Origin of the sequence: Achromobacter spanius (assembly GCF_039673305.1) — a bacterium.
GTDB lineage: Bacteria > Pseudomonadota > Gammaproteobacteria > Burkholderiales > Burkholderiaceae_B > Achromobacter > Achromobacter spanius_F.
Genome location: NZ_JBDJLJ010000003.1, coordinates 1 through 56,797, shown reverse-complemented (window position 1 = coordinate 56,797; position 56,797 = coordinate 1). Strand labels below are relative to the sequence as shown.

Below are 56,797 nucleotides of genomic sequence, written 5' to 3'. Positions count from 1 at the left end.
CTTTGGTTTGCCCTCCGATAACATCGTCGGGCAGCCGATGCACCCGACCATTTCCGCTTCGTAGCCATCCTGTGCCCTTGGAGCCACCCATGACATCGACGGACTCGCCCTTTGCGCTGAAGGACGGCCAACGCGGATTGGTCGTCAGCACCCGCGCCGAGGAAAGCGAGCCTGGAACATGGAAGATCGGCCGTTACCTCGATCCGCAGGACCTGCGTTGGGCATTGCTGTTCTGGGACAAGCTGGCCTGGCCCACGTCGTACATACCGACCAATGCCAATGACGCCGAAGCGGCCACGATCGATTACCTGCAGAAGGCCAAGGTCCTGGTCAGGCCGGAATACGCCGGCGCGGCGCGGATGCATCCGCCGCCGCACCCCATGTTGCGCGATACCGGCGCGGGCGTGTACTCGGATCTTCCAACGCAGCATTTGCGCAGCAGAATCAACAGCCTGGGCGGACGCATTCCTGAAAACAGCCACCTGCCGTCTCCGATATTGAGTATCGCGCTGAGGCACCTGCTGGCTTTCCTGGAGGCTGATTCCGTAACGCAAGGCGCGTGGGCGCTTGCCAATGACCTGTCGTCGATGCTCGAGGAATCCGCGAAGGAAGAGTCAGCCCGGCGCGGATTGCTCGTAAGCCTGTTGAACTGCATTCCTGTTCCGGACAGCAACGTCCCGCTGGCCGAGGTGCTGGAATTCAAATCCAGACGGAATGATCAACTGATGGAGATTCGCCACGAGGTGGAAAGCCTGTACCTCTTGACGCTGGGAGACTCCGACCTTGCGCTGCGCGCCGCGAAGGAGCGGATCGACAGCGCCTGCGCCGACGCGATCAAGGTCGCCCGCGAAAGCCGCCTGCGGTTCCGGCTGTCCGCCGTCAAGGTCGGCTTCACGCTGCCCGTGGGCGCGGTCATCGGAGACCTGCTGGCCAAGGGGCTGCTGAGCCAGCCCATCACCATGCCCGCGGTGGACGCGTTGCTGGTGGGCGCGGCGGGCGCCCTGGCGTGTTCCTGGGATATCGTGCCCCGCGCGGTCCAGCCCCGGAACGAACCCTACCGCTACATCGCGAGCATGCACCGTGAACTGAGCTGACGGCGCTCGCCCTCATTCGCACCATCCTCCAAAACCCCTGCAATTGCAGTTTGAAACGTTTTGCGGCCTTTCGTCGAAATAGCCTGCCGCGGGACCCCGTTACAATCCCCGCGCTCTCTCCTATTTCTTTCCTGGCCGTCCAATCCCCATGTCCAACCTCATCGTCCACGGCGGCACGCCTTTGCGCGGCCGCGTCGTTCCCTCGGCCAACAAGAACGCAGTGCTGCCAATCCTGTGCGCCACGCTGCTGACCGACCAGCCGCTGCGGCTGCATGGCGTGCCGGACATCACCGACGTGCGCAAGATCCTGGACATCTTCCGCACGCTGGGCAGCGACGTCCGGCTGGACGACAAAACGCGCACGCTGGAACTGCATCACCGCGACACCGTTTTCGACGCCGCGCGGCACCGGCTGCCGGAGGAAATGCGTTCCTCGATCATGCTGGTGCCTCCGCTGCTGGCGCGATTCGGCGTGGCCCGCCTGGAGGACAACGTCAAAGGCTGCACGCTGGGCGTTCGCGAGATCGATCCGCACGTGGACATCTTTCGCTCCTTCGGTGGTGAGGTCGAGCGCGCCAGCGGGTCCCTGCTGGTGCGGGCGAGCGGCCCGCTCAAGCCGACCCATCACTGGCTCGACTATGCGTCGGTGACCACGACCGAGAACTTCGTGCTGTGCGCGGCGGCGGCTGAAGGCGAATCCACGCTCACGAACGCGGCCTCCGAGCCGCACGTGCAGGAGTTCTGCCGCTTCATGGCGATGATGGGCGCGGACATCGACGGCATCGGGACGTCCCGCCTGACGGTGCGCGGCGGCGCGCGCCTGACCGGCGGCGAGTTCACCTTCGAGGAAGACTTCCACGAGATCACGACCTTCCTGGCGCTGGGCGCCATCACGGGCGGCGACGTGGTGGTGCGCAACAGCACGCCGGGCAACTTTCCGCTGATCGACCGCACCTTCGCCAAGTTCGGCGTGCAGATCGAGCACAAGGACGGCTGGTCGCGCGCGCTGCGCTCAGGTCCGCTGAAGGTGCAGACGCCCTTCACCAGCAACGTGCTGACCAAGGTCGAGGCGGCGCCCTGGCCGTATTTCCCGGTGGACCTGCTGCCGATCTTCATCGCGCTGGGCGTGTGCGCCGAGGGCAATGCGATGTTCTGGAACAAGGTCTACGACGGCGCGCTGGGCTGGACGGGCGAGCTGTCCAAGTTCGGCGCCCACGTGTTCTCGTCCGACCCGCACCGCGTGGTGACGTTCGGCGGCAATCCGCTGACGCCGGCGGTGGTGGAAAGCCCCTACATCATCCGCGTGGCCATCGCCCTGTTCATGGTAGCCAGCAGCATCAAGGGCCGCTCCGAGATCCGCAACGCCACGCCGATCCGCCGCGCCCACCCGCACTTTGTCGAGAACCTGCGCAGCCTGGGCGTGCAGGTGGAATGGGCTAACGACGACTAGCCCTCCTGCGCGACCTGCCGCAGGGCCTGTTCGAAGGCCTCGGGCGGCTGGCCGCCAGACACCAGGTATTTGCCGTTGATGATCACCGACGGCACCGACGTAATGCCCAGCCGCCGCCATTGCGCTTCATCGGCGCGCACCTCGTCAGCATAGCGGCCGGAGTCCAGTACCTCGCGCGCCGCCGCCTCGTCCAGCCCGGCCTCGCGCGCCGCCTGCGCCAGCACCTGCGCGTCGCCCGTGTCGTGGTTCAGCAAATGGTAGGTGCGCAGCAGGCTCTGCTTCATCGCGATCTGCTGCGCCTGCCCCTGCAACCCGGCCCAGTGGATCAGCCGATGGGCATCGAAGGTATTGAAGGAACGGTTGTCGTCTTCCATGCGCATCGGCATGCCGACGGCGGCCGCGCGCTCGCTGATGACCTTGCGGTTCGCCTGCACCTGTTCGCGGTCGTACCCGTACTTTGCCATCAGGCGCTCGATGGTGTTCTGCCCGCCGGCCGGCATGTCGGGATTCAATTCGAACGGCCGGAAATGCAGGTCGACCTGCGCAATTCCTTCCACCCGGCGCATGGCCTCCAGCAGCCCGCCCAGCCCCACCGCGCACCACGGGCAGGCCACGTCGGAAACGAAATCGATATTGATCTTGGCCATCAGGCTCTCCGAAAAACGTAACGATGACCCAGAGAGTAAAGCAAACGCGCGCCTTTCTTGATCTGCGTCCGTCACTGACAAAGAACTGAATGCTATCGTCAAGCTTCCGTGCACGCTCGCGGCCTGCCGCAAGCGTGGCCCGACGCCATTCACAAGGAGCCGCAATGAAGTTGATCCCGTCCCTGTCGCTGGGCGCAAGCGCGCTGATGCTGTCCCTGGCCGCCACGGCCGCGCCGGTCACGTATGACCTGGATCCCTCGCACACCTACCCCAGCTTCGAGGCCGACCATTTCGGCGGCCTGTCGACCTGGCGCGGCAAGTTCAACCAGTCGCGCGGCGTGGTGGTGCTGGACCGCGAGGCGCGCACCGGCACGGTGGAAGTCACCGTGGACATCAATTCGGTGGACTTCGGCCACGACGAGATGAACAAGCATGCCGTCGCGCCGGACATCTTCGATGCGGCCAAATACCCCACCGCCACATTCAAGGGCAAGTTCACCAAGTTCGACGGCGACCGTCCGGAAGAAGCGACGGGCGACCTGACGCTGCGGGGCGTCACGCGCCAGGTCAAGATGGACATCGACGACTTCAAGTGCATCGACCATCCCATGGCCAAGACCGAGGTCTGCGGCGCGGACGTCTCCACGGCGTTCAGCCGCAAGGACTTCGGGCTGAACTTCGGCCTGGACATGGGCTTCAAGCCCGAAGTGGAACTGAAGATCCAGGTCGAGGCCGTGCGCCGGCAGTGATGCGCGCCCGCGCTTGAGCACGCCGGGATGGCGGGCAGCCAGCCCGCCCCCCGGCCCTTCCGGATCATTCGTCGCCGCCCTGCCCCCGCCGCGCCTGCGCCAGGAAATCCAGCACGGCGCGGTACGAACCCTCGTTGCCCGCCGCATTCGCCGGCGGCGTGCCGCCCGCGTCCAGCAGCAGCCCCGACATCGCATGGGGCTTGTTGATCAGGGTGGCCGGCAGATGGGGATAGTGGACGTGATGGCCCGCTCCCGCGCAGACGTAATGGAACGTCGGCAGCGCATGCGCCTGGCGCTGGCGCACCACGATTTCCGAATACGCGGTGCTGGGCCAGAATCCGTCGTCCGACGCGCTGACCAGCATCACCGGGCCGGGGTAGTTTTCCACCGGAATGCGCGCGCGCTCGAATGCCGCGGCGTCGCGCGTGGCGCTCAGGAAGGCGTGCGTCTGGCGGTATGGCGGCTCGGACGCATAGGCGGCGTCCCAGTCGGCCAGGGCATTGTCCTGCCACAGGTGCGGCAAGGGTTCGCCGCCCTTGGTCCAGACCTGCGCGTCGCGGCCGGTGCCCGGCGCGCCCGCGCTGACCACCCCGTGCGTGACGGGCGACGGCACGTAGGCCACCACCGCGCTGACCAGGTCGGGATAGTGCGAAGCCACCAGCAAGGAGGTTTCTCCGCCCCGGCTGATGCCCGACACGGCCACGAAGCCGTCGCGCGGCTGCAGCGACTTGCGCACCCACTTCAGCGCCGCCTCGAAGTATTCCAGCGGCATGTCGTTCAGGTACTTGGGGCGGCCGTCGTAGTTGAAGATCGCCAGCGCCAGGCATTGGTAGCCGCGCGCCGCGAACAGGGCCGCGCGCGGCGCGTTCACGCCGCCCGAAGAGCCGTTCATGTAGATCACGACGGGATGCGGCCCCGGTCCGGCTGGGGTGTAGAGTTCGCCCGACAGCGTCGTACCGCCAAGGTCTTCGCGCACCGGACGGCGCGTGACGCCCTCGGCCATGAATTCCTGGATCAGCGTGGCTTCGGCGGACAGCGCGCCGCCTTCGGCGCGGATGTGCACGGTCAGGGCATCGGTGCTGTCGGGCGGGAACACGACGCGGTCCATGTCCTGGCACGCCATGGACCAGACGATGCCCATGGCGGCGGGTTCGGCATAGGAACCGGACACCGGGCAATCGCGGCGCAGGTCCAGGCGGCCGTCGTGGCCGACCACGAACACGGCTTCGGAGCGCCAGGCCGCGCCGCACATCTGCATGCGGGCGGTGACGGTGATGAAGGCATAGGCCGGAAAGCCTTCGATGCGAATGTCGCGCTCGACGTCGATCAGCGCGCGCTGGGGCGTTACGGTGATGCGGGGCTGTGTCACATGCGCCTCCTTGGGCTACAGGCCTCAGGCCTTCAGGTCGGTCTTGGGCACGCCGTTGGCCTTGATGACCTGCGCCCACATGGCGGATTCGTCGGCGATGACCTTGTCCAGGTCGGCCGACGACGTGAACTCGACGGCCACGCCCTGGTCGGCGAACTGCTGCACCAGGCTGGGATCGCGCGTGCCTTCGCGCACGGCGTTCTCCAGCGTCTTCACGACATCGGCGGGCATGGCGGCGGGGCCGGAAATCATCATGCGGGTGTAGAGCTCGAAGCCGTCGACGCCGGCCTCTTTCATGGTGGGCACGTCGGGCAGGCTGGACAGGCGCTTGTCCGCCGTGACGGCCAGCACTTTCAGCTTGCCCGACTTGATGTTGGGCAGCGCCGACGTCGGGAAATCGAAGGTGCTTTGCACGGTGCCCGCCATCAGGTCCAGCAGCGCCGGACCGCTGCCCTTGTAGGGCACGTCCTGGAACTGCGTGCCCGTCCTGGACTGGAAATGCAGCAGCGCCAGATGGTTGATCACGCCTCGGCCCGCATGCGCGCAGGTGATGTCGCCAGGCTTTTTCTTGGCCAGCGCGATGAACTCCTGGACGTTGTTCACGCCCAGGTCGGGATGCACGATCAGCAGCATGGGCGACTTGCCCATCGAGCCCAGTTGCTTGAAGTCCGAAGGCTGGTACGGCAGGTTGTTGTAGAGCAGCGGGTTCAGGATCATGCCGTTGGTGCCCGCGAAGCCCAGCGTGTAGCCGTCCGGCTCGGCGCGCGCCACGGCCACGGTGGCGATGATGGCCTGCCCGCCGGGGCGGTTCTCGACGACCACGTTCTGCTTGAGCGTCTTGCCCATGCGGTCGGCCAGGGCGCGGGCGGCGATGTCGGTCAGGCCGCCGGGCGCAAAGCCCACCAGCAGGCGCACGGGCCGCGTCGGGAAGGCGTTCTGCTGGGCCCAGGCCGGGCGTGAGATCAGCGGCAGCGCGGCAAGCGCGCCCAGGGCATGACGGCGGGTGAATCGCATACGGCTCTCCAGACAAAGGCAAAGGCCAACGCGCGGCCCGGAAAGGCCGCGAGGCAAGACAATGAAAAGGAAGGACGCACAGGCCGGTCGCCGAACGGCGGCGGTCACAATGATCGTATGTTGTATGCAATACAACGGATGGGCTATCTAGGGATATCCCGGTGCGCCCTTGGGCCGCTGCGAGCAGATTTCGCCCGACGGTATTTGATATGCAGACGTGAAAGCCGGCCTCAGGCCTTGGTCATCAGCTTCTTCCAGCCTTCCAGACCCAGCTTCTGCATCGTGTCGATGTTCTTTTCGTAGATATCGGCAGCGTCGGGGAAGGATTCCACCGCGCGGTCGATGCTGTCTTCGCGCAGCAGGTGCAGGATGGGATACGGCGAACGGTTGGTGTAGTTCTCGATATCGTCCGGCTGCGTGTCGGCGAACTGGAATTGCGGATGGAAGGTCGCGACCTGCAGTTCGCCCACCAGGCGCATGCGCTTGAGCAGGCGGTCGGACAGGTCCTCGAAGTCGTTGAAGTCCAGGAAGTCGTCCAGCGCGTCGGGAATGATCAGCAGCGTGGTGTCGATCTTTTCGGGATCGGCCTCGGCCAACAGCGCCAGTTCGTCCTGCAGGTCGGTCAGCACGCCTTCGGCGTCGGTGGCGTCGCTGACGGCAAAGCGGATCTGGTCCTTGACCTGTACCGCCTTGGCGAAAGGACAGAGGTTCAGGCCGATCACGGCCTGGTTCAGCCAGTGGCGGGTTTCTGCGACCACATTGGCGTAGGCGTCGGAAGTGGAAATCATCGGGTCAGTCCTGGAAAAAGAAAGAGCGCAAGGCCGAAAGGCCCCGCGCTCTGCATGGCACGCGTGTGCGTCAGGCGGCCGGCATGGCGGCCATGGTCTGGGCCACGGCGGCGGTCAGCTTCTTGCCGTAGGGCACGTGCAGGAATTCATTCGGGCCGTGGGCGTTGGACTTGGGGCCCAGCACGCCGCAGACCATGAACTGGGCCTTCGGGAAGCCCTTCTGCAGGATGCTCATCAGCGGGATGGTGCCGCCCTGGCCGATGTAGCCGCAAGGCGATCCGTAGTACTGCTGCGAGGCGGCGTCCAGGGCCTGGGTCAGCCAGGCCTCGGAGGCCGGCGCGTTCCAGCCGGTGGCCGCGCCTTCGTTGGCCTTGAAGATGACCTTGGCGTTGTAGGGCGCGTCGGCTTCCAGCAGTTCCTTGATTTCCTGCGAGGCGGCCACGGCGTCCACCAGCGGCGGCAGGCGCAGCGACAGCTTGAACGCGGTGCGCGGGCGCAGCACGTTGCCGGCGCTGGACAAGGGCGGCAGGCCTTCGGCGCCGGTCACCGACAGCGTCGGGCGCCAGGTGCGGTTCAGCAGGGCCTGTTCGGGTTCGGTGGTCATGGGCAGCACGAAGCCGCCGTCGGCGCCGCAGCTCCAGGGGAAACGGCGCCAGACTTCGTCGCCCAGGATGCGGGCGGTGGTGGACACCTGCTCGATGCGTTCGGCGGGGATTTCACAGTGCAGGCTTTGCGGCAGCAGGCGGCCGGTGCCGCTGTCTTCCAGGCGGTCCAGCAGGTGGCGCAGGATGCGGAACGACGAGGGCACGACGCCGCTGGAATCGCCCGAGTGCACGCCTTCGTCCAGGACCTGGACTTCCAGGGTGCCGGACACCATGCCGCGCAGCGAGGTGGTCATCCAGAGCTGGTCGTAGTTGCCGGCGCCGGAATCCAGGCACACCACCAGGGCCACGTTGCCCAGGCGGTCACGCAGCGCATCCACATACGGCAGCAGGTCGTAGCTGCCCGATTCTTCACAGGTTTCCACGATGCCCACGCAGCGCGGACGCGGAATGCCCTGCTTGTCCAGCGCCATGATGGCGGTCAGCGAGGCGTACACGGCATAGCCGTCGTCGGCGCCGCCGCGGCCGTAGAGCTTGCCGTCTTCGTACTTGGGCGTCCAGGGGCCCAGGCCCGCGCGCCAGCCGGAGAATTCGGGCTGCTTGTCCAGGTGGCCGTACAGCAGGATCGTGTCGCCGTTGTCGCTGCGGGTGGCGGGCGCGTCGAAGAAGATGACGGGCGTGCGGCCCGGCAGGCGCACCACTTCCAGCTTCAGGCCGGACACCTTTTGCGCTTCGACCCATTGCGCGGCGTCGCGCACCACGCGCTCGATGAACGCGTTCTTTTCCCAGTCGGCGTCGAACGCCGGGCTCTTGGCCGGAATGGCGATGTAGTCGGTCAGCGCTGGAATGATCTCGTTGTCCCACTTGTCGTCCACGAAGTCCTGGAGGGCCTTGGGATCGAGGGTGGGCGGCAATGCGTCTTCGGGGATGCGTGCGTTCATGGCGCTGGCTTCCTGTGTGCGGGAAAGGGGCAAACCGCTATTTTATGCCTGACGAACCGGTGCCGCTACCTGGCGGCGTAGGCCTCGATCCGCCCCCACACCTCGCGCGCCAGCGGCTTGGCGTTGCCGACCGACTGGTATAGCCGGATCTCCATGTGGATGTCGTTGCGGGCGCCATCGGCGCGCACCAGCTTGCCGTCGCGCAGGTCGGATTCGACCAGCGTGTGCGGCAGCCAGGCCAACCCGAAGCCCTGGCGCGCCATCGCGTGCAGGGCGTCGGCCAGGTCCGATTCGTACGTGGTCTGCAGCAGGGGCACTTCGCACAGCCCGCGCAGCTTGTCGTGCAGGATGCGGCCCAGCGACATGCTGTCGGCGTAGGCCAGGAACGGCACGGGCGGATCCGACGCCAGCTTCGGCACGGCATACCGCGGATAGCGGCCGCCAGGCGCGACGGGCGCACTGACGGCGACCAGCTTGTCGGCGCCCACGCGGCGGCAGCGGTAATTGGGGTTGTCGATCTTGGCGTACAGCGGTTCGTGCGCATGGCACAGCAGGAAGTCGACCTCGCCGTCCTCCAGCATGTCCACGCCATAGTTCAGCGTGGTGGTGACGACCTTCAGCTGGAATGCCGGCAGGCCGCGCTGCACCCCCGCCATCAGTCCCGGCAGCACCGAATGCGCCAGCGTCTTGCCGGACGCGATGGTGATCTTGCGGGCGCGTTCCAATTCGGGCTTCTGCAGCGTTTCGCGCGTTTCCCGCAGGATGTCCAGCACGTCGATGGCGGCGGCCAGCATGCTGCGCCCGGCTGCGTTGAGCGTGGACACCTGGTGGCCGCGTTCAACCAGCGGCACCCCCGCCCATTCCTCCAGCGCCTTGATGCGGCGTCCGAAGGCCGGGTGCGTCACGCTGCGCGCCTCCGCGGCCTGGAACATGTTGCGCGACTTCGACAAGGCGACGAAGTCCTCCAGCCATTTGATATCCATCCGTGTCTCTCATCCGTGCCCCTTGCCCGCCTGGTGTTCGTCCCGGCTGGGCAGGTGTCTGCCTGCGGCTCAAGCGTTGTGCCGATTCAGCACAACCAGTGCGCATTTTGCACAACCCAGAAACACCTTGCAACTAATATCCCCGCAATCCCTCCTGGAAAACCCTATGTCCAACGCCCCCGTCCTGCTCAAGTCCATCCGCAGCCACTATCTGGGCGGGACCGAGGTCGTGGCCGGCGGCCTGCCCATGCAGCAGCAGAAGGTGGTCGGCAATGCGTCGGCGCGGCTCATCGACATGAACGGCGGCTACAGCGCCGGACAGCTGTACGTCCAGGAATACCGGCTGGCCCAGCCCCGCCGCCCCTACCCCGTGCTGCTGTGGCACGGCGGCGGCATGACGGGCGCGCAGTGGGAAAGCACGCCGGACGGCCGCGACGGCTGGCTCTGGCGGCTGCTGCAGGCGGGCTACGACGTGTTCGTGTCCGACGCGCCGGAGCGCGGCCGCGCCTCGTGGGCCATGTACCCGCAGGTGTACGACTCGGCGCCCATCTTCCGTTCCAAGGAAGAGGCCTGGCGCCTGTTCCGCATCGGTCCGGCCGCGGGCTATGCGCCCGCCGGCGAACCGCGCCACGCGTATCCCGGCCAGCAGTTTCCCGTCGACGCCTTCGACACCTTCGCCAAGCAGTTCGTGCCGCGCTGGCTGACGCACGGCGACATGGCGCTGGACGCCTATCGCGCGCTGCTGGACCTGGCCGGCCCCTGCATCGTGGTCGGCCACAGCCAGGGCGGCGGCTTCGCCACGCTGCTGGCCCAGGAATACGCCGCCACGGTGCGCGCCGTGGTGGCCGTCGAGCCCACCGGCACTCCGGCCCAGGCCGCCTGTCAGTTGCCCCCGCAACTGCTGGTCTGGGGCGATCACTTTGACGCGGACGACACCTGGCTGCGCTACCGCGCCCAGACGGACGCCTATTGGAATGCCCTGCGCGCGGCCGGCCAACGTGCCGACGTGCTGGACCTGCCCGCTGCCGGCATCGCCGGCAACTCCCATTTCTGCATGCTGGACCGCAACAGCGACCAGATTGCCGGATTGATCGTCGATTGGCTGGAACGCAGCCTCGACTAACCTTCTCGTGGAGATAGAGATGACCCTGAAGAAAACCACCCTTGCCCTGGCGCTGCTGACCGGCGCCACGCTGGCGGGCGGCGCCCTGGCGCAGCAGGCCGACTACCCGAGCAAGCCCATCCGCATGATCGTGCCGTTCGCGCCCGGCGGCACCGCCGACATCATCGGCCGCGTCTTCGCCGCGCAACTGGGCACCGAACTGGGCGCCACCGTGGTCGTGGAAAACAAGGCCGGCGCCGGTGGCTCCATCGGCACGCGCTACGTGGCCGACGCCGCTCCCGACGGCTACATCCTTCTGCTGGCCTCTTCCAGCACCCACGGCACCAATCCCGCCGTCTACAAGAACCTGACGTACGACGCGTCGCAGGACTTCACCGCCATCACGCAGCTGGTCACCGTGCCGGGCGTGCTGAGTGTCACCAAGGACTTCCCCGCCGCCGACCTGAACGCGCTGATCGCGCAGTCCAAGGCCAATCCGGACAAGTACACCTACGCCTCGTCGGGCGCGGGCGGCCTGGGCAACCTGGCCATGGAACTGATGAAGTCGATGACGGGCGCCAAGCTCATGCACATCGCCTACCGCGGCGCGGGCCCGGCCTTCACCGACGTGATCAGCGGCCAGGTGTCGATGATCTGGGAACCGGTGCCGGCGTCCCTGCCCTACATCAAGGGCGGCCAGATCCGTCCGATCGCGATCGCCGCCGACGTGCGTTCGCCCGAACTGCCGGACACGCCCACGTTCAAGGAAGCCGGCCTGCCGCGCTACGAAGCCAACGCCTGGAACGGCCTGCTGGCCCCCAAGGGCCTGCCGGACGACGTGAAGAAGAAGCTGCATGACGCGTCGGTCAAGGCGCTGAACACGCCGGAAGTGAAGGCCAAGATGGCCAGCCTGGGCGGCACCGTGGTCGCCGGCTCGTCCGACGACTTCCAGCACGTGATCGCCAGCGACGTAAAGAAGTGGAAGAACGTGGCGGCCGACGCCAGGATCCAGCTCGACCAGTAATGCAAAAGGCCCCGGCGCCGTGCGCGCGGGGCCTTTCTTGCCCGGCTCTTGCGGCCGGCCTTTCGGGGCCGGCCTTTTCATTGGCGGATCAGGCGCCGATCAGCGCGGGTTCGCCCGTCCGGCCCTGCAGGGCCGGCGCCTCGGCGTCGATCACGCGCCCGGTCTGCAGCTTGAACACCGCCACGGCTTCGCGCAGGCGCTGGGCCTGCGTTTCCAGCGACGCCGCGGACGCCGCGGCCTCTTCGACCAGCGCCGCGTTCTGCTGCGTGACGCTGTCCATCTGCGACACGGCCTGGTTCACCTGCTGGATGCCTTGCGACTGTTCTTCGGAGGCGCTGGAGATCTCGTTGATGATGTCGGTCACGCGGCGCACCGAGGTCACGATCTCCTGCATGGTGGCGCCGGCGGCTTCCACCTGGTCCGAACCCACCGACACCTTCTGGACGGAATCGTCGATCAGGCCCTTGATCTCCTTGGCGGCGGCGGCGCTGCGCTGCGCCAGGGCGCGCACTTCGGTGGCCACGACCGCGAAGCCCTTGCCCTGCTCGCCCGCGCGCGCCGCTTCCACGGCGGCGTTCAGCGCCAGGATGTTGGTCTGGAAGGCGATGCCGTCGATCACGCCAACGATGTCAGCGATGCGGTTGGAACTGTCGGCAATGCCGCGCATGGTGCCGACCACGTCGCCCACGGCCTGGCCGCCGCGCGTGGCGACCTCGGACGCCGCCGTCGCCAGTTGTGCGGCGCTGCGCGAGCTTTCGGCGTTGTTCTTCACGGTCGAGGACAGTTCGTCCATGCTGGCGGCCGTTTCTTCCAGCGACGCGGCCTGCTGCTCGGTGCGCGAGGACAGGTCGATGTTGCCCGCGGCGATCTCGCGCGACCCGGTATGGATCTCTTCGACGCCCAGGCGCACGGCCGACACGGTGCGCGCCAGGCTGTCCTGCATGCGCTTGACGGCGGCGTACAGCACGCCGATTTCGTTGTTGCCGCGCTGTTCGATGCGGTTGGTCAGGTCGCCGTTGGCGATGCGGTCGAACAGGCGCCCGGCTTCATGCAGCGGACGGAACACCGAACGGCCAAAGACGATGTACAGGCCCACGACCAGCGCCGCCACCACGGCCAGCAGACAGATCAGGAACACGATCGCGGCATTGATGCGCGCGGCCGATTCGCGCGCCACGCGCTGGCCGACTTCGTCGGCAAAATCCACGTATTGCTGGATAGACTGGGTGAAGGTGATGCCCAGCGGCGTGACCTTTTCCAGGTTGATGCGGCCGGCTTCCTTGGCATTGCCGGCGCGGATGGCCGCGATCAGCGGCACGATCGCGTCGCGCGCATACACGTCGTAGGCCGCCAGGGCGGCGTCGAACAGCGGCTTGCCATTGGGCGAGAGCTCGGGCAGCTTGCGGGCCGTGTCGATCAGGCCGGTCGCCTTGGTCACGTAGCCGTCCAGGCGCTGCATGCTGGCCATGTTGTCCAGGCTCTTGCCTTCCAGCAGCGCGCTTTGCGCCGACAGCAGCACCACGCGGGCGCGCAGCAGTTCGGCCGCGGCGTCGTCCAGCGAGTTGGCGCGGACCAGGTTGGTGTCCAGCATGACCTCGATCGAGGTCCGGTTGGACGTCAGTTGCTGGTACACGGCGATGCCGGTGACCAGGAAAAGTGCAAAGAAGACGCTCAGGGCGGTCGTCAGGATTGCGCGGATACTTAAATTCTTGAACATTGGAGCCACTCCGGGGGTTGCGTAACGCTATCCCCTTAACGGCACAATGCAATGAAAAGTTAAATATCTCATTGGGTTACACGCAGATTTCACGTCCGCGCCCGGCTGCTCGCGCAGCCGGGAAGCGCCGTCCGGACAGGCCCCGGATCGGATTCAACCGGGCTTCCAGCCGTCCGGCACGCGGGGCTTTTCGATCTGCGCGAAATGGCAGATGGCGTCCGCGATGCCCGAGAAGTCTATTCCGCCGAACTGCCCAGCCCGCGCCAGGCTGAAGGACTCATGCACGGCAGCGGCCACCGGCATCGGCACCTTGGCGGCGTGCGCGGCGGCGACGATCAGCGACATGTCCTTGTGCGCCAGGTCGATGGTGAACCCCGGCGCCGTGTCGCCCACCAGCACCTTGTTGGGGAAGTTCATCCGCAATTGGCCATTCGAGGCGGACGTGCCGTACAGCACCTGCAGCGTCTTGGTGATGTCCAGCCCGAAGCGCTGGGACAAGGCCAACGCTTCCGCGTTCACCTGGCACAGGGTGACCGCGACGTAGTTGTTCACCAGCTTGGTGCGCCCGCCCGTTCCTACCGGGCCGCAATGGTACGTGGTGGTGCCCATGGCGTCGAGCAACGGCTGGACCCTGGCGAAGTCCGCCTCGCTTGCCCCCACCATGAACAGCGATTCCCCCCGATCGGCGTGTTCGGCAAGGCGGCCCACGGGTGCGTCCACCACGGTCAACCCGAGGGCCAGCGCCTGCTCCTGAAGGCGATCGGTCGCCAGCGGATCGATCGTGCTCATGTCCATCAGCAGGCTGCCCCTGGCGGCATTGGAAAAAACCCCGTCGATCCCGAGCGCCACCTGTTCGACTTCCTTGGACGAAGGCAGCATCGTCACGATGATGCCGCATTGCCGCGCCACGTCGGCCACGCTGGCGCCTGCCGCCGCGCCGGCCGTGACCAGCTCGTCCACGGCCTTCTGATTGATGTCCAGCACCACGAGCTCGAAGCCCGCACGACGCAGATTCAGCGCCATGGGCTTGCCCATGCGCCCCAAGCCGATAAAGCCGATCTTTTCCATACCTGTCTCCTGCCGGCGTCTGTCGCGCCGGATCATCCTGCGGTTGATGGATCAATAGCCGATATAGGCAGTCTTGGTGGACGTGTAGAAGTCCACCGCATAACGCCCCTGTTCACGCGGGCCGAAACTGGAAGCCTTCACGCCGCCAAAGGGAACGTGGTAATCCAGGCCCGCGGTGGGCAGGTTCACCATCGTCAAACCGCTGCGCACATTGAGCCGGAAATGATTCGCATGCTTGTGCGACGTGGTGCAAATGCCCGACGACAGGCCAAATGGCGTGTCGTTGGCGACCTGCAGCGCTTCGTCGTAGCCGGATACCCGGATCACGGCGGCGACTGGGCCGAAGATCTCCTCGCGGTTGATGCGCATGGCGTTGCTGCTGTCCGTGAACAGCGTCGGCCTGAGGAAGTGGCCGGCGGTGGATGCATCGGCCCGCTTGCCGCCCTCGGCCACGGTGGCGCCTTCGCCGCGGCCCAGTTCGATGTAGCCCAGGATCTTCTCCAGTTGCGGGGCGTTGATGACCGGCCCGATCTGGGTAGCCGGGTCCCTGGGGTCGCCAACCACCAGCTTGCGCATGCGTCCCGTCAACGCCTCGACGAAGCGATCGTGGATGCCATCGGCGACGATCAGGCGGCTGCTTGCGGTGCATCGCTGGCCCGCCGAATAGAAAGCGCCGTTCAGCGCGCACTCCACAGCCACGTCCAGGTCGGCGTCGTCGAGCACCACCAGCGGATTCTTGCCGCCCATCTCCAGCTGCACGCGGATCATGCGCTCGGATGCCGCAGCGGCTATCTTGCGGCCGGTGGCGACACTGCCCGTGAAGCTGACGGCGTCCACGCCGTCCAGCAAGGCCCGGCCAGCCACCGCGCCCTCGCCGTTGACCAGGTTGGCGACGCCGCGGGGCAAGCCCGCGCGCTCGAGGATATTGAACAGTTCCCAGGCGACGCCCGGCGTGTGCTCGGAAGGCTTGAGCACCAGCGTGTTGCCGAAGGCCAGCGCCGGCGCGATCTTCCAGGCCGGAATGGCGATCGGGAAATTCCATGGCGTGATCATGGACACCACGCCGACGGGGTGCCTGCTGATCTGCACGCCGATGTCCGGGCGCACGGACGGCAGGTTCTCGCCGCCATAGCGCACTGCCTCCCCCGCGAAAAACTGGAATATCTGCCCGGCGCGAACGACCTCGCCCAGCCCTTCGGCTTGCGTCTTGCCGGCTTCGCGCGAAACCAGGGCGCCCAGCTCTTCCTTGCGCGCCAGGATCTCGCTGGCGGCGCGGAACAGGATGTCGCTTCGCGACTGCGTGGTGCTGCGTTCCCAGGCAGACGCGGCGGCGCGGGCCGCCTCCACCGCCTGCCGCATCTGCGCCTCGCTCGCGCAGGCGTATTGGCCGATCATGTCCTGCGGATCCGCGGGATTCAGGTTCGCCAGCGTGGTCCCGCCGTCCACCCATGCGCCATCGATGAAATTCGCTTTCTGCATCACTGTCCGCTCCTTGTCATGAATCGTTGTGGGATCATGCATGGCCACCCTTGCCCTTGCCCAGCACCGCCTCGCGAAACCGCGAGCGCAGGTAGGGACCGTCCCGTGGCGGCAGGCTGCTGGGTTCGGGCGCCGCCGCTACCTTCAGCACCAGGCACTGCAGGCCCGGCTGGTACAGGCCGGGGGTTCGCTCCTCGAGTTCGCGCTCGCTGCGCAGCGTGGCGCAATCGGCGATGCCGCAAGCCCGGGCGATGCCCGCGATGTCCACCCCGCGTCCCGAATGGGCCGGTTGCATGCCGGTCTCGCCGTAGTGCTCGTTGTCGATCACGATGATCTTCAGGTTGGACGGCGCGCGCACGCCTATCGTGGCGAAGGATCCCATGCCCATCAGCATCTCGCCATCGCCCACAAAGGCCAGCACCTGGCGCCGCGGCTGCGCCAGCGCCAGGCCCAGGGCCACCATGCAGGCGCCGCCCATCGCCCCCCACACATAGAAATTCCGGTCGTCGTCGCCGGCGGCCGAGGTGTCGTAGGTGGGATTGCCCAGGCTTGCCACCACCAGGGCATCGCCGCGTTGTTTAAGTATCCGGGCCACCGCCGCCCGCCGGTTCATTGTCGCGCTAGCGTTCATCTCGGTTGCCTCGTCCTACTTGTTGAAGTTCTTGATGCCCAGAATGCTCTGGGAAATCACCACGGCCACCGCCCGATTCGAGTTGAACGCCAGCAGGCTCGCCGCGCGCACCGTTTCCGGCACGTCGCTGCCGTGCTCCACCCGCTGCACGAATACGCCAGCCCCGCGCAGCGCGGCCTCGGTGGACTGGCCCATGGGGCATTGCCAGGGATTGAATTCGCCCCATTCGCCGCGCATGGTGATGAGGCACAGGAACGGCATGCGGCATTCCTGGACCAGGGCCAGCATGTTGATGCAGTTGCCGACGCCGCTGGATTGCAGCAGCAACACGCCCTTGGCGCCGCCCAGCCAGGCGCCGCCCAGCATCGCCACGCCTTCTTCTTCCGTGGTGAGGGAAATGGCTTCCACGTCCGGATCCGCCTCGAACAACTTGATCAACTGGCTATGCCCCGCATCCGGCACATACGCCATCTGCGTGATCCCGGCCTCCTTCAGGTTCTGATAGACCATCTCGGGCCAACTCTCTGCCATGATTCGCTTCCTCTGGTGTGTGGATGAAGACTGCCTGCGGCGCGAGCCGGTTGCGGCCGGCTGGCGCCGCATCGGGTCAGATGCGTGCGTTCAGCTTGCAGATGCCGGGCTTGGTGGGCGCGTAGGCATCCTCGCCGGGTATCGTGGCCACCTTTTGGTAGTAATCCCATTCACCCTTGGACGTGGCGGCCGTCTTGACCTGCATGAGGTACATGTCGTGCACCATGGCGCCGTCGGCCCGGATGTAGCCCTTGGTGAACATGTCGTCGATCGGCATGGACTTGAGCGCGTTCATGACGGCGTCCGAATCCGTCGTCCCGGCGCGCTCCACGGCCTTCAGGTAGGTCGTGACGGCGGAGTAGTCGCCCGCCTGGAAGGTCGTGGGCATTTTCTTGTTGCGTTCATAGAATCGCTTGCTGAACTCGCGCGAGCGGTCGTCCAGGTCCCAGTACCAGCCGTCGGTCAGGTACATGCCTGCCGTCGTGTCCAGGCCAAGGCTGTGGATGTCCGTAATGAAGACCATCAGGCCGGCCAGGCGCATCTTGTCGCTGACGCCGAATTCCTTGGCGGTCTTGATCGAGTTGATCAAGTCGCCGCCGCCATTGGCCAGGCCCAGCACCTGTGCCTTGGAGGCCTGCGCCTTCATCAGGTAGGAAGAGAAGTCGGAGGTATTGAGTGGATGCCGGGTCGACCCCGTGACCGAGCCGCCGCTGGCCTGCACGACATCCATGCTGGCCTTTTCCAGCGAGTATCCGAACGCATAGTCGGCGGTCAGCATGAACCAGCTCTTGCCGCCCTGCTGGACCATGGCCGCCGCCGTGCCGCGCGCCTGTGCGGACGTGGAATACGTATAGCGCACCGTGTACGGCGTGCAGGCCTCTTCAGTGAGACTATCGGCGCCCGCGCCCGCGCTGATGAAGACCTTCTTCTTTTCGGCGGCGATCGTGCTGATCGCCAGCGAGGCCGACGAATTGGAGCCGCCGATCACCAGGTCCACCTTGTCCTGGTCCCACCATTGGCGCGCGCGGTTCGACGCGATGTCTGCCTTGTTCTGATGATCGGACGAGAGAATCTCGATCGGCTTGCCCAGCACTTTCCCGCCGAAGTCCGCGACCGCCATGCGGATGGCGTCCAGCCCGCCCACCCCGTCAAAGTCGGAGTATGGCCCGCTCATATCAGTGACAAAGGCGATCTTCACCTTGTCGCTTTGGGCGCTTGCACCCCCTGCCCCACACATGCCGACTACCGCCAACGCGACGGCACCTAACACTTTCGTACTGGTTTCCACGTCTTGTCTCCTCGCTATGTCGGCCTTGCCGCAGGATCGCCAAAGCCATCTCTTTTTTTAATAATATATCCATCTACAATCTATTATCGGCATATCGTTAACCCGTAGGACGGGGTCCGGCGGCATGTCCGCCTCCCTATAATCCGGTTTTCCCACCCCACGCCACACACCATGGATTTGCGCCAGATCGAGTGCTTTCTTTGCCTGTACCGCAATGGCGGCATGACCCGCGCCGCGGCCGAATTGGGTATCGTCCAATCAGCCCTGAGCACGCAACTGGCCAAGCTGGAAAAGACCTTGAAGGTCCAGCTCTTCGAACGATCCAGCCGGGGGGTCACGCCCACTGCGGCGGGCGTCGACCTCTACAAGATGCTGTTGCCCCTGTCCAAAGAGGTCGAGAGCGTGCGCCAGCGCATGCTGGACCTGAGCGGCGGCACGTCGGGACTCATCCGCGTGGGCACGGTGCCTTCGCTGGGCGCCAGCATCGTGCCGCGCGCCCTCTCTCTTTACTCCGCCGAAAACAAGGACGTCACCATCCGTTTGACCGAGGCCTACAGCGCCGGGCTGGTGGAACGGCTGGATGCCGGCGAACTCGACGTCGCCATCGTCAACCTGATCCAGCCGGTGCGCAGCCTTGAAACCACGCCGCTCGTCAGCGAGGAACTGGTGCTGGTCACGGCGTCGGACAGCGCGCTGCGCAACGTCGAATTTGGCGACCTGCCCATCGACGCGCTGATCGTGCCGTCATTGGGCCAGGGCCTGCGCGCGATCATCGACCCGGTCTTGAAGAAGCGCAGCCCCGGTTCGCGTCCCCGCCTGGAGATGGACGCACTGACCCCCACCCTGGAACTGGTCAAGTCGGGCGCCTGGGCCACCATACTGCCCATCAGCGCCATCGCGCATGAGCTGGACGCGGGTGCTCTGTCGGTACGGCGGATCCATGCCGACATGCAGCGGCAACTGGTGGTGGTCAACCATCCGCGCCGCCCCCTGAGCCTGGCCGCGCAACGTTTCGTCGCCGCGCTGGCGGCCGAAGCGCACGACGCCGTGTCACGCGCGCAGCGCTTCATGAAGTCGCTCAAGACCCGGAAATAGTCACGGGGCGCAACGGCGCCCCAATGAAAACACCCCGCCGCCCGGGCGCGATGCCCAGTCGGCGGGGTGCATGACACGTCCGCAGGTGAGAACCCGCGGCGGCTACGGCATTACTTCAGCCAGGCGCGCGCGTTGCGGAAGATGCGCATCCACGGGCTGTAGGCGCCGCCCGCGTCCGCGTTGCCCCACTTTTCCGGCGCCCACGACATCATGACGTTGCGCGTCACGCGTTCGGGGTGCGGCATCATGACCGTGAAGCGGCCGTCGGCGGTGGTGACCGACGTCAGGCCGCCCGGGCTGCCGTTCGGGTTGAACGGGTAGGCTTCGGTGGCCTGGCCGTTGTTGTCGATGAAGCGCGCGACAACCAGCACGCGGCCGGCGTCGCCCTGCTGGGAGAAGTCGGCAAAGCCTTCGCCGTGGGCCACGGCGACCGGCACGCGGGCGCCTTCCATGCCGGCGAAGAAGATCGACGGCGACTTGGGCAGTTCCACCATGGACAGGCGCGCCTCGTACTTTTCGGACTGGTTGCGCGTGAAGCGCGGCCAGAATTCCGCGCCCGGGATCATCGGGGCCAGCGCGGCCATCATCTGGCAGCCGTTGCACACGCCAAGCGCGAAGGTGTCGGGGCGCGCGAAGTACGCGGCGAACTGGTCGGACAGCTTGCTGTTGAAGCGGATGGTGCGCGCCCAGCCTTCGCCCGCGCCCAGCACGTCGCCGTAGCTGAAGCCGCCCACGGCGACCAGGCCCTGCACCTGCGCCAGGTCCACGCGGCCCGACAGCAGGTCGGTCATGTGGACGTCGATGGCTTCGAAGCCCGAGGTGTCGAAGGCCCAGGCCATTTCGACCTGGCTGTTGCAGCCCTGCTCGCGCAGGATCGCCACGCGCGGACGCTTGCCGGTATTGATGAACGGCGCGGCCACGTCTTCTTGCGGGTCGAACGACACGTTCGGGCTCATGCCCGGGTCCTTCGTGTCGTTCCAGACGTCGAGTTCAGCCTGGGCGCAAGCCGGGTTGTCGCGGCGCGACATGATGCGGTAGGACACTTCGGACCAGGCGCGGCCGAGGTCGGCGCGCGGCTGGCCCCAGACCTTCCTGCCGTCGCGGTAGAACTCGACTTCGTCGGCGCCGTTCAGGCCGCCGATGACGTGCGAGTGGGCCGACAGGCCCGCGCCGCGCAGCACCTGCATGACGGCGTCGCGCTGCGAGGCCGGCACCTGGATCACGGCGCCAGCCTCTTCCGAGAACAGGGCCTTGAGCGTGAGTTCGTCGCGCTGCACCGCCACCTGTTCGGGGCGGATCTTGTAGTCGCCCCAATCGGCCGACTGCGGATCGAAGGTCAGCATGTCCAGGTTCACCGAGATGCCGGTGCGGCCCGCGAAGGCCATTTCCACCAGCGTGGCGAACAAGCCGCCGTCGGAGCGGTCGTGGTAGGACAGGATGGTGCCGGCTTCGGCCAGGGTGCGGATGGTGACGAAGAAGGCGCGCAGGTCCTGCGGCGAATCGATGTCCGGCACGGTCTCGCCGACCTGGTTGTAGGCCTGCGCCAGAATCGAGCCGCCCATGCGGTGGCGGCCGCGGCCCAGGTCGACCAGGATCAGGACGCTGTCGCCCGCGTCGGTCCGCAACTGCGGCGTCAGGCTGGCCCGCACGTCGGCCACGGGCGCGAACGCCGTGATGACCAGCGACACCGGCGCCACGACCTGGCGCTGTTCGCCGTCCTGTTCCCAGGACGTCTTCATGGACAGGGAGTCCTTGCCGACGGGAATGGACAGGCCGGTGGCCTGGCACAGTTCGCTGACGGCCGACACCGTGTCGTACAGCGCGGCGTCTTGCCCTGCCACGCCGCAGGCGGCCATCCAGTTGGCCGACAGCTTGATGTCTTCAAGGCGCGCCACGTCGGCGGCGGCCAGGTTGGTCAGGGCTTCGGCCACGGCCATGCGGCCCGAGGCCGGGGCGTCGAGCATGGCGATGGGGGTGCGTTCGCCCATCGACATGGCTTCGCCGCGGAAGCCTTCGTAGTCGGCCAGCGTGACGGCGCAGTCGGCCACCGGCACCTGCCACGGACCGACCATCTGGTCGCGGCTGGACAGGCCGCCCACGGTGCGGTCGCCGATCGTGATGAGGAAGGACTTGTTGGCCACGGTGGGGTGGCGCAGCACGCGGTAGGCGGCTTCGGTCAGGTCGATGCCGGCCAGGTCCAGGGGCTCGGACACGCCGGGCTGGCGCTTGACGTCGCGCGTCATGCGCGGCGGCTTGCCCAGGATGACGTCGATCGGCACGTCCACCGGACGCACTTCGGCGTCGCCTTGCGGGCGGACGGTGTCCAGGCCGGGCAGGCCTTCGCCGTCGACCACGCGCAACTGGCGCTCTTCGGTGGCCACGCCCACCACCGCGTACGGGCAGCGTTCGCGGCGGGCGATGGCGTCAAAGCGTTCCAGGTCGCGGGGCAGGATGGACAGAACGTAGCGTTCCTGCGATTCGTTGCTCCAGATTTCGGCGGGCGACAGGCCCGATTCTTCGAGGGGCACGCGCTTGAGGTCGAAGATGGCGCCGCGGCCGGCGTCGTTGACCAGTTCCGGGAAAGCGTTGGACAAGCCGCCCGCGCCCACGTCGTGGATCGCGATGATGGGGTTGTTTTCGGCCTGCTGCCAGCAGCGGTCGATGACTTCTTGCGCGCGACGTTCGATTTCGGGGTTGCCGCGCTGGACGGAATCGAAGTCCAGTTCAGCCGAGTTGCTGCCCATGCTGATGCTGGAGGCGGCGCCGCCGCCCATGCCGATACGGAAGCCCGGGCCGCCCAGCTGGATCAGCAGCGCGCCGGGAGGGATGACATCCTTGTGCGTGAGACCCGCGTCGATGCTGCCCAGGCCGCCCGCGATCATGATGGGCTTGTGGTAGCCCCAGCGCGTGCCGCCGGCGGTCTGCTCGAACGAACGGAAGTAGCCCAGCAGGTTGGGCCGGCCGAATTCGTTGTTGAACGCGGCGCCGCCGATGGGGCCATCGATCATGATGGACAGGGGCGAGGCAATGCGGTCGGGCAGACCGTGGTGGTCGGCTTCCCAGGGTTGCAGAGCGTCGTCGAAGCGCAGGTGCGACACGGTGAAGCCCGTGAGGCCCGCCTTGGGCTTGGAGCCGCGGCCGGTTGCGCCTTCGTCGCGGATTTCACCGCCATTGCCGGTGGATGCGCCGGGAAACGGGGCGATGGCCGTCGGGTGGTTGTGCGTTTCCACCTTCATGAGGGTGTGCACGGTGGTGTCGCGGCGGATGTACCTGGCGCCGTCGGCGCCCTCGCCCGTCACGCCGGGCACGCCGGCCTGGAAGCGCTGCGCGGGGCCGCCTTCCATGATGGCGGCGTTGTCCGAATAGGCGACCACGGTGCCCTGGGGCTGCGCCTTGTGCGTGGCGCGGATCATGCCGAACAGCGTATTGGGCTGTTCCTGGCCGTCGATGACCCACTGCGCGTTGAAGATCTTGTGGCGGCAGTGTTCGCTGTTGGCCTGCGCGAACATCATCAGTTCGACGTCGGTGGGGTCGCGGCCCAGGTCGGTGAAGGACTTGGCCAGGTATTCGATTTCGTCGTCGGACAGCGCCAGGCCCAGGGTGGTGTTGGCCTCGATCAGGGCGTCGGCGCCGCGCGCCTGGACGTCGACGGTGCGCATGGGCTTGCCCGCCAGCGGCTGGAACAGCGCCTGGCCGTCGAAGCTGGCGTCCACCACGGTTTCGGTCATGCGGTCGTGCAGACAGTCGGCCGCGCGGGCCAGCATGGCGTCGTCCAGGGACTTCGCGCCCAAGAGGCCGCGCTCGGGGGTGATGACGTAGCGCACGCCGCGTTCGATGCGGTGCACCGACGACAGGCCGCAATTGTGGGCGATGTCGGTGGCCTTGCTGGCCCACGGGGAAATCGTGCCCAGGCGCGGGATCACCAGCAGGGAGACGCTCTTGGCCGGCGCGTCCGCCGTGCTGGGCGTGCCGTAATCCAGCAACTGGGTCAGCTGCTGCTGCTGTTCGGCCGTCAGGGCGGCGTCGGTGCTGACGAAGTGCTCGTAGCGGGCGGATATGTCGGCCACCGGCAGGCCGGCTTCCTTCAGTTGCGCCAGAAGGCGATCACGTCGAAAGGAGGACAGGACGGAGGAACCAGGCAGATGCTGAACTAGGGACACGATGCGGGCGCCGTATAAAGAGGGGTGCAAAGATGGGATTTTACCCGTTTAAGGGGTTTTCCCGGAGCCGATGTTCAACACAGGTTCAGCCGGACCGGTTTGGCCATTGTTACAAAAGAATTCCAAGACCGGCGCACCTTCATGGTGCAGAGCAATATCCGCGCCAAAGCACCGCCGCCGACCCGATTTATCCATATCGGCAGCCATCCGCCGCCACGCGCTTGGTGCAATGCACCATGTTGCAGCGGCCCCGCACCACGGGAAAACACGAACACCGGGGCCTGCGGCGCGACGGTAGGATGCAGCGACCCCACCAACAAGAGAAAAGCGCCTGTCCGCGCGCTGGCCGTTGCCGCACATGTCCCGCCCCGAAGCCCCCGCCGAGCCCGTCGAACCGATCATTCCCGCAGAAGCAGATCCCGCCGTGAAGGTGCCGCTGGCCATCGAAGACTGGCTCGCGGTGATCCTGCTGGCGACCCTGGCCATCATTACCTTCCTGAACGTGCTGGTGCGCTATTTCACCGACCAGTCCTTCGCCTGGACGGAAGAGATCTCGGTATTCCTGCTGATCGTGCTGACCATGGCGGGCGGCAGCGTGGCCTTTGTACGCAACCACCACATCCGCATCGAGATCCTGGCCGATTCGGGATCCCCGCGCCGCCAGCGCATCATGGCGCTCATCGCCAACGGCTGTGTGCTGGCGTTCTTCGTGCTGCTGACCGTGCTGTCCGTGAAGCTGGTGCTGGACGAATACATATACGAGGAAACCTCGCCGGCCATCGGCGTGCCCACCTGGTGGTATTCGATCTGGCTGCCCGTGATGGCCGCTGCGATCTCGCTGCGCACCCTCGGCACGCTGCGCCGCATCGCGCGCGGCCCGCAACGGGAAGCGCAGCAATGATCGCCGTCATCCTCTTTGCCGTCTTCATCGTCCTGATGGTGATCGGCGTGCCGGTCGGCGTGGCGCTGGGCATCGGGGGCACGGTCGCGATCGTGCTGACCAACCTGGACACGCCCTGGTATGGCCTGTTGACCGTGCCGCAGAACTTCTACGCCGGCCTGGCCAAGTATCCGCTGCTGGCGATTCCCATGTTCGTCCTGGTGGGATCGATCTTCGACCGCTCCGGCGTGGCCAAGCGGCTGGTGGACTTCGCCATCGCCATCGTCGGGCGCGGCCCCGGCATGCTGCCGCTGGTGTCGATCGCGGTGGCCATGTTCCTGGGCGGCATCTCGGGCTCGGGCCCGGCCTGCGCCGCCGCCGTGGGCGCCGTGATGATCACCGCCATGTCGCGCGCAGGCTATCCCGGTTCGTTCTCGGCGTCGGTCGTCGCCGCCGGCGCCGCCACCGACATCCTGATCCCGCCGTCGGTGGCTTTCATCATCTACTCGGTGCTGGTGCCCGGCGCCTCCGTGCCGGCGCTGTTCGCCGCCGGCATGATCCCCGGCATCCTGGCGGGCTTTGCCCTGATCATTCCGGCCGTCTGGCTGTCGCGCAAATACAAGATGGGGGCCCTGGAAGCCCACCTGCCCCGCCCGCCCTTCTGGAAGAGCCTGCGCGACGCATCCTGGGGCCTGGCCGCGCCGGTGCTGATCCTGGGCGGCATGCGGATGGGCTGGTTCACGCCCACCGAGGCCGCCGTCGTCGCGGTGTTCTACGGTCTGTTCGTCGGCGGCTTCATCCACCGCACCATCAAGCTCCGCGACCTGTACACCATCCTGCGCGAGGCCGCCGAACTGTCCGCCGTCATCATGCTGGTGGTGACGCTGGCCGGCATCTTCGCCTGGGCGCTGTCCACGCTCAGCGTGATCGACCCGATCACCCACGCCATCGTCAATTCCGGGCTGGGCGAATGGGGCGTATTGGCGCTGCTGATCCTGCTGCTGATGACCGTGGGCATGTTCCTGGACGGCATCTCCATTTTCCTGATCTTCGTGCCGCTGCTGATGCCGATCGCCAATGCCTACGGCTGGGATCCGGTGTGGTTCGGCGTGATCCTGACCCTGAAGGTGGCGCTGGGCCAGTTCACCCCGCCGCTGGCCGTGAACCTGATGGTGTCGTGCCGCATCGCGCGCGTGCCCATGGAATCCACGGTGCGGTGGGTGGTGTGGCTGCTGGGCGCGATGTTCCTGGTGCTGGTCGCGGTGCTGGTGTTTCCCGAACTGGCGCTGTGGCTGCCGCGCAAGCTGGGCTATTGAGAAGACTGGACGGGGCGACCCGGATGTTCATTACAACAACAGACAGACTCGCAAAGAGAGGAGACGCAACATGAAATTCCGCAACCTGATCGGCGCCGCCCTGTGCGCCGCCGCCGTCGTGGGCATGGCGCCCGCGCACGCGCAGAACTACAAGCCCGAATACAAGCTCTCCATCGTCGTCGGCACCACCTTCCCGTGGGGCCAGGGCGCCGAAATCTGGTCCAACCTGGTGCGCGAGCGCACCGAAGGCCGCATCAACATCAAGGTCTACCCCGGCACCTCGCTGGTCCAGGGCGACCAGACCCGCGAGTTCACGGCGATCCGCCAGGGCGTGATCGACATGGCCGTGGGCTCCACCATCAACTGGTCGCCGCAGGTCAAGCAGCTCAACCTGTTCTCCCTGCCCTTCCTGATGCCGGACTACGCGGCCATCGACGCCCTGGTGCAGGGCGATGTGGGCAAGGAAATGTTCAAGCTCATCGAAAAGGCCGGCGTGGTGCCGCTGGCCTGGGGCGAGAACGGCTACCGCCAGGTCAGCAACTCCAAGCGCGAGATCAAGAAGCCCGAGGACATGAAGGGCATGAAGCTGCGCGTGGTGGGTTCGCCGCTGTACATCGACACGTTCACGGCCCTGGGCGCCAACCCCACGCAGATGAGCTGGGCGGACGCACAGCCGGCGCTGGCCAGCGGCGCGGTGGACGGCCAGGAGAATCCGCTGTCGATCTACACCGGCTCCAAGCTGTATACCGTGGGCCAGAAGTACCTGACGCTGTGGAACTACGTGGCCGATCCGCTGATCTTCGTGGTCAACCGCGAAGTCTGGAACTCCTGGTCGGAAAAGGACCGCGACATCGTGCGCCAGGCCGCGCTGGACGCCGGCAAGCAGCAGATCGTGATCGCGCGCAAGGGCGTGACGCCTGAAGATCCGTCGCTGCTGAAGGAAATCGCCGGCCACGGCGTCACCGTGACGTCGCTGTCGCAGGCGGACCACGACGCCTTCGTGAAGGTCACCAAGCCCGTCTACGAAAAGTGGAAGAAGCAGATCGGCGAAGACCTGGTCACCATGGCTGAAAAATCCATCGCCGAACGCAAGAAGTAAACCCGCGAGAAATTCGCAGCAAGCCCCAGGGGAACCGGCGGCGCAAGCCGCCAACCGAGGCAGGGACGTAGAATCCCGCCCACCGCACGGGCGCCGGTCACAAACCGGCGCCCGTTATTTTTTATTCCGGGTAGCTGACTTCCAGGATATCCAGCTCGTCGATGCCGGCGGGTGTGCGCAGCACGATCGTGTCGCCTTCCCGGGCCTTGATCAGCGCGCGCGCCACCGGCGAGATCCAGCTGATCTTGCCGGCCAGCGGTTCGGCTTCGTCCACGCCAACGATGGTGACGGTGTGCTCTTCGCCCGCCTTGTCCACATAGACGACCGTTGCGCCGAAGAAGGCCTGGTCGCGATTGGGCTGGGCCTTGGGGTCGACGACCTCGGCGATGTCCAGCCGCTTGGTCAGGAAGCGCATGCGGCGGTCGATCTCGCGCAGGCGCTTCTTGCCGTAGAGATAGTCGCCATTTTCGGAGCGGTCGCCGTTGGACGCGGCCCACGACACCACCTGCACGACGGCCGGACGCTCCACGTTCATGAGCTGCGTCAGTTCAGTGCGCAGGCGCTCGTACCCTTCGGGCGTCATGTAGTTCTTGGTGCCGGCCGGCAAGGCCTGGGCTTGCGGAAGATCGTCGTCGTCCTCTTGGTCGGACTCTTTAACAAAGGCTTTATTCATGGCGGTTGCGTCGCGAAGGCGCGATCACTGTCGATGGCTTGCAGGATGGACGGCGTTTGCCGCCCGCGTCAGAACCAGTCGTGCCAGACCGGTTTCAAGTCGGACGGCAGGGCCGGCAGGCGGCCCAGGTCCATCCGGCTTTCCTTGGGACTATGGAAGTCGGAGCCGCGCGAGGCCAGGAAGCCATAGCGGCGCGCCACGTCGGCGTACTGGCGCGCTTCTTCGACGGTATGGCTGCCCGTGTTGACCTCGATGCCCTCGCCGCCGAGCTGCAGGAATTCGTCGAACAGCGCGGCGAACTGCAGCGGCGTGTACTTGTAGCGGCCCGGATGCGCGATGACGGCCTGGCCGCCCGCGCCGCGGATCCAGCCCACGGCGTCGGCCAGCGAGGCCCATTGCATGGGCACGTGGCCGGGGCAGTCGTCGCCCAGGTGTTTGTTGAAGACGGTCTGGACATCGGGGCAATACCCGGCTTCCACCAGATAGCGCGCGAAATGCGTGCGGCTGATCAGTTCCGGGTTGCCGGCAAACGGCAGCGCGCCTTCGTAGGCGCCGGGCATGCCCATGCCGGCCAGGCGTTCGCCGATGCGCTTGGCGCGTTCCGCGCGGCCTGAACGGGTTTTGCGCAGCCCTTCGACCAGGGCCGTGTTTTCGGGATCGAACCGCAGGCCCACGATATGCACCGTCAGGCCCGCCCACGTGACGGAGATTTCTACGCCGGTGGCAAAACGCATGCCCAGTTCCTGGGCCGCGCTGGCGGCTTCGGCCAGGCCGCCCACTTCGTCGTGATCGGTCAGCGCCCAGACATCCACGCCATTGGCGAACGCCCGCTGCGCCACGTCGCGGGGCGCAAGGGCGCCGTCCGAGACGGTGGAATGGCAATGCAGGTCGATGTTCAAGGTGCGCGATTTCATCCGGCTATTGTAGAGAAGGCCCGCCGCCACGCCTAGCGCCGTGCTGTCCCCACATTGCCGCGCCCCGTTCAGGCCAGCAGGAAATCGGCCACCGGATCCAGCTGATCGTCGGCGATCAGCGTGGGTGCATGGCCCACGCCGGGCACCTCGTGCGCCCGCGCGCGGGGGTTGCGCTTGAGCATTTCGTCGACGGTGGCGCGCGTCAGCAGGTCGGACAAGGCGCCGCGCACGATCAGCACCGGGCAATCGACGGCGTCATAGGAACGCCACAGGATCTGTTCGCCCGCGGCCAGTTCTTCCGGCGTCTGGGCGGCCAGCGCCTGGGCGATCGACAGGTCGTAGTGCTTGACCCATTTGCCGCCGGATTCGGGATACAGGTACTTGGCCAGGTCCGCCCACTGCGCGTCGGTATGCGGCCCGAAGGTTTCCGAGTTGGCGCGCATGGTCTTCACGGCCTCTTCGAAGGACGCGAATTCGCCGGGCTCGCCGACGTACTGGCCGATGCGGGACAAGGCGCCGTTCTCCAGGCGCGGACCCACGTCGTTGAGCACCAGCTTGTCCAGGCGAATGCCCTGGGCGGCCGGCAGCATGCCCGCATGCGGGCGCATGGCCAGCATGGCCTTGGCGAACACGGCGGCGCCCGACAGCGCCATGCCGATCAGGCCGCCCATCGACGTGCCCACCCACGACAGGCTGGCCGGCCGCAGGCGCGCGATCAGGGTCACCATGTCCGACACATACTGGGGAACGGTGTAGAACGCGGGGTTGACCAGCCAGTCGGATCGGCCGCGCCCCACCACGTCGGGGCAGACCACGCGAAAGCGGCCGGCCAGGCGGCGCGCCAGCGCATCGAAGTCGCGCCCGCTGCGGGTCAGGCCGTGCACGCAGAGCAGCACCCGGTCGTTGGCGGGATCGCCCCATTCCCAGTAGGCCATGCGGTGCAAGCCCGCCGGACTGGCGCAGGTGACGTATTCCAAACGGGGTTCCAGGCTGGCGTCCACTGTCAATACTCTCCACGGATCGGCGCGCGACGGCGCGTGTGGCCGCTATCTTATAGGAGGCGTGCCCGGCCCGCTCTGGACTATCCGCAAGGTCATGGCTACGATCAATGCCACCGGATGGGCGCCCGACTTGCGCGCCCGGCGCGCGGGCATTGCCATTGCCTATGGCGCCGATGCAATCATTAAATTGGAGTTGCGCACCTTCCAAGGCGCACAGTAAAAAGCTTCAGGCATTGCCAGATCAGTCATCCCAAAATTGATATGGAGTCCGTATGCAGCAAAGCAGTCCCGTCTCTCCGCTGACCGACCAGCCTGCCGGTCAACCCGGCGCCATCTCCCCTCCCCCCGAACCCCCCAAGGTCCTGCAGGACCTGATGGCGCGCGCCGACGTGCAGATCAATGGCACGCGCCCCTGGGACATCCAGGTTCATGACAAGCATATGTACGAGCGGGTGTTCGCCAGCTGGTCGCTGGGCCTGGGCGAGTCGTACATGGACGGCGAATGGGACTGCGAGCAACTGGACGAGCTCTTCACCCGCCTCTTGCGCGCCGACATGGGGTCGGCGGCGCTGGGCGTGGCGCGCATCAAGCTGATCGCCGAACACCTGCGGCACAAGCTGTTCAACCTGCAGTCCAAGAACCGCGCGTTCGAAGTCGGCGAACAGCACTATGACGCCGGCAACGACGTGTTCGAAGCCATGCTGGATAGCCGGATGATCTACTCCTGCGCCTATTGGGAACACGCCCAGACGCTGGAAGAGGCGCAGGTGGCCAAGCTGGACATGATCTGCCGCAAGCTGCAGCTCAAGGAAGGCGAGACCCTGCTGGACATCGGCTGCGGCTGGGGCGGCCTGGCCAAGTTCGCGGCCGAGCGCTACGGCGTCAAGGTGACCGGCGTGACGGTGTCCAAGGAACAGCTTGCCCTGGCGCAGGAACGCGTGAAGGGCCTGCCGGTGGAACTGCTGCTGCTGGACTACCGCGACCTGCAGGGCCGCTTCGACAAGGTGGTCTCGGTGGGCATGTTCGAACACGTGGGGCCGAAGAACTACGACACCTACTTCACCAACGTGCAGCGGCTGATGGCGCCCGAAGGCGTGTTCCTGCTGCACACGATCGGCATCGCCTCCACCAGCCAGAGCACCGATCCGTGGATCGACCGCTATGTGTTTCCCAACGGCAAGCTGCCGTCCGCGCGCGAGATCGCGACCGCCGTCGAAGGCCGCTTCATCATTGAAGACTGGCACAACTTCGGGGCCGATTACGACCGCACGCTGATGGCGTGGTGGGACCGGTTCGACCATGCCTGGCCCAAGCTCGAATCCCGCTACGGCACCCGGTTCTACCGGATGTGGAAATACTATCTGATGTGCTGCGCCGGGTTCTTCCGGTCCCGCGAGGGGCAGCTCTGGCAGGTGATGCTGACGCATCCGCAGCGCCAGGAGACCTATCGTTCGCTGCGCTGAAGGCCGGCTCGTCCGTGCAAAGAACCCCCCCCCCCCGGGCGGATTTCTTTCCACGGACTGGCGGCTAACCCGCCGTTCCCGTGGCTTCTTCACGGATCATGTCGGCGGCGCGTTCGGCGATCATGATCGCGGGCGAGTTGGTGTTGCCCGACGTGATCAGCGGCATGATGGAGGCGTCGGCAATGCGCAGGCCCTTCAGCCCGTGCACGCGCAGCCGCGCATCCACCACCGCGCCGCTGTCGGCGTCCCGGCCCATCGCGCAGGTGCCCACCGGATGGAAGATGGTGGTGCCGATCTTGCCCGCCGCTTGCCGCAGTTCGTCTTCGGTCTGGAAGGCCGGCCCCGGCAGCCATTCGTCCGGCCGGTAGCCCTGCAGCGCCGGCGCGGCCGCGATGCGGCGCACCAGGCGGATCGAATCCGCCGCCACGCGCAGGTCTTCGTCGGTGCTGAGGTAGTTGGGGCGAATGACCGGCGCTTCAACGCCCTTCTGGCCCGCCGGCCCCTGCGCGTGGACACTGCCGCGCGACGTGGGCCGCAGGTTGCAGACGCTGGCGGTGAAGGCATCAAAACCGTGCAGGGGCTCGCCGAAGGCGCCCAGCGACAACGGCTGCACGTGGAATTCCACGTTGGCGCGCGCCTGGCCGGGATCCGACTTGGCGAAGGCGCCCAGCTGCGACGGCGCCATGCTCATCGGGCCGCTGCGGTTGACCAGGTATTCCAGGCCGATGCCGGCCTTGCCCAGCCAGGTGGACGCGACGCGATTCAGCGTCTTCACGCCGTTCACCTTGATGATGACCCGCAGTTGCAGGTGATCCTGCAGGTTCTCGCCCACCCCCGGCAGGGCGTGGCGCAGCGCGATGCCGCTTTCGCGCAGGCGCGCGGGTTCGCCGATGCCCGAGACCTCCAGCAGCTGCGGCGTGTTCACCGCGCCGGCCGCCAGGATGACCTCGCGCCGCGCCCGCAGCGTCGTGCTGCGGCCGCCCTGGTTCACGCGCACGCCGGCGCAGCGCGTGCCGTCGAACTCCAGTTGCTCGGCCAGGGCCCCGGTCATCACGTGCAGGTTCTGACGCTTCTGAACCGGGCGCAGGAACGCCTTGGAGGTATTCCAGCGCCAGCCGCGCCGCTGGTTGACTTCGAAATAGCCGCAGCCGAAATTGTCGCCGCGGTTGAAATCCTGCACGCGCGGGATGCCTTCCTGTTCGGCCGCGCTGGCGAACGATTCCAGGATGTCCCAGCGCAGGCGCTGCGACTCTACCCGCCATTCGCCGCCCGCGCCGTGGAATTCGTCGGCGCCGCGGTGGTAGTCCTCGCTGCGCTTGAAGACCGGCAGCACCTGGTCCCAGCTCCAGGCCGGGTCGCCCGACAGCGCGGCCCAGTCTTCGTAGTCCTGCTTCTGGCCGCGCATGTAGATCATGCCGTTGATCGACGAACAACCGCCCAGCACGCGGCCGCGCGGGTAGATCAGCGAGCGTCCGCCCAGGCCGGGCTCTTCCTGGGTGCGATACATCCAGTCGGTGCGGGGATTGCCGATGCAGTGCAGGTAGCCGACCGGGATATGGATCCAGTGGTAGTTGTCGCGCCCGCCGGCTTCCAGCAGCAGGACCTGCACGGCGGGATCGCGGCTCAGGCGGTTGGCCAGCACGCAGCCGGCCGAACCCGCACCCACGATGATGTAGTCGTATGTCTCCATAAGCTCTTCTTATCAAGTTCTGGCGTTGCAACGGGCGCCAGCGGGGTGAGCCGACCCGGCTGCGGCAGGAATCTGCGCGCCGGGCATCTTCCGAGACTGTGGGGCAGCGGGCGGCGGCTGTCCAATGAAATGTTGAAAAGGGGGATATAAGCGTCTCTAATAATGGTCCCGGCTTTTGGGGAGCGGAGTTTGGCGCGGGGGGTGTCTGACACCCATGGGGCATCCGTCCAGCCCGGCGACCGGTTTGGGTGGGTGACAGACACCGGCATGGCAACAACGCGCGTCTCTTATGGGAAGAGTCCATGGACCTGAAGCACATCCGCACCTTTGCCGCCGTGGCCCGCGAAGGCAATCTCACGCGTGCCGCCGAACACCTGCACCTGACGCAGCCCGCGCTGAGCCTGCAGCTCAAGAATTTCCAGGAATCGCTGGACCTGACCTTGTTCGCGCGCACGGCGCAGGGCCTGGCTCCCAATGCCGACGGGCGAGCCCTGCTGCCTTCGGCGCTGCGGATCCTGGATGCGCTGGACGACTTCCAGCGCGCCATCGGCGCCCTGCGCGACACGGTCCAGGGCGAACTGCGCATCGGCACGATCCTGGATCCGGAATTCCTGCGGCTGGGCGCCACGCTGCAGTATCTGGTGGAGCACTACCCCAAGATCCGCCCCACCCTGCGCCACGGCATGTCCGGGTCGGTCGGCCGGCAAGTGCGCCTGGGAGAGTTGGACGTGGGCTTCTGCCTGGGCCCGCAGGATCCCGGCGGCAATCCGCCGGGGCTGCACGCGCAGCCGCTGGCCTCGTTCGCCTATTACGTCGTCGCGCCCAAGGGCTGGAGCGCGCAGGTGACGGGCCGCGGCTGGGCCGAGATCGCGGCATTGCCGTGGATCTGGACGCCGCCCGACTCCGTCCACCACCGCCTGCTGTCCGCCAAGTTCGACGCGCTGGGCATCGCGCCCCACGCGGTGGCCGAGGTCGACCAGGAGGCTTCCATGCTGGACCTGGTGCGCTCGGGCGTGGGCCTGTCGCTGGCGCGGGACTCCATCGCGCTGCGGGAATCGCAGGCCAGCGGCTTGCAGTTGGTGAAGGGGCTGTCGATCCAGGCCGAACTGTCCTTCGTCACCCAGGCCTCACGCCGCGAGGACCCACTGGTCGCCGCCGCGTTTGCCGCGGTGCAGGCCGCCTTCGGCTGAGAGCGGCCCCGCGCGGCGCGCCCGCGCCATGTTGCGCTGCGCCAAACGGGTGCACCGCGCACACGGATATGCACCGATACGAAGCACACGCGGCTGTCGCCCACGCGCGGCGGGCAGCGTCGCGCCGCCCTATTTCCCCGCGGATCCGCAGGGAAACGACGCCGTTCCACCCCTGACGGATATTCCTGGCACGGACTTTGCTTGATACGTCATGTGCGGGTGCAAACCCGGCAAGACAACGCGAGCAGTACCGGCAATGGCGCCCCGACCGAAAGGTCCAGGGCGCCGTTTGTCTTCTGAAACCCGAATATCCAAGCCTGGGGAAATCCCATGAATGCAGCGGCCACATCCGATTCCTTGCAGACGCTGGTTGTCATCGGCAACGGCATGGTGGGCCATCATTGCGTCGAGCAACTGATCGCCCGCGGCGCCCTCGAGCGCTATCGCATCACCGTCTTCGGCGAGGAAACCCGCCGCGCCTATGACCGCGTCCATCTGTCCGAATACCTGAACGGGCGCGACGCCGAATCGATGGCGCTGGGCGAGGCCTCGCTCTACGAACAGGAAGGCGTGACCCTGCGCCTGGGCGAACCCGTGCTGGAGATCGACCGCCGCCAGCAGGAAGTCATCACCGCCAACGGCCGTACCCCCTACGACAAGCTGGTGCTGGCCACCGGTTCGTATCCCTTCGTGCCGCCGATCGCGGGCGCCGAAGGCACGTCGCGCTTGGTGTACCGCAGCATCGACGACCTGGACCTGATCCGCGAGGCCGCCAGCGGCGCGCGGCGCGGCGTGGTCGTGGGCGGCGGCCTGCTGGGGCTGGAAGCGGCCAATGCACTCAAGTCGCTGAACCTGGAAGCCCACGTGGTGGAGTTCGCGCCGCGGCTGATGCCGGTGCAGCTGGACGAAGCCGGCGGCGCGGCGCTCAAGGCCCGCATCGAATCGCTGGGCGTGGGCGTGCACCTGTCGCGCGCCACGCAGGACATCAAGCCCGGCACGCAATACCGCTACCGCATGCGCTTTGCCGAAGGCGCACCGCTGGAGACCGACCTGATCGTGTTCTCGGCGGGCATCCGGCCGCAGGTGTTCCTGGCGCGCAAGGCCGGGCTGGCGCTGGCCGAGCGCGGCGGCGTCGCCATCGACGGCCAATGCCGCACCAGCGACGAACACATCTATGCCATCGGCGAGTGCGCGTCCTGGAACGGCACTATCTTCGGCCTGGTGGCGCCCGGCTACCAGATGGCGCGCATCGTGGCGGCTGACCTGTGCGGTGCGCCCGAACAGCCCTTCACGGGCGCCGACATGTCCACCAAGCTCAAGCTGCTGGGCGTGGACGTGGGCTCGATCGGCGACGCCCACGGCGCCACGCCGGGTTCGCGCAGCTACCGTTATATCGACGAAGCGGGGTCCAGCTACCGCCGGCTGGTGGTCTCGGCCGACGGCAAGCGCGTGCTGGGCGCCGTGCTGGTGGGCGACAACAGCTATTACGACACCCTGCTGCAATACGCGCAGAACGGCATCGCGCCGCCCGCCGATCCGGCCAGCCTGATCCTGCCGCAGGGCCAGGCCGCGCCGCTGCTGGGGGTGGACGCCCTGCCCGCCACGGCCACCATCTGTTCCTGCCACAACGTCAACAAGGGCGCCATCTGCGACGCCATCGACGGCGGCTGTACGGACCTGGCCGGCGTCAAGAGCTGCACCAAGGCCGCTTCGGGCTGCGGCGGCTGCGCGGGCCTGCTCAAGCAGGTGGTCGAGCACGAACTCGCCAGCCGCGGCGTCGCGGTCGACAAGAGCCTGTGCGAACACTTCGCCTACACCCGCCAGGAGCTGTACGCGATCGTGCGGGTGGGCGGCATCGAATCGTTCGACGAACTGCTGGCCAGCCACGGACGCGGCCACGTGGGCTGCGAGATCTGCAAACCCGCCGTGGGCAGCATCCTGGCGTCTTGCTGGAACCGCCCGATCCAGGATCCGCACCTGGTGCCGCTGCAGGACACCAACGACACCTTCATGGCCAACATGCAGAAAAACGGCACCTATTCCGTGGTGCCGCGCATGCCCGCCGGCGAGGTCACGCCCGACGGCCTGATCGCCATCGGCGCCGTCGCCAAGAAGTACAAGCTGTACGTCAAGGTCACGGGCGGCCAGCGCATCGACCTGTTCGGCGCGCAGTTGCATGAGCTGCCTTCCATCTGGTCGGAACTGATCTCCGCGGGGTTCGAGACGGGCCACGCCTACGGCAAGTCCACCCGCACCGTGAAGTCCTGCGTGGGCAGCACCTGGTGCCGCTATGGCGTGCAGGACAGCGTGAAGATGGCGCTGGACATCGAGCATCGCTACAAGGGCCTGCGCGCGCCGCACAAGCTGAAGTTCGCCGTGTCCGGCTGCACCCGCGAATGCGCCGAGGCGCAAAGCAAGGACATCGGCGTGATCGCCACCGAGAACGGCTGGAACCTGTACGTGTGCGGCAACGGCGGCATGCGTCCGCGCCACGCCGAGCTGTTCGCCACCGACCTGGACGACGCTACCCTCATCCGCTACATCGACCGCCTGCTGATGTTCTACATCCGCACGGCCGACAAGCTGCAGCGCACCTCCGTGTGGCGCGAGTCCCTGGAAGGCGGCCTGGATTTCCTGAAGCAGGTGGTGATCGAGGACAGCCTGGGCCTCGCCGCCGAACTGGAAGCCCAGATGCAGCTGGTGGTGGACCGGTACGAATGCGAATGGGCCAACGCCATCAGCGATCCCGAAAAGCTCAAGCGCTTCCGCACCTTCGTCAACGAAAGCGGCGGCGATCCCGACATCCAGTTCGTCCAGGAACGCGGCCAGCCCAGGCCCGCGCCGGCGCGCGCCGCCGCGCGCGTCATCCCGATTGCCGAGGAGATCGCCTGATGTCCGCAAACACCCCACATCAACGCGTTTGGCGCCACGCCTGCCATCGCCAGGACCTGGTTGCGAACTCCGGCGTGGTTGCGCTGGTGGACGGTGCGCAGGTCGCCCTGTTCTATCTGCCGGAAGACGCGGGCCAGAGCCTGTACGCCGTATCCAACCGCGATCCGAAATCGGGCGCCAACGTGATCGGCCGCGGCATCGTCGGCCACCTGAACGGCGACCTGGTGGTGGCTTCACCGCTCTACAAGCAGCACTTCCGGCTGGCCGACGGCAGCTGCGTGCAATACCCCGAACAGCGCCTGCAGACATGGCAGGCGCGCTTTAACGGCGACGCGGTGGAAATCGCCTGACGGGCGCCGCCGGAATCAATCACACCTTATCAAAGCAACAGGAAACATCATGTCCTACCTAGCTCCCTCCGAGTTCGTCACCAAGATGGTGGATGCGGGCGAATCCAAGCTCTACATGGCGACCCGCGACGTCCTGATCCGCGCGTTCATGGCGGGCGCCATCCTGGCGATCGCCGCCGTCTTCGCCGTCACCGTCACGGTGCAGACCGAATCGCCCATCCTGGGGGCCGCGCTGTTTCCCGTGGGCTTCTGCATCCTGTACCTGATGGGCTTCGACCTGCTGACCGGCGTTTTCGTCCTGACGCCTTTGGCGCTGTTCGACAAGCGGCCGGGCGTCACGATGGGCGGCATCCTGAAGCACTGGGGCCTGGTGTTCGTGGGCAACTTCCTGGGCGCGCTGACGGTCGCCGTCCTGATGGCCATCGTCTTCACCTACGGCTTTTCGGTGCCGCCCAACAAGGTCGGCCAGGTCATCTCGCACATCGGCGAAAACCGCACGCTGGGCTACAAGGAATACGGCGCGGGCGGCATGCTGACGATCTTCATCCGTGGCGTGCTGTGCAATTGGATGGTGTCGCTGGGCGTGGTCGGCGCCATGATCTCCACGACCGTCAGCGGCAAGGTCATCGCCATGTGGATGCCGGTCATGCTGTTCTTCGCGATGGGCTTCGAGCATTCCATCGTCAACATGTTCCTGTTCCCGTCGGCGATGATCATGGGCGGCAACTTCTCGATCATGGACTACATGATCTGGAACGAAATCCCCGTGGTCCTGGGCAACCTGATCGGCGGCATCTCGCTGACCGGCCTGACGCTCTACACCACGCACATGAAGACCGCGCCCAAGCGCCGCTTCAACTGATCGCGCACCCGGCATGGACAGCTACGCGCCCGGCGCTCCCGCCGCCTCCCTGAGGGTGGCGACGGGCCAGCACACCGAGCCCGGCGTCAAGCCGGTCAACCAGGACTTCCACGGGATGTGCGTGCCGGGCGAGCCGCTGCTGGGCGCCAAGGGCGTGGCGATCGCGCTGGCCGACGGCATCAGCAGCAGCAACGTCAGCCACATCGCCAGCGAAACCGCCGTGGCGAGTTTCCTGGAAGACTACTACTGCACGCCGGAAACATGGTCGGTGAAGAAGTCGGCCCAGAAGGTGCTCAGCGCGACCAACGCCTGGCTGCATTCGCAAAGCCGCCAGCGCCACGGACAGGACCAGGACCGGGGCTATGTGTGCACGCTGAGCGTGATGGTGCTCAAGGGCGCCACCGCGCACATCCTGCACATCGGCGACGCCCGCATCTACCGCCTGCGCGACGGCGCGGTGGAACAGCTGACCGAGGACCACCGCGTCTGGGTGGCCCACGACAAAAGCTACCTGGGCCGCGCGCTGGGCCTGGCCCCGCACCTGGAGATCGACTACCACACGCAGTCCGTCGAACGCGGCGACGTGTTCCTGCTGGCGACTGACGGCGTATACGAACACGTCACGGACCAGGACCTGCGCGATGCCGTCGCCGCCCATGGCGACAACCTGGACGAGGCCGCCCGCGCCCTGGTGCGACTGGCGCTGGAACGCGGCAGCGACGACAACCTGACGATGCAGATCGTGCGCGTGGACGCCCTGCCCGCCCGCCAGGCCGGCGAGATCGCCCAGTATTCCGGCAGCCTGCCCTGCCCGCCCCTGCTGGAGGCGGGCCAGGAATTCGAGGGTTTCCGCATCACCGACGAACTGCGCGCCAGCAGCCGCAGCCACGTCTATCTGGCCAAGGACATCGACACCGGCGATACCGTCGTCATCAAGATCCCGTCGCTGGACCTGCGGCACGATCCGGCCTACCTGGAACGGCTGCTGACCGAAGAATGGCTCGCGCGCCGCATCGACAGCCGCCACGTCGTTCGGGCCTGGCCGCGCACGCGCCAGCGCCGTTCGCTCTACACCGTCAGCGAATACCTCGAAGGCCGCACGCTGACGCAATGGATGTCGGCCAACCCGCGTCCGGCGCTGGAGCCCGCGCTTGCGATCATCGAGCAGGTCGCGCGCGGCCTGCAGGCCTTTCACCGGTTGGAAATCGTGCATCAGGACCTGCGGCCGGACAACATCATGATCACGCCCGACGGCACGGCAAAGATCATCGACCTGGGCTCCACCCGCACAGCCGGCATCCAGGAACTGGGCTCGCCCGACGACGACCCCGGGCCCGTCCTGGGCACCGCGCAGTACGCCGCGCCCGAGTACTTCCTGGGCGAGTCGGGCACCACCCGATCCGACATCTATTCGCTGGCCGCGATCCTGTACCAGATGCTGTCCGGGCGCCTGCCCTATGGCGCGGAGGTGGCCCGCGCCCGCAGCCGCGCCGCGCAGCTGCGCCTGACCTACGTGTCCGTGCTGGACCGGGACCGCGAGATTCCCGCCTGGGTCGACAGCGTGCTCAGCCGCGCCCTGCGCCCCGATCCGCAGGAACGCACCCCCGAACTGTCCGAATTCACCCATGCGCTGCGCAATCCCGCCGCCGTGGCGGGCGCCAACCAGCGCCTGCCCTTGCTGGAACGCAATCCCGTGGCCTTCTGGAAAGGCCTCTGCCTGGTCCTGGCCATCGTGATCGTCGTCCTTGCCTTCAAACCCTGAACCGATACGGAGCTGCATCCCATGAACCCTACCGTCTGGCTGATCGGCGCGGGTCCCGGCGACCCGGAGCTGCTGACCCTGAAAGCGGTCAAGGCCCTGGGCCGGGCCGACGTGGTCCTGGTCGACGACCTGGTGAACCCGCAGGTGCTGGAATACTGTCCGCAGGCGCGCGTCGTGCGCGTGGGCAAGCGCGGCGGCTGCCGCTCGACGCCGCAGGAATTCATCCAGCGCCTGATGCTGCGCTATGCCCGCCAGGGCCTGCGCGTGGCGCGCCTGAAGGGCGGCGATCCGTGCATCTTCGGGCGCGGCGGCGAAGAAGCGCAGTGGCTGGGCGAGCACGGCGTGTCCTGCGAGATCGTCAACGGCATAACCGCCGGGCTGGCCGCCGCCACGTCCAGCGGCATTCCGCTGACGCAGCGCGGCCTGGCCCAGGGCGTTACACTCATTACCGCCCATTCCCAGGACGGCGCCACGCCCGACTGGTCCGGTCTGGCGCGCAGCGGCACGACGCTGGTGGTCTACATGGGAGTCGCCAAGGTGCAAGACATGAGCAGCCAGCTGCTGGCGGCCGGCATGGCCCCGGACACGCCGGTGGCGATGATCGAACGCGCATCCCTGCCCGGGCAGCGGCTGTGCCCGTCCACCCTGGAATCCATGGCGTGCGATGCCCAGGCCTTCCGGTTGCGCAGCCCCGCCATCCTGGTGATCGGCCAGGTCGCCGCCTGCCGGATGTTCGGCGTGCAGGACGAGGCGCCCCCGGGACAGGCTCCGCAGCGCCGTCAGGCCTGATTTTCCGTAGTCCAGAACAATTCCAGAGACCCCCATGGCCGAACGCCACATGCCGCCCCCGCTGCGTTTCCTGCTTGCCGCGCGCCGCAGCGAACTCCACGGCCTGGAAGCCCTGGCCGGCACCTGCGAACTGGTGCTGCGCATCAGCGCGCTGGTGCACGCGCTGCAGAAGGAGCGCGGCTATTCCAACCTGACCCTGTCCACCGCCGCCGACCGTCTGCAGCCCGCGCTGGCGGGCCTGTCGAGCGAAGCCCAGGCCGTGGAAGCCGACGTCCGCGCGTTCCTGGACGGTCTGGAGGCCGACGCCGCGGCCGGCAGCGGGCGCGCGCGCCTGCTCAATTGCATCGCCTATGCACTCTTCCGGCTGGACGAGCTGCCGGGCTTGCGCCGCCAGGTCCGCGACCGGCGCGTGCCGGTGGAGGATGCCGACACCCGCTTCACCCAGGTGATCGGCAGCCTGCTGGCCGTGGTCTTCGAGGCCGCCGATTCCTCGCTGGATCCGGGCGTGACGCGCCTCCTCGTGGCGCTTCTGAATTTCATGCAGGGCAAGGAGTTGAGCGGCCAGGAGCGCGCCTGCGGCGTCATGGGCTTTACCGCCGGCTGGTTCGACGACGCGCGCAAGGCGCGCATGCTGGGCCTGGCGGCCAACCAGGCGCGCAGCTTCGGCGTCTTCACGCAGTACGCGCAGGGCGCGCCGCTGCAATCCTGGGACCAGGCGCAGCAGCAGGCCCAGCCGGTGCAGCGCATGCGCGACATGGCGCAGCACACCTCGGCCGCGCAGCCGGTCGACGCCGGCCTGGCGGAACTTTGGTTCGACCTGTGCACGGCGCGCATCGACGCCATGCGCGCCGTCGAAACCCTGCTGGCGCAGGAACTGGCGCAGCAGTGCGCCCGGCGCATCGCCGAAACCCGCCAGGAACTGGACGACCGCCGCCTGCTGCTCAGCCGCTACACGGAGCACGCCACCGGGCGCGCGCCCAGCATGGTGTTCAGCGTGCAGAGCCGGATCCTGGACGTGCCCCCCGAGGACGGCGTGGGCAACGAGCTGGAACGGTCGATCCTGGACATGATGCGCGAGCAGACCCTGCGCATGCAGCGCGCGGACGACGCCCTCTGCAACGTGCGCGGCGCGCTGGACGAGCGCAAGCGCATCGACCGCGCCAAGCTGCTGCTGATCAGCCGCTACGGCCTGACCGAGCAGGCCGCGCACGAACGGCTGCAGCGCGCCGCGATGGACGGCGGCCTGTCGCTGGCGGACGTGGCGCGCCAGATCATCGCGCAACTGGGCGACAACTGAGCCGGCCGCGTCCGGCCCCTGCTACCGGAACACCCGCTGGACCAGGCTGACCGCGGCCCCTGCCAGCGCCACGGCCGCCACCGCGCGGAAATGGTCCAGGCTGGCCAGCAATACCGACTGCTGGCTGATCATCTGCGCAATCTGCGCCGTGGCAAGCTGCTGCGCCTGGGCGGGGTCGGCCACGGTGGCGAAAAAGCCCGTCAACTGCGCCATGGCCGCCTGGAAGTGCGCATTGCCGGCCTCGATGCCGCCCTGCAGCACGTTGTAGTGGCCGGACGAGAACCACTGCTGGCCGACCGTGGCCAGCATGATCCCCAGCGCCTGCCCGATCTGCGCCAGCATGTTCTTGACCTGCTGCGCGTGGGCGAACACCGCCGGGTCGCGCGTCAGGCCCGTGAAGGTCTGCATCGCGGTGGTGGGCATGATGATCATGATGAACATGCCGTAGCAGGCCAGCGCCGGAAAGACGTCGGTCCACATGTTGGCGGTGGGCGTGAGCCGCGACATCAGCACACCGAAGGCAGCCAGCGCCAGGAAGCCCGCCACGAAGAACTTGCGCGGCGACGGCCAGCGCGCCACCAGCTGCGACATCGCGGCCCAGGTCACCACGCCCGCCCCCAGCCCCATGGCGAAGAATTCGCCGGCGGTGGACCAGGACTGGCCCAGCGCGCGCTGCAGCATCTGCGGCACCAGGTAGCCGTTCGCGCCCAGCATCAGGTAGCACGCCATGAACAGGCCCAATCCGCAGACGAAGCGCGCCTCCTTCATGCCGCCCAGCCGCAGCAGCGGCGCGCCGTTGCGCGTCTCCGACCATACGAAGTAGGCCAGCGCCGCCACGCCCGCCGCCTCCGACAACGCCAGCAGCCCGCGCTCGCTGAAGAAGTCGTAGTAGGACCGCTGCAGGGCATGCAGGACCAGGAAGCTGCCCGCGCCCAGCGCGGCAATCGGCATCAGCCGCGCCTCGCCCGCCACCACCGACCCGGCCTCCCTGCCCGGCATGGCCAGCGCGACCGGAACCATCGCCAGCAGCGACAGCGCCGCCACCAGCCAGAACATCAACGGCCAGCCGTCGTGCTCGACCGCCATCGCGGCCACCCACGGCGCCAGGGCCGTGCCCACGCACAGGCCCGTGGCCAGCGCCTTGATGCCGAGAAAGCGCGCGGGACTGGGCGGAATCAGATTGACGGTCAGCCGGGACGAGGTCAGCATCGCCGCGCATCCGGCCGCCATCAGCACCCGCCCAGCCAGGAACCCCGCCTGGTCGTGCGCCAGGGCGCACACCGCCGCGCCCCCGGCCGCCGCGGCCAGCGACGCCAGCAGGTAGCCGCGCAGGCCCAGATGGTGCGCCAGCCACCCCTGCAAGGCGATCATCACCACCGCCACGCAGGCGTAGATCACCGCGATGGTGGTGTATTCCTCGGGGCTGGCGCCGATCTCGCCCATGATGGGCGCGGCGGCGAACGTGGCCATGCCGTTCTGCAGGAAATCGATGAAGGTCAGCGCGCCGATGACCAGCAGCAGCGAAACCGGGGGCTTGGGATGGGACATTGCAGCGGCGCCGCCGAATCAGAGGTTTGCGTCGATGATCGCGCGCACCTGCGCGTCGGCTTCGGCCAGCTCGTCGGCATACACCGCCGTCGTGTAGGCCTGCGCCTGCCCGGCCGCCGCGACCAGCCGCTTGCCGTCGCGGGCCTCGGTGTCCACCTCGACCCGCATCGACAGGCCCAGCTGCAGCGGCTGCGCCGCCACTTCCGCCGGATCCAGCGCGATGCGCACCGGCACGCGCTGCACCACCTTGATCCAGTTGCCCGTGGCGTTCTGCGCCGGCAACAGCGAAAACGCGCTGCCCGTGCCGGCGTCCTGGCCCAGCACGCGGCCGTGATACACCACGCCGCGTCCATACAGATCGGTCGTCAGCCTGACCGGCTGGCCGATGCGCACGTTGCGCAACTGCGATTCCTTCAGGTTGGCCGTGACCCACAGGTGGTCCAGCGGCACCACCGACATGAGCGGCGCCCCCGCCGCCACGCGTTGTCCGACCTGCACGGTGCGCTTCGTGACGACGCCCCCCACCGGCGCCGGGATCCGCGTGCGGGCCAGCGCCACGCTGGCATTGCGCAACTGCACGGCGGCAGCCTGCACGTCCGGATGGGATTCGACCGTGGTGCCATCGATCAGTGCATGGTTGCGCTTGAGCTGCTCGCCGGCCGCATTGAGCGCGGCACGCGCGGTGCGCACCGCCTGCTGCGCGTGGACCAGCTCTTCGCCCGGGATGGCGCCGATCTTCGCCAGCGCCGAACGGCGCGCCACGTCCTCCTGCGCGCGCGCCAGGTCGACCTTGCGCAGCTCCACATTGGCGCCGTCCTGGCCCGCCATCGCGAACTGGCCGCGCACCTGGCGCACCGTGCGGGCCAATTGCGCGCGGGCGGCGTCCAGCGCCAGCAGCGCGTCCACGCCGTTCATCTCCACCAGCAGTGCGCCAGCCTGGACCACATCGGTGTTGTCGGCCCGGATCGCCGTCACCACGCCGCCGACTTGCGGCGTGACCTGCACCACATTGCCTTCGACGTAGGCGTCCTCGGTGGACACCCACCTGCCGTCGGAATATTCGGCATAGGCCCCCGCCAGCACCGCCACGGCCAGGATGGCCGCGCCGGCGACGGCGGCCTTGCGCGCCAGGGCGCCGCGCGGGCGGGTTCGGGACGATGGATTCATTGCGGCGGCTTCGGTCTTCATGGCTTGCGGTGCGGATTCGGGAGAGGTTCTGGCGGACGGGGATGGCGTGGGACCGGATGGATTCAAGAGGCGCTCCCGGCCGGCTGCGCGGCAAGCGCGGCTTCGGGCGCGTAGCCGCCGCCCAGCGCCCGGATCAGTTCCAGGTGCAGCGCGCGGCCGCGGGTGTCCAGTTCGATCAGCAACTGCTTCTGCTGCAGCACCTGCGATTCGGCGGACAGCACCTGCAGATAGCTGCCCACCCCGTTTCGGTAGCGGGCCGTGGCCATGTCGTACGCTTCTTGCGTCAGCCGCAGCGCCTCCTGCTGCTGGCCGGCGCGTTCGGCCTGCCAGCGCAGCGAGACGATCTGGTCCACCACGTCGTGCAGCGCCGTGACCAGCGTGCCGTTGTATTGCTCCACCGCCACGTCGTATTCGGCCTGGCGCGCCCCCAGGTTGCCGCGCAGCCGGCCGCCGTCAAAGACCGGCAGCGTGATCGCCGGGCCGACGCCCAGCACCCGGCTGCCCGCGTTCAGCAAGTCCGACAGGCCCAGGCTTTGCACCCCGGCGAACGCCGTCAGGCTGAGGTTGGGATAGAACTGCGCGCGGGCGACCTTGATCTCCTGGTTGGCGGCCTCGACGCGCCAGCGCTGCGCCACCACGTCGGGCCGGCGGCCGATCAGGTCGGCCGGCACCGAACTGGGGATGGCCGTGGCGAAATCGCCGCGCAGCGCGGGCCGGCGCACCTGCACGCCCGCATCGGGGCCCCGGCCCACCAGCGCCGCCACCTGGTTGCGCGTCAGCGCGATCTGTTCGTTCAGGGCCGCGATGCGCTCGCGGGTGGCCGGCAGCGCGGCCTCGGCCTGCTTCAGGTCCAGCCGGGAATCGAGCTGGGCGTCGACGCGGCGTTGCGTGAGCTGCAGCGTGGCCTCGCGCTGGCGCAGCGTCTGCTCGGCCAGGTCGCGCAGCCGGTAGGCGGCATCCAGCCTCAGGTAGGCGCGCGCCAGCGAGGTCGTCAGCATCAATTCCGCCGCATGGCGGTCCACCTCGGCCGCCTGCGCGCGCTGCAGCGCCGCGTCCAGCGCGGCCTGGTTCCTGCCCCAGAAATCGATGTCGTAGCTGACGCCCGCCTGCAAGTCGGCGGTCCAGTCCCACGAGCCCGCCAGCGGCTGCGGCGTGGTGCTGTTTTCGCTGAACCGCTGGCGCGTGGCGCGCGCGCTCAGGTTGCCCTGCGGCGACAGGGCCGCGCCCGCCACGCCGGCCAGCGCATCGGCCTGGCGCACCCGGGCCGCCGCCGCCCGCAGGCTGGGCTGTTCCGCCAGCGCGGCCCGCACCAGCTGGTCAAGCTGCGCATCGCCAAACGACTGCCACCAGGCCTGCGTCGGCCAGGCGGCCGGCGTCACCGCCGCGCCTTCCAGCGACTGGCTCGCCGCCAGCGCATTGGCGCTTTCCAGCCGCGACTGCGTCTGCAACCCGCCGGTGCCGGCGCACCCGGCCAGCAGCAGCGCCGCCAGCCCGAGGCTCATGCCCCGCAGCAGGCGGGCGGGGTTGGCGCGGGGTCTTGAGGGGGCTTGCATGATGATGCCTTTTCAATGCCCAGGCTGTATATGCCTAGGCAGGTAAATAGTCAAAAAAAAGCGGACCGGACATCAGCCCGATCGCGCATTGGCCAGAATGCGAGACAGCAGCGCGTGCAGCGTGGCCGCATCCGCTTCCGAAAACCCGCCCAGCAGCCGGCGGAACGCCACTTCGGTGACCCGGCGCGCCTGCGGAAACGCCGCGAGGCCCTGCTCCGTCAGTTCGATCAGCGAGCTGCGGCGGTCGGCTTCATTTTCCACGCGCCGGATGAACCCCTTGGCGGCGATGCGGTCCAGCAGCCGGGTCATGGCGCCGGAGTCATAGGCCAGCACACGGCAGAGATCGCTAAGCGTGCGCCCCCACCCCATGACGATGCAGTTCAGCACGACGTACTGCTGCACCGTGATCTGCAGGGGAGCCAGTTCGCGGTCCAGCGCTTCGTGGATGCCGGTGCGCACGGACGTGATCATGAAGCCGAGCTCGCCGGAGCAGAGTTCATCCAGCACGGAGGGAGTTGCGTGGGTCATGTCGGGCCTGGCGCAATGCCGTCGGGAAGCGATATCGGCATGTTAACTGCCTAGGCAGTTAATTGGCAAGGAGATTCTGCAGCCAGGCGTTTCAACCGATCCCGATGCGTCTGGCGCCCTCGCGGAACAGCGCCTGGGCGTCCGGGGTCAGGCGGAATGCCGTCAGCAGATCGTCCACGCGATACGACGGCGCCGCCTTGCGGATCAGCGGCAGAAAGCCGAGTGCGTCGTCCAGTTTGCCGGCGAGCGCCAGGCAGCACGCCGCGATCGCCAGGATGTGCACGTGCGCGTTGGGACGCGCGGCCGCCTTGACCGCCCAGCCGGCGGCTTCCTCGATCCGGCCCAGGCGCATCAGCGCCAGGGCGCGCACGGCCAGCATGCCGAACAGCAGCGGGTCGAAGGGGCTCAGGTGGCGCGAATGGTCGGACGAGCCGATCGCCGCCTCGGCATCGCCCGACTGGCAATCGACGAAGCCCAGCGTGTAGTGCCCCAGGGCGAAGTTGGGGCTCAGGTCGACCGCGCTGCGCAGTTCGGTCAGCGACTGGTCCTGGCTGCCGCGCAGCCAGAGCGCGCGCCCCATGGCCCAGTGCGCGGCCGGGTCGCGGTCGTCGGCGATCAGGCTTTGCCCGGCGGTTTCGAACGCCAGGTCGATGGCGGGCCCCTGCTCGCCCCAGCGCTGGAAGGCGGTCTGCCAGTGGGTGAAGGACAGGCCCGCATAGGCGCGGGAGAACGTGGGGTCCAGCCGCACCGCCATCTCGAAGAAATGCCGCGCCTGCTCGTTGTCGGTGCGGTTGAACCGGTACATATGCCACAGGCCGCGATGGTGGGCCTGCCACGCATCCAGGGAATTGGGCGGCGTCAGGATGGCGCGGTTGCGCTCGGCGGCTTCGATCTCCATTTCGATCGAGGCGACGATGCGGTCGCCGATCTCGTCCAGCGCCAGGAATGCGTCGTCCAGCTTGTGGTCGAAGACGTCCGCCCATACGATGCGGGCGGTCCGCGATTCGACCAACTGGACCTCCACGGCCACGCGCTGCGCCTGGCGCCGCAGCGACCCGCTGACGACATAGTCCACGTTGAGGGTGCGCCCCGCCTCCTCGGGGCCCACGCTGCGCTGGTCCAGCGCGAACACGGTGCCCTGCGCAATGACGAACAGGCTGCGCAGCTTGGCCAGCCGGGCGATGACGTCGAAGGCCAGGCCGTCGGCCAGCCCGCCGCGCACGCCCGCCTGCGCAGACCGGTCGGTGAACGGCATGACCGCGATCGACGCGCGCCCCGTGCGCTCCACGGCGTCCCCGGCCAGCACCGGCGGCGGCGCGCGTCCGGCCTCGGCCGAGGCTTGCGCGGGGCTCGCCCGCCGCGACCTGACATCCCGCCACGCGTCGCGCAGGGGCCGCCAGTCCAGGCCTTCGGCCTCGAAGGCGCGCACCGCCGCGGCCAGGTGCTCTTCGCCTTCGCGCCACTGGCCGCGAAATCCCAGCGAGTCCAGCAGGCGCTCATGCGCGTGGCGGTCGAACGGAGCCAGCTGCAGCCACTTGTCCAGGCACGCGAAGCTTTCCCCGGAGCCCGCGGGCAGGCCCGCGGCCAGGTGCTCCAGCACGGCGGCATGGCAGGCCCTGAGCCGGCGCCGCTGCGCGGTCAGCCAGCTGTTGAAGAACGGGCTGCGGCCGATCTCCAGGCCTTCCAGGAAATCGCCCACGAACAGCGACGCCAGCTCGCGCAGCCGCGCCAGGCCTGCCTTGTCGATGCCCTGCTGCATCGCCAGCCCGATATCGATGACGTCGACGCGGCAATCGGCAAGGTCGAGCCGCACCGTGTCCTGCGCCGTCTCGATCCGCCGGCGCCCGGGCTCGTCCAGCAGCGCCCGGGCCTTGCTGAGGCACCAGCGCAGCTCGCCGCGCGGATCGTTCGGAATATCCCACAGGAGTTCGCACAGGTGCGCGCGATTGACGGCGTGCGGCGCCAACGCCAGGTAGGCGATGAGCGCGCGCAGCTTGCGCGACGGCGGCAGCGCCAGCGCGGCGCCCGCGCGGCTGACCGCCATGGGTCCCAGCATGCGCACGTGGATGGCGGGATCGCCGGATTCCACCGCAGATTCCACGCCGGCTACCACGCTCGCCTCCACGCCCGGTTTTTATCGTTGGCATCGGGGAGCACGGCGCGCGAATGCCTTCGCCGCGCTGGTTGCAAAACCCCGGCGCGATGGCAACGGATGCCGCCGCGCACCCACCGTTTCAATGGAGACAAACCATGTCCATTTCCGCCCTTGCCACCAGTGACGTGCGCGAAGCCGCGCAGCCCGACCTGGCTGCCGTGAAGTCCCGCCAGCACGGCACCTGGTCCTCCGGGGACTACGCCGTCGTCGGCACCACGCTGCAAATCGTAGGAGAACAGCTGTGCGAATCCCTTGATGTCCGCGCCGGCCAAAAAGTGCTGGATGTTGCCGCCGGCAACGGCAACGCGACGCTGGCCGCCGCGCGCCGCTGGTGCGACGTCGTATCGACCGACTACGTGCCGGCGCTGCTGAGCCGCGGCCGCGAACGCGCCGCCGCCGAGCGCCTGAAGATCGAATTCCAGGAAGCCGACGCCGAGGCGCTGCCGTTCCCGGATGCGTCGTTCGACGTGGTCATGTCGACCTTCGGCGTGATGTTCACGGCCGACCAGGACAAGGCTTCGTCCGAGCTGATCCGCGTGTGCAGGCACGGCGGCAAGATCGGCATGGCCAACTGGACGCCGGACGGGTTCATCGGCCAGATCTTCAAGACCATCGGCAAGCACCTGCCCCCGCCCGCCGGCGTCAAGTCGCCCGCGCTGTGGGGCACCAAGGCGCGCATCGAAGAGATGTTCGGGGCCGAGGCCTCGTCGATCAAGTGCGAACCCCGCCAGTTCGTGTTCCGCTACCGCTCGGCCGAACACTGGCTGCAGGTCTTCAAGACTTACTACGGCCCGCTGCTCAAGGCGTTCGGCGCGCTGGAACCCGCGGCGCAGACGGCGCTGACGGCCGACATCACGGCGCAGATCGAGCGGTTCAACCGCTCGGGAGATTCGTCGATGGTGGTGCCCAGCGAATATATGGAGATCGTGGTCACCCGGCGGTGACCGGGCGCCGATCCCGTAGCGTCGGCGGTCCGGGCCATCCATGAGGTCGGCAGGCAGGAATTGATCCATGGCGCAGCGCCTTCACGGCCGTCCGCGGGCGCGCCCGGACGGCCGATGTTGAGCAACCATCGTTAGGGTTGGCAATGGCGTGCCGGCCACTGCCGGACTGGGTGCGAGCCCATAGGCGAAATAATACGCCCTACGGCAGGTTTTCCCGGAAGATCACCTGGCTGCGCGCCAGTTCCACCCCGTTCATCGCGCTGCGCTTGTCGCGCAGGTTGCTGAAGATGCGCACGCAGCTCATCAGCGCCTCCATCGGGCTTTGCGTGATGACGGCGTCCATCGTGCCGTCGATCAGCAGCGCGCGCGTGTCGGGCGTGAGCCCGTGGCCGATGAAAACGACCCGGTGCTGCTGCCCTGCCTCTTTCAGCGCGCGCGCCACGCCGTCCGACGCGCCGCCGATGTTGTAGATGCCGGCAAGCTGCGGAAATTGCTCCAGCAACTGGCGCGTCTGTTCGTAGTTGCGCTGGGCGTCGTCATAGCCTTCGCGCAGGTCCACCACCTGCATGGCCTGGAATTGTTCTGCATAGAGCTGCAGGAAGCCGCTTTCGCGCTCTTCGTGGGCGCGGTAGTGCCGCGACCCCGCGATCAGCGCCACGTGCGCCGCGCGCGACCCGATAAAGCGCGCGATCAGGTAGCCCGCCGTGCGCCCGGCGGCGCGGTTGTCCAGCCCCACATAGGCCGCGCGGGCGCTGTTGGCGATGTCCGAGATCAGGGTCACCGTCGGCACGCCCTGCTGCGCCAGCGCGTTCACGGCCTCGCGCACCACCGGGTGCTCCAGCGCCATGAACGCGATCCCGTCGGCCCGCTTGCCATGCTTGGCCAGCGCCTGGGCCAGCGCGTCGGGATTGAAGCTTTCCACGTACTCGACCTGGCATTTCGCGTTCAGCGGGGCGAAGTGCTCGTGCGCATAGCCGACGGTGTCGCCCAGCATCCGCAGGTAGCGGTTGCTGCCGCGCGGCAGCAGGAACACCAGGCGCATGGGTTCGGGCGCGGCGGCGGCGTAGACCTCCTGTTCAGGCAGGTAGTCCAGTTCGATGGCGGCCTTGAACACCTTCTGGGCCGTGGCGGCGCGCACGCCGGCGCGGCGGTTCAGCACCCGGTCGGCCGTGGCGGTGGACACGCCGGCCCGGGCGGCCACATCCGCCAGACGGGCGAGCTTGCGTTCGGAGGAAGCTTTATTCACATCAAAAACCATCATGAATAAGATTTGACGATGTTAGCGGCTATTCACTATTGTCCACTCTGCCGCATGGCTTAGGCGTATTTGTGGCACATCAAAAAACATCATAACCAAGATTATGGAGACAACCATGAAGCTGCTGACACGCCGCAGTGCCCTGCGCCGCCTTTGCGCCGTTCCCGCCCTTGCCGTGGCCGGCGGCGGCTTTCCGCTGATCGCCCGCGCCGCCGACTTCACGCTCAAGTACGGCAACAACCTGCCGGTGACGCATCCGCTGAACATCCGCGCCCAGGAAGCGGCCGAACGCATCCTGAAGGAAAGCAACGGCCGCGTCGACATCAAGATCTTCCCGAACAACCAGCTGGGCGGCGACACCGACATGCTGGCGCAGGTGCGCTCGGGCGGCATCGACTTCTTCACGCCGTCCGCCCTGGTGATCGCCACGCTGGTGCCGGTGGCCGCCATCAACGCGGTCGGCTTCGCGTTCAAGGATTACGACCAGGTCTGGAAGGCCATGGACGGCGCGTTGGGCGCCCACGTGCGCGCCGCCATCGCGCAGCGCAAGCTCTACGCCTTTGAAAAAATGTGGGACAACGGCTTCCGCCAGACCACCAGCAGCAAGGCGCCGGTCAACACGGCCGCCGACATGGATGGCCTGAAGATCCGCGTGCCGGTGAGCTCGCTGCCGATCTCCATGTTCAAGGGCCTGGGCGCCGCGCCGGCCAGCCTGCAGTTCAGCGAGGTGTATTCGTCGCTGCAGACCAAGGTGGTGGACGCGCAGGAAAACCCCCTGCCCATCATCCAGGTGGCCAAGCTGTACGAAGTGCAGAAATACTGCTCGCTGACCAACCACATCTGGGACGGCTACTGGTTCATCGCCAACGGCCGCATGTGGGAAGGCCTGCCGGCCGACCTGAAGACGGTGGTGGCGCGCGGCATCAACGAAGCGGGCCTGGCCCAGCGCGAGGACATCAAGAAGCTCAACGCCTCGGTGCAGTCCGACCTGGAGGCCAAGGGCCTGCAGTTCAACCAGCCGTCCGCCGACAGCTTCCGGCAGCAGCTGCGCACCGCCGGCTTCTACAAGGAATGGCAAGGCCGTTTCGGCGACGAGGCCTGGGGCTTGCTGGAGCAGTCCGTCGGCAAGCTGGCCTGAGGTCGCGCCATGTCCTCCCTGTCCGCACCCCACGCCGCGGCCCCGGCGCTGCCGGCCAATCCCTTGCGCCGGGCGGCCGGCGCGCTCGACAAGCTGCTGGGCGGCGTGGTCGAACACGTCGCGGCGGCCATCGTGCTGGTCGAGATCGCCGTGCTGTTCGCCGGCGTGGTGGCGCGCTATGCGTTCCACAGCCCGCTGGTCTGGTCCGACGAGCTGGCCTCCATCCTGTTCCTGTGGCTGTCCATGCTGGGCGCGGTGGTGGCGCTGCGGCGCGGCGAGCACATGCGCATGACCGCACTGGTGAACAACGTCAGCCCGGCCCGGCGCGCGCAGCTGGAAACGGCCGCGCTGGCCGCGTCGCTGGCTTTCCTGGTGCTGATCCTGGCGCCCGCCATCGAATACGCGCATGAAGAACACTTCATCATCACGCCCGCGCTGGAACTGAGCAACGCCTGGCGCGCCGCCGCGATCCCGGTGGGCATGGGGCTGATGGGCGTCATCGCCCTGCTGCGTCTCCTTCGCACGCAGCCGCTGCCGCAGGTGCTGACCGCGCTGGCGGGCGTGGCGGCGGTCGTCGGGCTGTTCTGGCTGGCGCAGCCGCTGTTCTCGGGGCTGGGCAAGCTGAACCTGGTGATCTTCTTCGTCGGCATCGTCGCCGCCACGGTCTTTTCCGGGGTGCCGATCGCCTTCTCGTTCGCATTGGCCACCTTTTCGTTCCTGGCGCTGACCACCACCACTCCCATGGTGGTGATGGTGGGACGGCTGGACGAAGGCATGTCCCACCTGATGCTGCTGGCGGTGCCGCTCTTCATCTTCCTGGGTTCGCTGATCGAGATGACGGGCATGGCGCGCGCCATGATCCAGTTCCTGGCCAGCCTGCTGGGCCACGTGCGCGGCGGCCTGTCGTACGTGCTGATCGGCGCCATGTACCTGGTGTCGGGCATCTCGGGTTCGAAGATCGCCGACATGGCGGCCATCGCGCCGGTGCTGTTTCCGGAAATGCAGAAACGCGGCGCCAAGCCCGGCGACCTGGTCGCCCTGCTGTCGGCCACGGGCGCGCAGACCGAAACCATTCCCCCGTCCATCGTCCTCATCACCATCGGGTCGGTGACGGGCGTGTCGATCGCCGCGCTGTTCACGGGCGGCCTGCTGCCCGCGGTGGTGCTGGGCCTGGCGCTGTGCACCGTCGTCTGGTGGCGCTACCGCAAGGAAGACCTGAGCCTGGTCCAGCGCTTCACGTTCAAAGAAATCGGCCGCTTCTTCATGATCGCGCTGCCGGCCGTGGCGCTGCCCTTCGTGATCCGCGCGGCGGTGGTCGAAGGCGTGGCGACCGCCACCGAAGTGTCCACCATCGGCATCGTGTATTCCGCCGTCGTCGGCCTGCTGATCTACCGGCGCTTCGACTGGGCGCGGCTCAATCCCATGCTCATCGAAACGGCCTCGCTGTCGGGCGCCATCATGCTGATCGTGGGCTGCGCAACCGCCATGGCGTGGGCGCTGACGCAATCGGGCTTCTCGGGCGACCTGGCCAAGCTGATGGCCGGCATGCCCGGCGGCAGCTACGGCTTCCTGGCGGTGTCCATCGTGGCCTTCATCATCCTGGGCAGCGTGCTGGAAGGCATTCCCGCCATTGTGCTGTTCGGCCCGCTGCTGTTCCCGATCGCGGTGCAGGCCGGCGTGCATGAAGTCCACTACGCGATGGTCGTGATCTTCGCCATGGGCATCGGCCTCTTCGCGCCGCCCTTCGGCGTGGGCTACTACGGCGCCTGCGCCATCAGCCGCGTCGATCCCAACGAAGGCATCGGCCCGATCTGGGGCTACATCGGCGCGCTGCTGGTGGGCCTGCTCATCGTCGCCGCCTTCCCCTGGTTCTCTATCGGTTTCCTGTGACGCGACGCGGCCCCGCCCGGCGGGGCCGCGCACTCCATCTCTTTTAAGAAGATTCCAACATGAGTCGTTTCCTGGGCGAGATCCGCCAACTCGGTTATGTCGTGCACGACATCGAAGCCGCCATGGACTACTGGAGCACCACGCTGGGCGTGGGCCCGTGGTACTACAACCCGCGCGTGCCCATCGTGAACTACCAGTACGACGGCGTGGGCTACGAGCCCCACAACTCCGTCGCGCTGGCCAATTCGGGCTTCGTGCAGGTCGAACTGATCCAGACCCGCAACGACGTGCCCTCCATGTACCGCGACTTCCTGCAAGCCGGCCGCACCGGCCTGCAGCACGTCGCCTACTGGACCGAAAGCTACGACGCCGACCTGGAACGCCTGCTGGCGCAGGGCTTCAAGCCCAAGATGAGCGGCGAAGTCGGCGAAAAAGGCCGCTTCATCTACTTCGACACGGAATACCACCCTGGCACGGTCATCGAGCTCTCCGAAGTCGCCGGCCCCAAGGGCCGCCTCTTCGACCTGATCCGCGAAAGCTCGCTGAACTGGGACGGCAAGGACCCGGTCCGCGCCTTCCCCGACCTGACCCGCCTCTGATACGCCCCTGCCGCCCATCGCCACCATGAATTCCCAATCGTTTACCGCCACGTACCTGATCGAAACCCCCATCGACCCCGCCCGGGTCGCGGAGGTCATGGCCGGCGAGCAGTCCTGCGGCACCTTCACGCGGGTCCAGGGCGAAACGGACGAGTTGCGCGCCCGGGCGCGGGCCCGGATCGAATCGATCGAAACCCTGGAGTCGGTGGACACGCCCAGCCTGTCCAACGCGTACCTGGCGCGCCAGCCGGGCGGCATGCCCGGCAAATACCAGCGCGCGCGGGTGCGCATCGCGTTTCCCGTCGCCAACGTCGGCGCCAACCTGCCCACGCTGGCGGCCACGGTGGCCGGCAACCTGTACGACCTGGGCGAAGTTACCGGCCTGCGGCTGGAAAGCATGGAGCTGCCCGCCAACTACCGCGCCCATTTCGACCTGCCCCAGGTAGGCATCGCCGGCACCCGCGCGCTGACCGGCGTGGACAAGGGACCGCTGGTGGGCACCATCATCAAGCCCAACGTCGGGCTTTCGCCCGAACAGACGGCGCACCTGGTTGCGCAGCTGTGCGCCGCCGGCGTGGACTTCATCAAGGACGACGAGGTGTGCGCCAATCCGGCCCACGCCCCGCTCGCCCAGCGCGTCGCGGCGGTGATGGCGGTGGTGCGCGCGCATCGCGAACGCACCGGCCGCAACGTCATGGTCGCATTCAACATCAGCGACGAAACCGACGCCATGCGCCGCCACGCCGACCTGATCGAACGCGAGGAAGGCACCTGCGTCATGGCAAGCCTGAACTGGTGCGGCTATTCCGCCATCCAGACCCTGCGCCGCAGCACGCCGCTGGCCCTGCACGGCCATCGCAACGGCTACGGCGCGCTGTCGCGTCACCCGCTGCTGGGCATGGGATTCCAGGCCTACCAGACGCTGTGGCGGCTGGCCGGCGTGGACCACATGCACGTGCACGGCCTGCAGGGAAAGTTCTCGCAAGAGGACAGCGAGGTCGTCGACTCCGCGCGCGACTGCCTGGCGTCCCTGACCCCGGGCATCGACGACGCCGTCATGCCCGCGTTCTCGTCCGGCCAGTGGGCCGGCACGGTGCCGGCCACCTGGGCCGCGGTGCGCAGCGACGACCTGCTGTTCATGTCGGGCGGCGGCATCCTGGCCCATCCGGACGGCCCGGCGGCGGGCGTGCAGAGCATCCGGCAAGCCTGGCACGCCGTGCGCGACAACCAGCGCCTGGAAGACTACGCCCGCAACGCGCCCGAACTGCAGCGCGCCCTGGACTTCTTCGGAAACCGCGCATGACGATCGACGAGCGCGGCGCCCCCGCGCCGCAGGTGTGCTGGTACGGCGACGACTTCACCGGCGCCACCGACACGCTGGCCGAGGTCGCCCGCGCGGGCCTGCGCAGCCTGCTGTTCCTGGGCGTGCCCACGCCCGCGCAATTGCGCCGCGCCGGGCCGCTGGACGCCATCGGCATCGCCGGCGCCGCGCGCGGCATGACGCCCGCCGACATGGAACCCGAACTGGATGCCGTCGGCCGGTTCATGGCGGGCACCGGCGCGCGCGTGCTGCACTACAAATGCTGTTCCACCTTTGACAGCGCGCCCCACGTCGGCAGCATCGGCGCCGCCGTCCGCACGCTGCGGCGCCACCTGCCCAATCCGCTGGTGCCCATCGTCGGCGGGCAGCCCAGCATCGGGCGCTATTGCAGCTTCTCCCAGCTCTTTGCGCGCGCGGGCGCCGCGCCGGAGATCCACCGCATCGACCGTCATCCGGTCATGAGCATGCATCCGGTCACGCCCATGCACGAAGCCGACCTGCGGCTGCACCTGCAGGCGCAGGGACTCTCCGGCATCCACGCCGTGCCGCACATTGCCTATCCGCCGTCCGCGGACACGTCCGCGCTCGACGCCTGGATCGACCACGTGATCGATACCATCGACGGCCCGTTGCTGCTGGACCTGGTGGACGAGACGCAACTGGCCATCATCGGCCGCCTGATCCGCCGCGCGGCGGCGCGCGCGCCGCTCCTGGCCGTGGGCCCGAGCAGCGTGCAGCAGGCGCTGGCCCGCGCCGCGACCGACG

At 67.6% G+C, this 56,797-nt stretch carries 47 protein-coding genes; 24 read left to right on the top strand and 23 right to left on the bottom strand.

All coding sequences use genetic code 11. The features are described 5' to 3' along the window. Nucleotides 1–89: 89 nt before the first annotated feature. The gene (locus tag ABE485_RS04315; RefSeq protein WP_346513726.1) at nt 90–1,094 is read left to right on the top strand and encodes a DUF6236 family protein; all 1,005 of its coding nucleotides are present in this window, start codon (nt 90–92) and stop codon (nt 1,092–1,094) included. Nucleotides 1,095–1,242: 148 nt separating this feature from the next. Next, a complete protein-coding gene (locus ABE485_RS04310; protein ID WP_346513724.1) occupies nt 1,243–2,544 on the top strand; it encodes a UDP-N-acetylglucosamine 1-carboxyvinyltransferase in 1,302 nt (433 codons plus the stop codon). Here the strand turns inward: ABE485_RS04310 and ABE485_RS04305 are convergent. Continuing rightward, nucleotides 2,541–3,191 carry a DsbA family oxidoreductase gene (locus tag ABE485_RS04305; protein WP_346513723.1) on the bottom strand — a complete coding sequence of 217 codons (651 nt, stop codon included), beginning with the start codon at nt 3,189–3,191 and terminating at the stop codon, nt 2,541–2,543. The genes ABE485_RS04310 and ABE485_RS04305 overlap by 4 nt on opposite strands. 164 nt (nt 3,192–3,355) lie before the next feature. Here ABE485_RS04305 and ABE485_RS04300 point away from each other — a divergent pair, with 164 nt between their 5' ends. Then, nucleotides 3,356–3,940 (top strand): YceI family protein, encoded by a 585-nt coding sequence (locus ABE485_RS04300; RefSeq protein ID WP_346513722.1) that lies wholly within the window; start codon nt 3,356–3,358, stop codon nt 3,938–3,940. A gap of 64 nt (nt 3,941–4,004) precedes the next feature. Here ABE485_RS04300 and ABE485_RS04295 read toward each other — a convergent pair whose 3' ends face one another. From ABE485_RS04295 to ABE485_RS04275, 5 genes are all read right to left on the bottom strand, one after another. Beyond that, on the bottom strand, nt 4,005–5,309 hold the full coding sequence (locus tag ABE485_RS04295) for an alpha/beta fold hydrolase (protein WP_346513721.1): 1,305 nt from the start codon (nt 5,307–5,309) through the stop codon (nt 4,005–4,007). Between the two features lie 24 nt (nt 5,310–5,333). Continuing rightward, on the bottom strand, nt 5,334–6,323 hold the full coding sequence (locus ABE485_RS04290) for a Bug family tripartite tricarboxylate transporter substrate binding protein (RefSeq protein ID WP_346513720.1): 990 nt from the start codon (nt 6,321–6,323) through the stop codon (nt 5,334–5,336). Between the two features lie 230 nt (nt 6,324–6,553). Further along, nucleotides 6,554–7,111, bottom strand: coding sequence for a DUF1415 domain-containing protein (locus tag ABE485_RS04285; protein ID WP_346513719.1), 558 nt, complete (start codon nt 7,109–7,111; stop codon nt 6,554–6,556). A 70-nt stretch (nt 7,112–7,181) separates the two neighbouring features. Continuing rightward, on the bottom strand, nt 7,182–8,654 hold the full coding sequence (locus ABE485_RS04280) for a M20 family metallopeptidase (RefSeq protein WP_346513717.1): 1,473 nt from the start codon (nt 8,652–8,654) through the stop codon (nt 7,182–7,184). A 65-nt stretch (nt 8,655–8,719) separates the two neighbouring features. Then, nucleotides 8,720–9,637 carry a LysR family transcriptional regulator gene (locus ABE485_RS04275; RefSeq protein ID WP_346513715.1) on the bottom strand — a complete coding sequence of 306 codons (918 nt, stop codon included), beginning with the start codon at nt 9,635–9,637 and terminating at the stop codon, nt 8,720–8,722. Nucleotides 9,638–9,803: 166 nt separating this feature from the next. On the opposite strand from ABE485_RS04275, the gene ABE485_RS04270 reads away from it, so the two are divergent. Beyond that, complete coding sequence (locus ABE485_RS04270) at nt 9,804–10,760, top strand: alpha/beta fold hydrolase (protein WP_346513714.1); 957 nt, start codon at nt 9,804–9,806, stop codon at nt 10,758–10,760. 19 nt (nt 10,761–10,779) lie between these two features. Then, the gene (locus tag ABE485_RS04265) at nt 10,780–11,763 is read left to right on the top strand and encodes a Bug family tripartite tricarboxylate transporter substrate binding protein (RefSeq protein WP_346513713.1); all 984 of its coding nucleotides are present in this window, start codon (nt 10,780–10,782) and stop codon (nt 11,761–11,763) included. An 88-nt stretch (nt 11,764–11,851) separates the two neighbouring features. On the opposite strand, the gene ABE485_RS04260 is transcribed toward ABE485_RS04265, so the two are convergent. From ABE485_RS04260 to ABE485_RS04235, 6 genes are all read right to left on the bottom strand, one after another. After that, nucleotides 11,852–13,480 carry a methyl-accepting chemotaxis protein gene (locus tag ABE485_RS04260; protein WP_346513711.1) on the bottom strand — a complete coding sequence of 543 codons (1,629 nt, stop codon included), beginning with the start codon at nt 13,478–13,480 and terminating at the stop codon, nt 11,852–11,854. A gap of 153 nt (nt 13,481–13,633) precedes the next feature. After that, a complete protein-coding gene (locus ABE485_RS04255) occupies nt 13,634–14,584 on the bottom strand; it encodes an NAD(P)-dependent oxidoreductase (RefSeq protein WP_346513710.1) in 951 nt (316 codons plus the stop codon). A 15-nt stretch (nt 14,585–14,599) separates the two neighbouring features. Further along, the gene (locus ABE485_RS04250) at nt 14,600–16,027 is read right to left on the bottom strand and encodes an aldehyde dehydrogenase family protein (RefSeq protein ID WP_346513709.1); all 1,428 of its coding nucleotides are present in this window, start codon (nt 16,025–16,027) and stop codon (nt 14,600–14,602) included. A gap of 34 nt (nt 16,028–16,061) precedes the next feature. Then, nucleotides 16,062–16,658 carry a thiamine pyrophosphate-dependent enzyme gene (locus ABE485_RS04245; protein WP_346513708.1) on the bottom strand — a complete coding sequence of 199 codons (597 nt, stop codon included), beginning with the start codon at nt 16,656–16,658 and terminating at the stop codon, nt 16,062–16,064. 15 nt (nt 16,659–16,673) lie between these two features. Beyond that, nucleotides 16,674–17,189, bottom strand: a complete 516-nt coding sequence (locus tag ABE485_RS04240; protein ID WP_346513707.1) for a phosphonopyruvate decarboxylase — start codon at nt 17,187–17,189, stop codon at nt 16,674–16,676. Between the two features lie 76 nt (nt 17,190–17,265). After that, nucleotides 17,266–18,426, bottom strand: coding sequence for an ABC transporter substrate-binding protein (locus ABE485_RS04235; RefSeq protein WP_346513981.1), 1,161 nt, complete (start codon nt 18,424–18,426; stop codon nt 17,266–17,268). Nucleotides 18,427–18,648: 222 nt separating this feature from the next. Here ABE485_RS04235 and ABE485_RS04230 point away from each other — a divergent pair, with 222 nt between their 5' ends. Next, nucleotides 18,649–19,572: a LysR family transcriptional regulator gene (locus ABE485_RS04230; protein ID WP_346513705.1), complete on the top strand. Its 924-nt coding sequence runs from the start codon at nt 18,649–18,651 to the stop codon at nt 19,570–19,572. A 110-nt stretch (nt 19,573–19,682) separates the two neighbouring features. Here the strand turns inward: ABE485_RS04230 and purL are convergent, their stop codons facing one another. After that, nucleotides 19,683–23,732: a phosphoribosylformylglycinamidine synthase gene (gene purL, locus ABE485_RS04225; RefSeq protein ID WP_346513703.1), complete on the bottom strand. Its 4,050-nt coding sequence runs from the start codon at nt 23,730–23,732 to the stop codon at nt 19,683–19,685. A gap of 358 nt (nt 23,733–24,090) precedes the next feature. On the opposite strand from purL, the gene ABE485_RS04220 reads away from it, so the two are divergent. The 3 genes from ABE485_RS04220 to ABE485_RS04210 all read left to right on the top strand — a co-directional run bounded on the left by ABE485_RS04220 (nt 24,091) and on the right by ABE485_RS04210 (nt 27,027). Continuing rightward, nucleotides 24,091–24,633: a TRAP transporter small permease gene (locus ABE485_RS04220; protein WP_346513701.1), complete on the top strand. Its 543-nt coding sequence runs from the start codon at nt 24,091–24,093 to the stop codon at nt 24,631–24,633. Then, nucleotides 24,630–25,928, top strand: coding sequence for a TRAP transporter large permease (locus ABE485_RS04215; protein WP_346513700.1), 1,299 nt, complete (start codon nt 24,630–24,632; stop codon nt 25,926–25,928). The genes ABE485_RS04220 and ABE485_RS04215 overlap by 4 nt, the downstream gene beginning before the upstream one ends. A 70-nt stretch (nt 25,929–25,998) precedes the next feature. Beyond that, nucleotides 25,999–27,027, top strand: coding sequence for a DctP family TRAP transporter solute-binding subunit (locus ABE485_RS04210; protein ID WP_346513698.1), 1,029 nt, complete (start codon nt 25,999–26,001; stop codon nt 27,025–27,027). Between the two features lie 121 nt (nt 27,028–27,148). Here ABE485_RS04210 and greB read toward each other — a convergent pair whose 3' ends face one another. The 3 genes from greB to ABE485_RS04195 all read right to left on the bottom strand — a co-directional run bounded on the left by greB (nt 27,149) and on the right by ABE485_RS04195 (nt 29,615). Beyond that, nucleotides 27,149–27,700 (bottom strand): transcription elongation factor GreB, encoded by a 552-nt coding sequence (gene greB / locus ABE485_RS04205; RefSeq protein WP_346513696.1) that lies wholly within the window; start codon nt 27,698–27,700, stop codon nt 27,149–27,151. A gap of 68 nt (nt 27,701–27,768) precedes the next feature. Next, nucleotides 27,769–28,614, bottom strand: coding sequence for a 3',5'-nucleoside bisphosphate phosphatase (locus ABE485_RS04200; RefSeq protein WP_346513695.1), 846 nt, complete (start codon nt 28,612–28,614; stop codon nt 27,769–27,771). Between the two features lie 68 nt (nt 28,615–28,682). Beyond that, nucleotides 28,683–29,615, bottom strand: coding sequence for an alpha/beta fold hydrolase (locus ABE485_RS04195; protein WP_430795392.1), 933 nt, complete (start codon nt 29,613–29,615; stop codon nt 28,683–28,685). 94 nt (nt 29,616–29,709) lie between these two features. On the opposite strand from ABE485_RS04195, the gene ABE485_RS04190 reads away from it, so the two are divergent. Together ABE485_RS04190 and cfa are read left to right on the top strand one after the other, a co-directional pair. Continuing rightward, nucleotides 29,710–29,835 (top strand): hypothetical protein, encoded by a 126-nt coding sequence (locus ABE485_RS04190; RefSeq protein WP_346513694.1) that lies wholly within the window; start codon nt 29,710–29,712, stop codon nt 29,833–29,835. 52 nt (nt 29,836–29,887) lie between these two features. Then, nucleotides 29,888–31,078, top strand: coding sequence for a cyclopropane fatty acyl phospholipid synthase (gene cfa / locus ABE485_RS04185; protein ID WP_346513693.1), 1,191 nt, complete (start codon nt 29,888–29,890; stop codon nt 31,076–31,078). A gap of 64 nt (nt 31,079–31,142) precedes the next feature. On the opposite strand, the gene ABE485_RS04180 is transcribed toward cfa, so the two are convergent. Beyond that, nucleotides 31,143–32,768: a GMC family oxidoreductase gene (locus tag ABE485_RS04180; protein WP_346513691.1), complete on the bottom strand. Its 1,626-nt coding sequence runs from the start codon at nt 32,766–32,768 to the stop codon at nt 31,143–31,145. A 302-nt stretch (nt 32,769–33,070) separates the two neighbouring features. On the opposite strand from ABE485_RS04180, the gene ABE485_RS04175 reads away from it, so the two are divergent. The 7 genes from ABE485_RS04175 (at nt 33,071) to ABE485_RS04145 (ending at nt 41,910) form a co-directional block, all read left to right on the top strand. Beyond that, nucleotides 33,071–33,958: a LysR family transcriptional regulator gene (locus ABE485_RS04175; protein WP_346513690.1), complete on the top strand. Its 888-nt coding sequence runs from the start codon at nt 33,071–33,073 to the stop codon at nt 33,956–33,958. A gap of 330 nt (nt 33,959–34,288) precedes the next feature. After that, the gene (nirB, locus tag ABE485_RS04170) at nt 34,289–36,850 is read left to right on the top strand and encodes a nitrite reductase large subunit NirB (RefSeq protein WP_346513688.1); all 2,562 of its coding nucleotides are present in this window, start codon (nt 34,289–34,291) and stop codon (nt 36,848–36,850) included. Continuing rightward, nucleotides 36,850–37,200 (top strand): nitrite reductase small subunit NirD, encoded by a 351-nt coding sequence (gene nirD / locus ABE485_RS04165; protein WP_346513687.1) that lies wholly within the window; start codon nt 36,850–36,852, stop codon nt 37,198–37,200. The genes nirB and nirD overlap by 1 nt, the downstream gene beginning before the upstream one ends. 49 nt (nt 37,201–37,249) lie before the next feature. Then, the gene (locus tag ABE485_RS04160; RefSeq protein ID WP_346513686.1) at nt 37,250–38,062 is read left to right on the top strand and encodes a formate/nitrite transporter family protein; all 813 of its coding nucleotides are present in this window, start codon (nt 37,250–37,252) and stop codon (nt 38,060–38,062) included. A gap of 13 nt (nt 38,063–38,075) precedes the next feature. Further along, the gene (locus ABE485_RS04155) at nt 38,076–39,824 is read left to right on the top strand and encodes a bifunctional protein-serine/threonine kinase/phosphatase (protein WP_346513685.1); all 1,749 of its coding nucleotides are present in this window, start codon (nt 38,076–38,078) and stop codon (nt 39,822–39,824) included. A gap of 21 nt (nt 39,825–39,845) precedes the next feature. Then, the gene (cobA, locus tag ABE485_RS04150) at nt 39,846–40,613 is read left to right on the top strand and encodes a uroporphyrinogen-III C-methyltransferase (RefSeq protein WP_346513684.1); all 768 of its coding nucleotides are present in this window, start codon (nt 39,846–39,848) and stop codon (nt 40,611–40,613) included. A gap of 34 nt (nt 40,614–40,647) precedes the next feature. Then, entirely contained in the window at nt 40,648–41,910 is a 1,263-nt protein-coding gene (locus ABE485_RS04145) for a nitrate- and nitrite sensing domain-containing protein (protein WP_346513683.1), read from the top strand. 21 nt (nt 41,911–41,931) lie between these two features. On the opposite strand, the gene ABE485_RS04140 is transcribed toward ABE485_RS04145, so the two are convergent. The 5 genes from ABE485_RS04140 to ABE485_RS04120 form a co-directional block, all read right to left on the bottom strand. Continuing rightward, complete coding sequence (locus tag ABE485_RS04140; RefSeq protein ID WP_346513682.1) at nt 41,932–43,458, bottom strand: MFS transporter; 1,527 nt, start codon at nt 43,456–43,458, stop codon at nt 41,932–41,934. A gap of 18 nt (nt 43,459–43,476) precedes the next feature. Next, on the bottom strand, nt 43,477–44,625 hold the full coding sequence (locus tag ABE485_RS04135; RefSeq protein WP_346513681.1) for an efflux RND transporter periplasmic adaptor subunit: 1,149 nt from the start codon (nt 44,623–44,625) through the stop codon (nt 43,477–43,479). 83 nt (nt 44,626–44,708) lie between these two features. Then, nucleotides 44,709–46,199, bottom strand: a complete 1,491-nt coding sequence (locus ABE485_RS04130) for an efflux transporter outer membrane subunit (protein ID WP_346513679.1) — start codon at nt 46,197–46,199, stop codon at nt 44,709–44,711. Nucleotides 46,200–46,271: 72 nt separating this feature from the next. Then, a complete protein-coding gene (locus tag ABE485_RS04125) occupies nt 46,272–46,727 on the bottom strand; it encodes a MarR family winged helix-turn-helix transcriptional regulator (protein WP_346513677.1) in 456 nt (151 codons plus the stop codon). A 91-nt stretch (nt 46,728–46,818) separates the two neighbouring features. Further along, a complete protein-coding gene (locus ABE485_RS04120; protein ID WP_346513676.1) occupies nt 46,819–48,828 on the bottom strand; it encodes a transcriptional regulator in 2,010 nt (669 codons plus the stop codon). A gap of 149 nt (nt 48,829–48,977) precedes the next feature. On the opposite strand from ABE485_RS04120, the gene ABE485_RS04115 reads away from it, so the two are divergent. Continuing rightward, nucleotides 48,978–49,826 carry a class I SAM-dependent methyltransferase gene (locus ABE485_RS04115; protein WP_346513674.1) on the top strand — a complete coding sequence of 283 codons (849 nt, stop codon included), beginning with the start codon at nt 48,978–48,980 and terminating at the stop codon, nt 49,824–49,826. 199 nt (nt 49,827–50,025) lie between these two features. Here the strand turns inward: ABE485_RS04115 and ABE485_RS04110 are convergent, their stop codons facing one another. Next, complete coding sequence (locus ABE485_RS04110) at nt 50,026–51,087, bottom strand: LacI family DNA-binding transcriptional regulator (RefSeq protein WP_346513673.1); 1,062 nt, start codon at nt 51,085–51,087, stop codon at nt 50,026–50,028. 112 nt (nt 51,088–51,199) lie between these two features. Here ABE485_RS04110 and ABE485_RS04105 point away from each other — a divergent pair, with 112 nt between their 5' ends. The 5 genes from ABE485_RS04105 to ABE485_RS04085 all read left to right on the top strand — a co-directional run. Further along, on the top strand, nt 51,200–52,222 hold the full coding sequence (locus ABE485_RS04105; RefSeq protein ID WP_346513672.1) for a TRAP transporter substrate-binding protein: 1,023 nt from the start codon (nt 51,200–51,202) through the stop codon (nt 52,220–52,222). A 9-nt stretch (nt 52,223–52,231) separates the two neighbouring features. Further along, nucleotides 52,232–54,112 (top strand): TRAP transporter large permease subunit, encoded by a 1,881-nt coding sequence (locus ABE485_RS04100; protein WP_346513670.1) that lies wholly within the window; start codon nt 52,232–52,234, stop codon nt 54,110–54,112. A gap of 59 nt (nt 54,113–54,171) precedes the next feature. Continuing rightward, the gene (locus ABE485_RS04095) at nt 54,172–54,711 is read left to right on the top strand and encodes a VOC family protein (protein ID WP_008159332.1); all 540 of its coding nucleotides are present in this window, start codon (nt 54,172–54,174) and stop codon (nt 54,709–54,711) included. 25 nt (nt 54,712–54,736) lie between these two features. Then, nucleotides 54,737–56,014 (top strand): ribulose-bisphosphate carboxylase large subunit family protein, encoded by a 1,278-nt coding sequence (locus ABE485_RS04090; protein WP_346513669.1) that lies wholly within the window; start codon nt 54,737–54,739, stop codon nt 56,012–56,014. Beyond that, the coding region (locus ABE485_RS04085) for a four-carbon acid sugar kinase family protein (protein WP_346513668.1) at nt 56,011–56,797 on the top strand (787 nt) is incomplete at its 3' end. The genes ABE485_RS04090 and ABE485_RS04085, both read left to right, overlap by 4 nt.

What these genes read in the sequence shown, in the direction of transcription:
- ABE485_RS04315 (WP_346513726.1), top strand. Translation starts at nt 90, where the DNA reads ATGACATCGACGGACTCGCCCTTTGCGCTGAAGGACGGCCAACGCGGA.
- ABE485_RS04310 (WP_346513724.1), top strand. Translation starts at nt 1,243, where the DNA reads ATGTCCAACCTCATCGTCCACGGCGGCACGCCTTTGCGCGGCCGCGTC.
- ABE485_RS04305 (WP_346513723.1), bottom strand. Translation starts at nt 3,191, where the DNA reads ATGGCCAAGATCAATATCGATTTCGTTTCCGACGTGGCCTGCCCGTGG.
- ABE485_RS04300 (WP_346513722.1), top strand. Translation starts at nt 3,356, where the DNA reads ATGAAGTTGATCCCGTCCCTGTCGCTGGGCGCAAGCGCGCTGATGCTG.
- ABE485_RS04290 (WP_346513720.1), bottom strand. Translation starts at nt 6,323, where the DNA reads ATGCGATTCACCCGCCGTCATGCCCTGGGCGCGCTTGCCGCGCTGCCG.
- ABE485_RS04285 (WP_346513719.1), bottom strand. Translation starts at nt 7,111, where the DNA reads ATGATTTCCACTTCCGACGCCTACGCCAATGTGGTCGCAGAAACCCGC.
- ABE485_RS04280 (WP_346513717.1), bottom strand. Translation starts at nt 8,654, where the DNA reads ATGAACGCACGCATCCCCGAAGACGCATTGCCGCCCACCCTCGATCCC.
- ABE485_RS04275 (WP_346513715.1), bottom strand. Translation starts at nt 9,637, where the DNA reads ATGGATATCAAATGGCTGGAGGACTTCGTCGCCTTGTCGAAGTCGCGC.
- ABE485_RS04270 (WP_346513714.1), top strand. Translation starts at nt 9,804, where the DNA reads ATGTCCAACGCCCCCGTCCTGCTCAAGTCCATCCGCAGCCACTATCTG.
- ABE485_RS04265 (WP_346513713.1), top strand. Translation starts at nt 10,780, where the DNA reads ATGACCCTGAAGAAAACCACCCTTGCCCTGGCGCTGCTGACCGGCGCC.
- ABE485_RS04260 (WP_346513711.1), bottom strand. Translation starts at nt 13,480, where the DNA reads ATGTTCAAGAATTTAAGTATCCGCGCAATCCTGACGACCGCCCTGAGC.
- ABE485_RS04255 (WP_346513710.1), bottom strand. Translation starts at nt 14,584, where the DNA reads ATGATCCGGCGCGACAGACGCCGGCAGGAGACAGGTATGGAAAAGATC.
- ABE485_RS04250 (WP_346513709.1), bottom strand. Translation starts at nt 16,027, where the DNA reads ATGCAGAAAGCGAATTTCATCGATGGCGCATGGGTGGACGGCGGGACC.
- ABE485_RS04245 (WP_346513708.1), bottom strand. Translation starts at nt 16,658, where the DNA reads ATGAACGCTAGCGCGACAATGAACCGGCGGGCGGCGGTGGCCCGGATA.
- ABE485_RS04240 (WP_346513707.1), bottom strand. Translation starts at nt 17,189, where the DNA reads ATGGCAGAGAGTTGGCCCGAGATGGTCTATCAGAACCTGAAGGAGGCC.
- ABE485_RS04235 (WP_346513981.1), bottom strand. Translation starts at nt 18,426, where the DNA reads ATGTGTGGGGCAGGGGGTGCAAGCGCCCAAAGCGACAAGGTGAAGATC.
- ABE485_RS04230 (WP_346513705.1), top strand. Translation starts at nt 18,649, where the DNA reads ATGGATTTGCGCCAGATCGAGTGCTTTCTTTGCCTGTACCGCAATGGC.
- ABE485_RS04220 (WP_346513701.1), top strand. Translation starts at nt 24,091, where the DNA reads ATGTCCCGCCCCGAAGCCCCCGCCGAGCCCGTCGAACCGATCATTCCC.
- ABE485_RS04215 (WP_346513700.1), top strand. Translation starts at nt 24,630, where the DNA reads ATGATCGCCGTCATCCTCTTTGCCGTCTTCATCGTCCTGATGGTGATC.
- ABE485_RS04210 (WP_346513698.1), top strand. Translation starts at nt 25,999, where the DNA reads ATGAAATTCCGCAACCTGATCGGCGCCGCCCTGTGCGCCGCCGCCGTC.
- greB (WP_346513696.1), bottom strand. Translation starts at nt 27,700, where the DNA reads ATGAATAAAGCCTTTGTTAAAGAGTCCGACCAAGAGGACGACGACGAT.
- ABE485_RS04200 (WP_346513695.1), bottom strand. Translation starts at nt 28,614, where the DNA reads ATGAAATCGCGCACCTTGAACATCGACCTGCATTGCCATTCCACCGTC.
- ABE485_RS04190 (WP_346513694.1), top strand. Translation starts at nt 29,710, where the DNA reads ATGGCTACGATCAATGCCACCGGATGGGCGCCCGACTTGCGCGCCCGG.
- cfa (WP_346513693.1), top strand. Translation starts at nt 29,888, where the DNA reads ATGCAGCAAAGCAGTCCCGTCTCTCCGCTGACCGACCAGCCTGCCGGT.
- ABE485_RS04180 (WP_346513691.1), bottom strand. Translation starts at nt 32,768, where the DNA reads ATGGAGACATACGACTACATCATCGTGGGTGCGGGTTCGGCCGGCTGC.
- ABE485_RS04175 (WP_346513690.1), top strand. Translation starts at nt 33,071, where the DNA reads ATGGACCTGAAGCACATCCGCACCTTTGCCGCCGTGGCCCGCGAAGGC.
- nirB (WP_346513688.1), top strand. Translation starts at nt 34,289, where the DNA reads ATGAATGCAGCGGCCACATCCGATTCCTTGCAGACGCTGGTTGTCATC.
- nirD (WP_346513687.1), top strand. Translation starts at nt 36,850, where the DNA reads ATGTCCGCAAACACCCCACATCAACGCGTTTGGCGCCACGCCTGCCAT.
- ABE485_RS04160 (WP_346513686.1), top strand. Translation starts at nt 37,250, where the DNA reads ATGTCCTACCTAGCTCCCTCCGAGTTCGTCACCAAGATGGTGGATGCG.
- ABE485_RS04155 (WP_346513685.1), top strand. Translation starts at nt 38,076, where the DNA reads ATGGACAGCTACGCGCCCGGCGCTCCCGCCGCCTCCCTGAGGGTGGCG.
- cobA (WP_346513684.1), top strand. Translation starts at nt 39,846, where the DNA reads ATGAACCCTACCGTCTGGCTGATCGGCGCGGGTCCCGGCGACCCGGAG.
- ABE485_RS04145 (WP_346513683.1), top strand. Translation starts at nt 40,648, where the DNA reads ATGGCCGAACGCCACATGCCGCCCCCGCTGCGTTTCCTGCTTGCCGCG.
- ABE485_RS04140 (WP_346513682.1), bottom strand. Translation starts at nt 43,458, where the DNA reads ATGTCCCATCCCAAGCCCCCGGTTTCGCTGCTGCTGGTCATCGGCGCG.
- ABE485_RS04135 (WP_346513681.1), bottom strand. Translation starts at nt 44,625, where the DNA reads ATGAATCCATCGTCCCGAACCCGCCCGCGCGGCGCCCTGGCGCGCAAG.
- ABE485_RS04130 (WP_346513679.1), bottom strand. Translation starts at nt 46,199, where the DNA reads ATGCAAGCCCCCTCAAGACCCCGCGCCAACCCCGCCCGCCTGCTGCGG.
- ABE485_RS04125 (WP_346513677.1), bottom strand. Translation starts at nt 46,727, where the DNA reads ATGACCCACGCAACTCCCTCCGTGCTGGATGAACTCTGCTCCGGCGAG.
- ABE485_RS04115 (WP_346513674.1), top strand. Translation starts at nt 48,978, where the DNA reads ATGTCCATTTCCGCCCTTGCCACCAGTGACGTGCGCGAAGCCGCGCAG.
- ABE485_RS04110 (WP_346513673.1), bottom strand. Translation starts at nt 51,087, where the DNA reads ATGATGGTTTTTGATGTGAATAAAGCTTCCTCCGAACGCAAGCTCGCC.
- ABE485_RS04105 (WP_346513672.1), top strand. Translation starts at nt 51,200, where the DNA reads ATGAAGCTGCTGACACGCCGCAGTGCCCTGCGCCGCCTTTGCGCCGTT.
- ABE485_RS04100 (WP_346513670.1), top strand. Translation starts at nt 52,232, where the DNA reads ATGTCCTCCCTGTCCGCACCCCACGCCGCGGCCCCGGCGCTGCCGGCC.
- ABE485_RS04095 (WP_008159332.1), top strand. Translation starts at nt 54,172, where the DNA reads ATGAGTCGTTTCCTGGGCGAGATCCGCCAACTCGGTTATGTCGTGCAC.
- ABE485_RS04090 (WP_346513669.1), top strand. Translation starts at nt 54,737, where the DNA reads ATGAATTCCCAATCGTTTACCGCCACGTACCTGATCGAAACCCCCATC.